The organism is Salinicola rhizosphaerae, from assembly GCF_014652715.1.
GTDB classification, from domain to species: domain Bacteria; phylum Pseudomonadota; class Gammaproteobacteria; order Pseudomonadales; family Halomonadaceae; genus Salinicola; species Salinicola rhizosphaerae.
Genome location: NZ_BMZI01000002.1, coordinates 141,308 through 192,821, shown reverse-complemented (window position 1 = coordinate 192,821; position 51,514 = coordinate 141,308). Strand labels below are relative to the sequence as shown.

General features: G+C 63.2%; 47 protein-coding genes. 26 read left to right on the top strand and 21 right to left on the bottom strand.

Translation table 11 applies throughout. The features are described 5' to 3' along the window. Positions 1 to 224: 224 nt before the first annotated feature. Genes IE125_RS04285 through IE125_RS04275 form a run of 3 tightly spaced genes read right to left on the bottom strand, consistent with a single transcriptional unit; the run spans position 225 to position 3,023 of the window. Positions 225 to 617 carry a RidA family protein gene (locus IE125_RS04285; RefSeq protein WP_189443380.1) on the bottom strand — a complete coding sequence of 131 codons (393 nt, stop codon included), beginning with the start codon at positions 615 to 617 and terminating at the stop codon, positions 225 to 227. A gap of 49 nt (positions 618 to 666) precedes the next feature. Further along, positions 667 to 2,157 carry an N-acyl-D-amino-acid deacylase family protein gene (locus IE125_RS04280; protein ID WP_189443378.1) on the bottom strand — a complete coding sequence of 497 codons (1,491 nt, stop codon included), beginning with the start codon at positions 2,155 to 2,157 and terminating at the stop codon, positions 667 to 669. A gap of 2 nt (positions 2,158 to 2,159) precedes the next feature. Continuing rightward, the gene (locus IE125_RS04275) at positions 2,160 to 3,023 is read right to left on the bottom strand and encodes a MurR/RpiR family transcriptional regulator (RefSeq protein WP_189443377.1); all 864 of its coding nucleotides are present in this window, start codon (positions 3,021 to 3,023) and stop codon (positions 2,160 to 2,162) included. 193 nt (positions 3,024 to 3,216) lie between these two features. Here IE125_RS04275 and IE125_RS04270 point away from each other — a divergent pair, with 193 nt between their 5' ends. Together IE125_RS04270 and IE125_RS04265 are read left to right on the top strand one after the other, a co-directional pair. Beyond that, a complete protein-coding gene (locus tag IE125_RS04270) occupies positions 3,217 to 4,452 on the top strand; it encodes an amino acid deaminase (protein ID WP_189443375.1) in 1,236 nt (411 codons plus the stop codon). Between the two features lie 385 nt (positions 4,453 to 4,837). Beyond that, entirely contained in the window at positions 4,838 to 5,629 is a 792-nt protein-coding gene (locus IE125_RS04265) for a DUF481 domain-containing protein (RefSeq protein WP_189443373.1), read from the top strand. Positions 5,630 to 5,713: 84 nt separating this feature from the next. Here the strand turns inward: IE125_RS04265 and IE125_RS04260 are convergent, their stop codons facing one another. After that, a complete protein-coding gene (locus IE125_RS04260; protein WP_189443371.1) occupies positions 5,714 to 6,511 on the bottom strand; it encodes an SDR family NAD(P)-dependent oxidoreductase in 798 nt (265 codons plus the stop codon). Between the two features lie 365 nt (positions 6,512 to 6,876). Here IE125_RS04260 and IE125_RS04255 point away from each other — a divergent pair, with 365 nt between their 5' ends. Together IE125_RS04255 and IE125_RS04250 are read left to right on the top strand one after the other, a co-directional pair. Further along, positions 6,877 to 8,979 carry a TonB-dependent receptor family protein gene (locus tag IE125_RS04255; RefSeq protein WP_189443369.1) on the top strand — a complete coding sequence of 701 codons (2,103 nt, stop codon included), beginning with the start codon at positions 6,877 to 6,879 and terminating at the stop codon, positions 8,977 to 8,979. A gap of 24 nt (positions 8,980 to 9,003) precedes the next feature. After that, positions 9,004 to 9,186 carry a hypothetical protein gene (locus tag IE125_RS04250; protein ID WP_189443367.1) on the top strand — a complete coding sequence of 61 codons (183 nt, stop codon included), beginning with the start codon at positions 9,004 to 9,006 and terminating at the stop codon, positions 9,184 to 9,186. Between the two features lie 106 nt (positions 9,187 to 9,292). Here the strand turns inward: IE125_RS04250 and serA are convergent, their stop codons facing one another. Together serA and IE125_RS04240 are read right to left on the bottom strand one after the other, a co-directional pair. Continuing rightward, positions 9,293 to 10,543: a phosphoglycerate dehydrogenase gene (gene serA, locus IE125_RS04245; protein ID WP_189443365.1), complete on the bottom strand. Its 1,251-nt coding sequence runs from the start codon at positions 10,541 to 10,543 to the stop codon at positions 9,293 to 9,295. Positions 10,544 to 10,898: 355 nt separating this feature from the next. Further along, the gene (locus tag IE125_RS04240; protein WP_189443364.1) at positions 10,899 to 12,065 is read right to left on the bottom strand and encodes a zinc-dependent alcohol dehydrogenase; all 1,167 of its coding nucleotides are present in this window, start codon (positions 12,063 to 12,065) and stop codon (positions 10,899 to 10,901) included. A gap of 393 nt (positions 12,066 to 12,458) precedes the next feature. Between IE125_RS04240 and IE125_RS04235 the strand changes: the two genes are divergently transcribed. The 7 genes from IE125_RS04235 (at position 12,459) to IE125_RS04205 (ending at position 18,611) form a co-directional block, all read left to right on the top strand. Next, positions 12,459 to 12,731, top strand: a complete 273-nt coding sequence (locus tag IE125_RS04235; RefSeq protein WP_189443362.1) for an exodeoxyribonuclease VII small subunit — start codon at positions 12,459 to 12,461, stop codon at positions 12,729 to 12,731. Then, a complete protein-coding gene (locus IE125_RS04230; RefSeq protein WP_373297363.1) occupies positions 12,721 to 13,611 on the top strand; it encodes a farnesyl diphosphate synthase in 891 nt (296 codons plus the stop codon). The genes IE125_RS04235 and IE125_RS04230 overlap by 11 nt, the downstream gene beginning before the upstream one ends. A gap of 20 nt (positions 13,612 to 13,631) precedes the next feature. Continuing rightward, positions 13,632 to 15,626, top strand: a complete 1,995-nt coding sequence (dxs, locus tag IE125_RS04225; protein ID WP_189443360.1) for a 1-deoxy-D-xylulose-5-phosphate synthase — start codon at positions 13,632 to 13,634, stop codon at positions 15,624 to 15,626. A gap of 47 nt (positions 15,627 to 15,673) precedes the next feature. Then, the gene (gene djlA / locus IE125_RS04220; RefSeq protein ID WP_189443358.1) at positions 15,674 to 16,444 is read left to right on the top strand and encodes a co-chaperone DjlA; all 771 of its coding nucleotides are present in this window, start codon (positions 15,674 to 15,676) and stop codon (positions 16,442 to 16,444) included. A 124-nt stretch (positions 16,445 to 16,568) separates the two neighbouring features. Continuing rightward, entirely contained in the window at positions 16,569 to 17,330 is a 762-nt protein-coding gene (gene budC, locus IE125_RS04215; RefSeq protein WP_189443356.1) for a meso-2,3-butanediol dehydrogenase, read from the top strand. Positions 17,331 to 17,404: 74 nt separating this feature from the next. Continuing rightward, positions 17,405 to 18,004: a class I SAM-dependent methyltransferase gene (locus IE125_RS04210; protein ID WP_189443354.1), complete on the top strand. Its 600-nt coding sequence runs from the start codon at positions 17,405 to 17,407 to the stop codon at positions 18,002 to 18,004. A gap of 118 nt (positions 18,005 to 18,122) precedes the next feature. Further along, positions 18,123 to 18,611, top strand: coding sequence for a DUF421 domain-containing protein (locus IE125_RS04205; RefSeq protein WP_189443352.1), 489 nt, complete (start codon positions 18,123 to 18,125; stop codon positions 18,609 to 18,611). Between the two features lie 77 nt (positions 18,612 to 18,688). Here IE125_RS04205 and IE125_RS04200 read toward each other — a convergent pair whose 3' ends face one another. From IE125_RS04200 to ribA, 7 genes are all read right to left on the bottom strand, one after another. Beyond that, positions 18,689 to 20,875: a TRAP transporter permease gene (locus tag IE125_RS04200; RefSeq protein ID WP_189443350.1), complete on the bottom strand. Its 2,187-nt coding sequence runs from the start codon at positions 20,873 to 20,875 to the stop codon at positions 18,689 to 18,691. 84 nt (positions 20,876 to 20,959) lie between these two features. Next, complete coding sequence (locus IE125_RS04195) at positions 20,960 to 21,958, bottom strand: TAXI family TRAP transporter solute-binding subunit (protein ID WP_189443348.1); 999 nt, start codon at positions 21,956 to 21,958, stop codon at positions 20,960 to 20,962. 228 nt (positions 21,959 to 22,186) lie between these two features. Next, positions 22,187 to 23,587: a sigma-54-dependent transcriptional regulator gene (locus IE125_RS04190; protein WP_189443346.1), complete on the bottom strand. Its 1,401-nt coding sequence runs from the start codon at positions 23,585 to 23,587 to the stop codon at positions 22,187 to 22,189. Continuing rightward, positions 23,580 to 25,424 carry a sensor histidine kinase gene (locus IE125_RS04185; RefSeq protein WP_189443344.1) on the bottom strand — a complete coding sequence of 615 codons (1,845 nt, stop codon included), beginning with the start codon at positions 25,422 to 25,424 and terminating at the stop codon, positions 23,580 to 23,582. Before IE125_RS04185 ends, IE125_RS04190 begins: the two co-directional genes overlap by 8 nt. Then, positions 25,421 to 27,289, bottom strand: coding sequence for an ABC transporter ATP-binding protein (locus IE125_RS04180; RefSeq protein ID WP_189443342.1), 1,869 nt, complete (start codon positions 27,287 to 27,289; stop codon positions 25,421 to 25,423). Before IE125_RS04180 ends, IE125_RS04185 begins: the two co-directional genes overlap by 4 nt. A gap of 169 nt (positions 27,290 to 27,458) precedes the next feature. After that, positions 27,459 to 28,160 carry a PAQR family membrane homeostasis protein TrhA gene (trhA, locus tag IE125_RS04175; protein ID WP_189443340.1) on the bottom strand — a complete coding sequence of 234 codons (702 nt, stop codon included), beginning with the start codon at positions 28,158 to 28,160 and terminating at the stop codon, positions 27,459 to 27,461. Between the two features lie 135 nt (positions 28,161 to 28,295). Further along, positions 28,296 to 28,931: a GTP cyclohydrolase II gene (gene ribA / locus IE125_RS04170; RefSeq protein WP_189443339.1), complete on the bottom strand. Its 636-nt coding sequence runs from the start codon at positions 28,929 to 28,931 to the stop codon at positions 28,296 to 28,298. A gap of 124 nt (positions 28,932 to 29,055) precedes the next feature. Between ribA and hemE the strand changes: the two genes are divergently transcribed. The 9 genes from hemE to IE125_RS04125 all read left to right on the top strand — a co-directional run bounded on the left by hemE (position 29,056) and on the right by IE125_RS04125 (position 36,532). Continuing rightward, positions 29,056 to 30,144 carry a uroporphyrinogen decarboxylase gene (gene hemE / locus IE125_RS04165; RefSeq protein ID WP_189443338.1) on the top strand — a complete coding sequence of 363 codons (1,089 nt, stop codon included), beginning with the start codon at positions 29,056 to 29,058 and terminating at the stop codon, positions 30,142 to 30,144. Between the two features lie 4 nt (positions 30,145 to 30,148). Beyond that, the gene (locus IE125_RS04160; RefSeq protein WP_189443337.1) at positions 30,149 to 30,637 is read left to right on the top strand and encodes a thiol-disulfide oxidoreductase DCC family protein; all 489 of its coding nucleotides are present in this window, start codon (positions 30,149 to 30,151) and stop codon (positions 30,635 to 30,637) included. A gap of 26 nt (positions 30,638 to 30,663) precedes the next feature. Then, positions 30,664 to 31,026 carry a VanZ family protein gene (locus IE125_RS04155; RefSeq protein WP_189443336.1) on the top strand — a complete coding sequence of 121 codons (363 nt, stop codon included), beginning with the start codon at positions 30,664 to 30,666 and terminating at the stop codon, positions 31,024 to 31,026. 259 nt (positions 31,027 to 31,285) lie between these two features. Continuing rightward, entirely contained in the window at positions 31,286 to 32,314 is a 1,029-nt protein-coding gene (locus tag IE125_RS04150) for an amino acid ABC transporter substrate-binding protein (RefSeq protein WP_189443335.1), read from the top strand. 84 nt (positions 32,315 to 32,398) lie between these two features. Further along, complete coding sequence (locus IE125_RS04145; RefSeq protein WP_189443334.1) at positions 32,399 to 33,589, top strand: amino acid ABC transporter permease; 1,191 nt, start codon at positions 32,399 to 32,401, stop codon at positions 33,587 to 33,589. A 1-nt stretch (position 33,590) separates the two neighbouring features. After that, complete coding sequence (locus tag IE125_RS04140) at positions 33,591 to 34,706, top strand: amino acid ABC transporter permease (RefSeq protein WP_189443333.1); 1,116 nt, start codon at positions 33,591 to 33,593, stop codon at positions 34,704 to 34,706. 115 nt (positions 34,707 to 34,821) lie between these two features. Beyond that, the gene (locus tag IE125_RS04135) at positions 34,822 to 35,550 is read left to right on the top strand and encodes an amino acid ABC transporter ATP-binding protein (RefSeq protein WP_189443794.1); all 729 of its coding nucleotides are present in this window, start codon (positions 34,822 to 34,824) and stop codon (positions 35,548 to 35,550) included. Beyond that, positions 35,550 to 35,945, top strand: a complete 396-nt coding sequence (locus IE125_RS04130) for a RidA family protein (RefSeq protein WP_229808918.1) — start codon at positions 35,550 to 35,552, stop codon at positions 35,943 to 35,945. Before IE125_RS04135 ends, IE125_RS04130 begins: the two co-directional genes overlap by 1 nt. A gap of 161 nt (positions 35,946 to 36,106) precedes the next feature. Next, positions 36,107 to 36,532 (top strand): host attachment protein, encoded by a 426-nt coding sequence (locus IE125_RS04125; protein WP_189443332.1) that lies wholly within the window; start codon positions 36,107 to 36,109, stop codon positions 36,530 to 36,532. A 36-nt stretch (positions 36,533 to 36,568) separates the two neighbouring features. On the opposite strand, the gene IE125_RS04120 is transcribed toward IE125_RS04125, so the two are convergent. Further along, entirely contained in the window at positions 36,569 to 37,495 is a 927-nt protein-coding gene (locus IE125_RS04120; protein ID WP_189443331.1) for a LysR family transcriptional regulator, read from the bottom strand. Between the two features lie 197 nt (positions 37,496 to 37,692). Between IE125_RS04120 and IE125_RS04115 the strand changes: the two genes are divergently transcribed. Then, positions 37,693 to 38,469: a ferredoxin--NADP reductase gene (locus IE125_RS04115; protein ID WP_189443330.1), complete on the top strand. Its 777-nt coding sequence runs from the start codon at positions 37,693 to 37,695 to the stop codon at positions 38,467 to 38,469. A gap of 144 nt (positions 38,470 to 38,613) precedes the next feature. On the opposite strand, the gene glnK is transcribed toward IE125_RS04115, so the two are convergent. From glnK to IE125_RS04100, 3 genes are all read right to left on the bottom strand, one after another. Continuing rightward, on the bottom strand, positions 38,614 to 38,952 hold the full coding sequence (glnK, locus tag IE125_RS04110) for a P-II family nitrogen regulator (protein WP_189443329.1): 339 nt from the start codon (positions 38,950 to 38,952) through the stop codon (positions 38,614 to 38,616). A gap of 172 nt (positions 38,953 to 39,124) precedes the next feature. After that, positions 39,125 to 40,375 (bottom strand): ammonium transporter AmtB, encoded by a 1,251-nt coding sequence (amtB, locus tag IE125_RS04105; RefSeq protein WP_189443328.1) that lies wholly within the window; start codon positions 40,373 to 40,375, stop codon positions 39,125 to 39,127. Between the two features lie 25 nt (positions 40,376 to 40,400). Then, positions 40,401 to 40,739 (bottom strand): P-II family nitrogen regulator, encoded by a 339-nt coding sequence (locus IE125_RS04100; protein WP_189443327.1) that lies wholly within the window; start codon positions 40,737 to 40,739, stop codon positions 40,401 to 40,403. 249 nt (positions 40,740 to 40,988) lie between these two features. On the opposite strand from IE125_RS04100, the gene IE125_RS04095 reads away from it, so the two are divergent. Then, entirely contained in the window at positions 40,989 to 41,324 is a 336-nt protein-coding gene (locus IE125_RS04095) for an accessory factor UbiK family protein (protein WP_189443326.1), read from the top strand. Positions 41,325 to 41,526: 202 nt separating this feature from the next. Further along, positions 41,527 to 43,044 (top strand): YifB family Mg chelatase-like AAA ATPase, encoded by a 1,518-nt coding sequence (locus IE125_RS04090; RefSeq protein ID WP_189443325.1) that lies wholly within the window; start codon positions 41,527 to 41,529, stop codon positions 43,042 to 43,044. A 397-nt stretch (positions 43,045 to 43,441) separates the two neighbouring features. Here IE125_RS04090 and IE125_RS04085 read toward each other — a convergent pair whose 3' ends face one another. The 3 genes from IE125_RS04085 to IE125_RS04075 form a co-directional block, all read right to left on the bottom strand. Further along, a complete protein-coding gene (locus IE125_RS04085; protein WP_189443324.1) occupies positions 43,442 to 44,545 on the bottom strand; it encodes an aminotransferase class I/II-fold pyridoxal phosphate-dependent enzyme in 1,104 nt (367 codons plus the stop codon). A gap of 126 nt (positions 44,546 to 44,671) precedes the next feature. Next, positions 44,672 to 45,193, bottom strand: coding sequence for a hypothetical protein (locus IE125_RS04080; protein WP_189443323.1), 522 nt, complete (start codon positions 45,191 to 45,193; stop codon positions 44,672 to 44,674). Next, positions 45,190 to 46,182 carry an alpha/beta fold hydrolase gene (locus IE125_RS04075; RefSeq protein ID WP_189443322.1) on the bottom strand — a complete coding sequence of 331 codons (993 nt, stop codon included), beginning with the start codon at positions 46,180 to 46,182 and terminating at the stop codon, positions 45,190 to 45,192. The genes IE125_RS04080 and IE125_RS04075 overlap by 4 nt, the downstream gene beginning before the upstream one ends. Before the next feature lie 279 nt (positions 46,183 to 46,461). Here IE125_RS04075 and IE125_RS04070 point away from each other — a divergent pair, with 279 nt between their 5' ends. Further along, positions 46,462 to 48,630: a malate synthase G gene (locus IE125_RS04070; RefSeq protein ID WP_189443321.1), complete on the top strand. Its 2,169-nt coding sequence runs from the start codon at positions 46,462 to 46,464 to the stop codon at positions 48,628 to 48,630. Positions 48,631 to 49,112: 482 nt separating this feature from the next. Next, on the top strand, positions 49,113 to 49,529 hold the full coding sequence (locus IE125_RS04065; RefSeq protein WP_189443320.1) for a PaaI family thioesterase: 417 nt from the start codon (positions 49,113 to 49,115) through the stop codon (positions 49,527 to 49,529). A gap of 3 nt (positions 49,530 to 49,532) precedes the next feature. Here the strand turns inward: IE125_RS04065 and IE125_RS04060 are convergent, their stop codons facing one another. Continuing rightward, a complete protein-coding gene (locus IE125_RS04060; protein ID WP_189443319.1) occupies positions 49,533 to 49,937 on the bottom strand; it encodes a DUF423 domain-containing protein in 405 nt (134 codons plus the stop codon). Positions 49,938 to 50,100: 163 nt separating this feature from the next. Between IE125_RS04060 and IE125_RS04055 the strand changes: the two genes are divergently transcribed. Next, on the top strand, positions 50,101 to 51,514 hold a 1,414-nt coding region (locus IE125_RS04055; protein ID WP_189443318.1), incomplete at its 3' end, for an alanine/glycine:cation symporter family protein.

Genomic DNA, 51,514 nt, shown 5'->3' with positions numbered 1-51,514 from the left:
GTGGGGTTTTTCACTGCGGCCGCGCCCTTGCCGGGGCGCGGCCACCTTTCTAACTTCTCCGCTTTTGTCTCTCGTGCGGGCATTATTCCAGCGCTATATCGAAGCTAGGCGAGCGATGGTCAGGCGAGGCAAAAATCGACGAGATAGCGCAGTTTACGTGGGTGTAAATGAGCATATTGAGTCGGTTTTTAACGACGCATGGCCGAGCGCAGCCAGCTTCGAGGCTAGGCGCGGTCGGCGCGATAGCACTTGATATCGACCTCCACCTTGCAGTCGACGACGAGGTCCTGAACGCTGCAGATCCGCGCCGGCGGGTGATCGCCGAACACTTCCTTGAACACCTTGTTGAATGAGCTGAAGTAGCGCGCGTCGGTGAGCACGGCGGTGACGTGAACCACGTCCTCGACGCCGTAGCCAGCTTCTTCGGCGATGGCCAGGCAGTTGGCGAAAGCGAGTCGGGACTGCTCGATGATGCTGCCTTCGACGACTTCGCCATCGGTCATCGGCGTCTGGCCCGAGACGAACAGCCAGCCGGCCGCTTCGGTGGCGCGGGCGAACGGTAGCTTCTGGCCGCCGGTGCCGACGCCACCCTCGACGCCATAACGTTTGATGCTCATGCCATGTTCTCCTGTGAAATCACGGTTGGGTTCGGGGTAAGTCGGTAAGTCATGGAAGACGGGCGATTGGCGCGGGCGAGAGCTTCACGTCGCGACGCAGCAATCTGCCGGCACGTGTCCTTGTGGGTTCGCCGGGCCCGCTGGCCTCGCCCTGGCGGTAGCTGATCACACCGTTGACGATGACCCGCTCGATGCCGCTGGCCCTGGCGATCGGGGCGCTATAGGTCGCGGTATCCTCGAGGGCTTCGAGATCGAACAGCACCAGATCGGCGAAGGCACCGACGCGGATCTCGCCGCGGTCGGTGAGGCCGAAGTTGGCGGCGGAAAGCCCGGTCATCTTGCGCACGGCTTCGGTCAGCGGCAGCAGTTTCAGATCGCGGCTGTAGTGCGCCAGCACGCGGGGAAACGCGCCCCACAGTCGCGGATGCGGATGCGGATCGTTGGGAAGGCCATCCGAGCCGACCATCGACAGCGGGTGCGACAGCACCAGCCGCATGTCCGCCTCGCTCATGTTGTGGTAGACGGCGCCTGCCGGCTGCAAGCGCCGAGCGGCCTCAATCAGCGACAGTTCCCAGCTTTCGGCGATCGTTTTCAGTGGCTGGCGCGCCATCTCCGGATACGGCTCCGACCAGGTGATGAAGATATCGATCTCGTCGGTGACCTGGCCCAGATCCAGCGTCGATGATCCCGCGGTGTACGGATAGCAGTCGCAATTGACGTGGTGGGTCAGCGCGGCGGCATCGAGCTTCGCTAGTGCCTTGGGCGCATTGCCCCAGTTGCCGGCCCCGGCACATTTCAGATGCGAAATCACCAGTGGCGCCTGGGCGTGGCGGGCGGTGGCGAAGGCTTCGTCCATCGCTTCGGGCAGCCCGGCGAATTCGTCGCGCAGGTGGGTCGTGTAGACGCCGCCGGCGCGGCCGACCGCTTCGACCAGGGCGTTCATTTCGGCCGTCGGCGCGTGATAGGCGTTGCGATAGGCGAGCCCGGAACTCATGCCGACCGCGCCCTCGGCCAATGCCGTTTCCAGCGCCTCGCGCATGGCCATGATCTCGCCTTCGCTGGCTGGGCGGTCGAAACGATCCATGACCTGACTGCGCAGGCTGGTGTGGCCGATCAGCGCGGCGACGTTGACGCTGGGTTGCGCCTGCTCGATCGCCTCGGCGTAGGCGGCGAAGGTCGGATAGCGAAAATCCTCAGCGCGGCCAAGCAGATTCATCGGGTCCGGCACGTCGTCACCCTGGAGTCTCACCGGGCTCGCGCTGATGCCGCAGTTGCCGACTACCACCGTGGTCACGCCCTGGGAGAGCTTTGGCAGCATCTCCGGGGTACGGATGACGTTGGTGTCGTCGTGGGTATGCACGTCGATGAAGCCGGGTGTCAGCATCAACCCGCAGGCGTCGATCGTCTCGCGGGCGTCGGGGTGACCCAGATCGCCGACGGCGACGATGCGGTCACCGTCGATCGCCACGTCGGCGATGAAGGGCTCGCGCCCGCTGCCGTCGATCACGCTAGCGCGGCGAATCAGAAGATCGTGACTCACGCTCAATCTCCCAGCGGCTGTCGGTTGTCGCCGCCGCGGTGGGCGTCGAGCGTGATCTTGAGTCGGCGCAGCTTGTCGCGGGTCCGCATTCGGTGACGCAACGCGAGGCCCAGCGCGAGCATATCGACGGCGGCCATCATGGCGTAGCGCGACGACGACGGAAAATAGATGTAGTCGGTCTCCCGAGCCGCCAGGGGCAGGGAGATATCGGCGATCCTGGCCAACGGCGAACCGACGGCGGTGATCGCCAGTACACGAGCGCCATATTCACGTGCCAGCTCGGCCGCCTCGTTGATTTCCGGGGTATAGCCACTTACCGAAAGGGCGACGACGACATCGTTCGGCTCCAGCGTGGAGGCGACCATGCGCGGCAACAGTGACTGCGGGTAGGCGCTGATGGCGTAGCCGAGCCTCACCAGGCGGAACTGCATCTCCTGTGCCATCACCGTCGATCCGCCGCCGGCGCCGAATACCAGAATCTGGCGGGCGCTATCGAGCATCTCCACGGCGCCCTCGATATCCGCCTGTTCCATCAAGGTGCGATTCAGCGCCAGCGTCTGGGCGGCGGTGTCGTAGATCACGCCCAGGCCGTCGTCTTCGCTGGCCTCCTGGATGAAACGACGACCGGCGGCGAGCGCCCGGGTCAGGCGGGTCTTGAGATCGCGCACGTTGCGACACTCGACGGCGCGGGCGAAGCGCGTCACCGTGGCATCGCTCACTTCCGCGCGCTTGGCGATCTCACCGATGCTCGCCTCGGCGACGAAGTCGATATCGTCGAAGATCAGACCGGCGACCTTTTTTTCCGCGTCGCGCAGACTGGGCAGGCGGGCGGTGATCAACGAGAGAATGTCGATTTCCTGACTCAAGGCGGGCTCGCTTTCCATGAACGGGGTGGCTTTGTTAGTAACTAACATATTTCTATTTTATGTGTTAGTAAATAACTCAAAGGTCTGGCAGAGGATCTGACAGAGGGTTTGATGCCGAAGCCGGATCGACGGGCAAGCGCGGTGTCGTATCGATGCCTGGCTCATGACAACGCTGTTTTTCGAGGAGAGACGAATGACCGATACCGTGGAAGTCGTTGGCCGGGCCAGACCGCGGCCACTGGAGAAGGGGGCGCCTCTGGCAAGCCCGGCCAACCTGCTTGCCGATGTACCGCTGCCCGCTGCGGCGATCTTCGAAGCACCGCTCATGCACAACATCGCCTGGATGCAGCGCTTCGCCGAGGCGCACGGCGCCAAGCTCGCGCCGCACGGCAAGACCACCATGGCAACCAAGATGTTCAAACGGCAGATCGACGCGGGCGCGTGGGGCATCACGCTGGCAACCGCGGTGCAGACGGCGGCGGCACACGCTCACGGCATCGAGCGGGTGCTGATGGTCAACCAGCTCGTCGGCCGAGCGAACATGGTACTGGTGGCGGATGCCATCGCCGCGGGGCTGGAGTATTACTGCGTGGTCGACAGCGTCGCCAACGTCCGCGCGCTGGGTGAGTTCTTCGCCGACAGGAACCTGACGCTGAACGTGCTGATCGAGCTCGGCATCGAGGGCGGCCGCTGTGGCTGTCGCAACGCGGTGCAGGTGGAAACACTGGCGACGGCGATCGGGGAGCAGCCCGCGCTGGCGCTGGTCGGCATCGAGGGTTACGAGGGGCTGATTGGCGGCGACGACGAGATCGCCGCGGTGCGCGCCTACGGCGAGCGGCTGGTCGATACCGTCAAGATGCTACGCGCCAGCGGCGTTCTTCAGCGCCAGGCGCCGATCGTCACCGCCTCTGGCTCCAAATGGTTCGATCTGATCGCCGAGGCTTTTGATAACGCCGAGCTGCGTGAGTATTACACGCCAGTGCTGCGCCCCGGCTGCTATGTGGTTCACGACCACAAGCTCTATGCCGGTGCCATGGAGGATATCAAGGCACGCCAGCCGGGGCTCGAGGGAGAACTCCAGCCGGCGCTGGAAGTCTTCGCGCATGTTCAGTCGCTGCCGGAGCCGGGTCTTGCCATCGTCGCGCTGGGCAAGCGCGATATCGGCCACGAGCCCGATCTGCCGATTCCGCTGCGGCGCTACCCCGTCGATGGCGATGCTTCCACGGCAACCTTGCTCAGTGGCTGGCGCAGCTTCCACATCATGGATCAGCATCTCTTCATCGAGATTCCCGGCGATGCCGACGTCGCGGTCGGCGATGTGATCGCTCTCGGCACTTCGCATCCCTGCCTGACCTTCGACAAGTGGCGCAACCTGCTGCTGGTCGATGACGATCTTGCGGTTCGGGCGATCATCGAGACGTCATTTTGATGTCGCTCGGGTATCGATCATTCGAAAACTGGAAAACGTTTCCATAAATATTGACGACGGCCGGGCGCTCGCTTACCTTGGCTAACCATCGAGGCTTGAAGCTTCGCCGTGGGCCCTCTCGCGGCGAGTATCAAGTCATCAACCGAGCGCTCTTCCGTCGGGGTGAGATCGACTGAATCATTGACGGAAGTTGTTGTGGCGAGCCGACTGGCTCGCCTTTTTTATGGCAGATCGACAGCCGTGTTGCCGGCCGGTCAGTCAATCGTGGGGGAATTGTGAATGCGCCGCCGACACGGTTGAGTCCTTGTCCTGGGTTAAGTTTAATGAACGACGCTGGCGTCAATTCGACGTTCAGCCATGTTCATTGCCACAAGAGGCCGACAGTGTGAGTCATCAAGGACGAATGCCGTATCAAGGAAGACGTCTGCGTCACTACTCTCTTTTCACCGCCGGGGTCGTTAGCCTGGGGCTGGCGGGCAGCGCGCAGGCGCAGATCGACGATTTCGATGCGATGGCCAATCCCGCCACGGCCGATGAGCCGTTCAAGGGCCAGGCCGAGCTCGGCTACAACAAGATCAGTGGCAACAGCAATAGTGAGAGCCTGCGCGCCGGCGCGGACATGACCTGGTTCAATGCGCCCTGGTCCTACAATCTTCAGCTGAGCGCCAAGAGCGCCAGCGACGACGAGGAGACCTCCGCCGAGGAGTACATGGTGCAGGGCAAGACGCGCTATAACCTGTCCCAGTACAACTATCTGTTCGGTCTGGCGCGATGGGACAAGGATCGCTTCTCGGGCTACGATTCCCAGTCCACGCTGGTCGGCGGTTACGGTCGCCAGCTACTCGTTGGTCCGCCGCACTCGCTGGCGGTCGAGGTCGGTCCGGGTGTGCGTCACGATGAGTTCGAAGAGGGCGGTAGTGACAACGTCGGCCTGCTCTACGCCGGTCTGGATTACGACTGGCAGTTCTCGGAAAATTCCAAGTTCTCCCAGTCGTTGGCGACGGAAGCCTCCGATGAGAACATCATCGGTCGCTCGCAGACGGCGCTGACGGTCGCGATGAACGATTCGCTGGCGCTGAAGGTCTCCTACGAGGTGGAGTTCAACGATAATCCGCCGCCGAGCGCATCCAGTCAGACCGATACCACGACTGGGGTGTCGCTGGTCTACAGCATGTAATCATCGACGCGAGACGGTCGAGGACAACGAACAACGGGGCCCATTGGCCCCGTTGTTCGTCGTACCGGTATCGAGCCGCGTGGCTCAGTTCTGGACGGCTAGCACCGAACCCCCATCGACGCGCACGTTGCTACCGTTGATGAAAGAGGCACGTTCGGACGCCAGCATGGCGATGGCGAAAGCGACCTCATCCACTTGGCCGCGCCGTTTGGCGACGATGCCGGGGCGCTCCTCGGCGAGGAAGCTCTCCACCGCCTCATCGAACGAGCAGTTCAGGTCCTTGGCGCGATTCTCCATCATGCCGTCGGTCATCGGCGACTCAATGAAGGCGGGCGCGACCGTGTTGCAGAGCACGCCATGGGCGGCTTCCTTGTAGGAGAGATTCTTGATGAAGGCGCCGAGAGCGGCCTTGGCGGTGTTGTAGACCGCTTCTTCCCAGTAGGGCTGCACCGTGTTTTCCGACGTGATACAGATGAAGCGTCCCCAGCCACGCTGGCGCATCGCCGGAATGGTCGCTCGCGCCATGCGCACGGCGGAGAAGAAGTCGATCTTCCAGGCGTGCTCGTAGTCCTCGTCGGAGAGCTCGAGCGGGTCGCCCTTGGCGCCGGTCACGCCCGCCGTGTGAATGACGATATCGATAGCGCCGAAGCGCTCGGTGCCCTGTTCGACCAGCGCGTCGACGTCGCTCTGGTCGGTGACGTCCGCGGTGATGCAGAGCGGTTTCACCGATAGTGTTGCGGCGGCTTTGTCGAGAGCCTCGGCATCAAGATCGCTGAGGACCAGGTTGACACCCTCGGCGGCCAACTGCTTCGCCGTTGCCAGGCCAATGCCGCCCTGTGCGCCCGTGATGAGCGCTGTCTTGCCATTGATGGCGAGATCCATGGTCAAGCCTCCGTGCTTGGTGATGGATTGCTACGATGGTAGGAGTGCTGCTCCCCCAGCATGGTCAACGCTCACACTTCTCGCCAATGCGATTTGGGCTCGCGCTTCGCTCGAGTATGTACCTTCATGAGTTGGGGCGCCGATCAAAACTGCCCGGCGGTTTTTTGTGGCCCGCCATCCTTGGCGGCCACCCTGTGGGCCGCCTACGGCGTCAAAAACCGCTCCCGGCGGTTTTTTGAGAGTCGTCGAAGGGTGGGGCATAGTGACGCGCCTGATAGAATGTGCAGGCACGCGGCAGAGCCGTGAGGCCCACAGGAACCGAAAAGCCGCCTTTCGAGCGGCATTCAAGGATCGCAGGGAACGCCATGAAAACCTCTATCTTGCCCATCGCGCTGAGTCTCGGTGCGGGGATGGCCGCGAGCGCGGCACAAGCGCAGTCGTCTGCCACGGACACATCGGTGCAGTCGCGGCCAGTCATCACGGTGAGTGCGCCACGGCTGGCGCGGGAGATCTACGCCACGCCAGCGGCGGTCTCGGTGGTCGATCGCGACGCGATCCAGCAGGGCCAGCAGCGCGTGACGCTGGATGAGTCGCTCGATATCGTCCCGGGCCTCTATCTGCAAAATCGCTACAATTTCGCCCAGGGCGAGCGGATATCGATCCGTGGCTTCGGCGCACGGACGCCGTGGGGCGTTCGTGGCATCACTCTGATGGTCGATGGTATTCCCTACACGCTGCCGGACGGACAGGCGCAAACGGATGCCATCGATCTCGATAGCGCCGAGCGCATCGAAGTCATCCGCGGGCCGGCCGCCGTTCAGTACGGCAATGCCGCCGGTGGTGTCATCAGCGTGACCACCTCCGATGGTGAGGACGATCCCGGTAGTCATCTCAGGCTCGGGGTCGGTAGCGACGGTTATCGCAAGGCGTCTGTCAGCAACGGCGGCGTCGAGGGACCCTGGTCGCATCACCTGAGTTTCTCGGCGCTCGGCACTGACGGCTATCGCGATCACAGCGCGGCGGAGAAATATCTTTTCAATGGCAAATTGAGCCGGGATCTCGGCGATGACCGCAAGATCACCGCGATCGTCAATCTGCTCGACAGCCCCTATGCCGAGGACCCGGGCGGCAAGACGCGCGAATCCGTGCATGATAGTCGCACCGACACGATGAACACGCGTGGCTACTACGACTATTCACCCGAGGATATCGATTCCGGTCAGGAGGTCGATCAGCAGGTGGTTGGGCTTCAGTATCAGGATCTCTCGGCAGGCCCGGGCGAGTTTTATCTTAAGGGGTTCTATCTCCATCGCGGCTATGAGCAGCAGCTCGCCTATGCGGGGGGCTCGGCCGATATCACTAGTGTCGAGAACTACATTGCCTACGATCGTGATTACTACGGTGCCAGTGCCGAGTACCACCAGGCGTTGATGCTGGGCAGCCTGCCGCTGCGATACGCGGTCGGTCTCGATGTCGCGCGCCAGGATGACGACCGCCACAGTGACGATGTGCTCATCGATGGTGAGCACGTCAGACGTTCTCAGGACGAGACCCAGCAGGCGACGTCTGTCGGCGTCTTTGCACAGGGCGATCTCGATCTGACCCGTCGCTGGACGCTGTCGCTGGGCACCCGCTACGACACGGTCGATTTCGATATCGACGATCGTCACCTCGAAGATGGCGACGACAGCGGCGATCGCACGCTAGAGCAGTGGAGCGGCAGCGCGGGGCTGAGCTTCCGCTATCTACCTCGGCATCAGGTCTACCTCACCACGGGAACGGCCTATGAGACGCCGACATTCTCGGAGTTCGCCAATCCCGATGGCGGGGGCTTCAATCCGTCGATCGATCCGCAGCAGGCTTGGAACCGCGAGCTCGGACTGCGCGGCACGTTCGATAACGGCCTCGATTACGACGTGGCGCTGTTCTCGACGCGAGTCAGGGATTCGCTCGTCGCCTACGAAAACGATGCGGGCAAGACCTACTACCGCAATGCTGGCGAGAGCACGCAGCAGGGCCTGGAGACGCAGCTGGGCTGGCAGTTTGCGCCGGCCTGGCGCCTCGATAGTGCGCTGACGCTGGCAAGCTACAAGTTTGACGATTATCGGACCGAGAGCGCGAGCTATGGTGGCAACCGGATTCCAGGGCTGCCCGAGAATACCTGGGTCAACCGCCTGACGTGGCAAGGCGCCGGCGAGCGCTTTGTCACGCTGCAGACGCAGTACGTCGGTTCGATGGTCGCCGATGATGCCAACGATGTCGATGTCGGTGATGTCTGGCTGGTTGGCCTGCGCGGTGGCGACGGCTGGCGCCTGGGCGGTGATACCGTATTGAGAGCCTACGCCGGAGTTCGCAACCTGTTCGACCGAGAGCATTACGCGAACGTCATCATCAATGCGACCAACGCGCGTTACTTCGACACGGCGCCGGGGCGAACGGTCTACGCTGGTATCGGCGTGGATTTCTAAAAACGACTGCAAGGGATCACTATCATGCGACAGCGAATCTTGGCCGCCCTCATCGGTGCTCTGCTGCTTTCGGCGCTCTCCGGCTGCACCTTCAATTCGTGGGGCAACGGTCAGCGGGAGGTGGAGCCTGGCGTGCCGCAGGACGGGCCGACGGCCAATCCGGCCGACGCCTCGCGGGGCCAGAACGGCTCCGGCGAATTGCCCTGAGTCGGGCCGATAGGGGAGGCCTGGCGTGACCCGTCAGGCAAGAAAAAACCGCCCGATGATCCAGTCACCGGGCGGTTTTCATATCGGCCGAAGCGGGCTGATTCCGTTAGCGCTGATAGTCGCTCTCGGAGTAGAGCACTCGAATACGCAGGGTGTGATCGACCTGCTTGAGCGCCTCCAGCGCCTGCTTGCCGTAGGCCTTGTCGACGTCGATCACGACGTAGCCGACCTTGTCGTTAGTCTGCAGGAACTGACCGGCGATGTTGATGTCATCTTCGGACAGCACCCGGTTGATCTCGGAGAGCACGCCCGGCACGTTTTCGTGGATGTGCAGCAGGCGGTGCTTGTCCGGATGCGACGGCAGTGCCACCTCGGGAAAGTTGACCGAGGTAATGGTAGTGCCGTTGTCGGAGTAGGTCACCAGCTTCTCGGCGACTTCGATGCCGATGTTCTCCTGCGCTTCCAGCGTAGACCCGCCGATGTGCGGCGTCAGGATCACGTTCTCGAGACCGCGCAGCGGCGATTCGAACTCTTCGTTGGCACCCTTGGGCTCGACCGGGAAGACGTCGACGGCCGCGCCGAGCAGCTTGCCACTCTTGAGGGCGTCGGCCAGCGGCTCGATCTCGACCACGGAACCGCGGGAGGCATTGATCAGAATGCCGTTTTGCTTCATCAGCGCAATCTGCTCGGCACCGATCATCCAGCGGGTGGCCGGCAGATCCGGCACGTGCAGACTGACCACGTCGGCGCGCGCGAGCAACTCCTCGAGACTGCCGACCTGGCGGGCGTTGCCCATTGCGAGCTTGGTGACGACATCGTAATAGATGACGTCGAGGCCGAGCCCCTCGGCCAGTACCGAGAGCTGGGCACCTATGCTGCCGTAGCCGACGATACCCAGCGTCTTGCCGCGCGCTTCATGAGAGTTCTTCGCCGATTTCAGCCAGCCACCTTGATGAGCGCGGGCGTTCTTCTCGGGGATACCGCGCAGCAGCATGATCGCTTCGGCCAGCACCAGTTCGGCGACGGAGCGGGTGTTGGAGTACGGTGCATTGAAGACCGGAATCGCACGCTTGAGTGCGGCATTCAGATCGACCTGATTGGTACCGATGCAGAAACAGCCCACGGCGGTGAGCTTTTCGGCCGCGGCAAAGACTTTTTCGGTCAGCTGCGTGCGCGAGCGAATGCCGATGAAGTGCACGTCGCGGATCTTTTCGATCAGATCCTCTTCCGTCAGCGACGTGGAAAGCGTCTCGATATTGGTATAGCCCGCGTTGAGCAGGGTATCCACGGCGGACTGGTGAATGCCTTCAAGCAGCAGGAACTTGATCTTGCTCTTGTCGAGAGACGTCTTGGCCATTGAGGGGTCAACCTTTCTTCATCGGCTTGTCGCGATGAGGGCCCGGCAGGGCGTATCGCGGTCATGGGAAAGACCGGCGGCATTTCGGTTGATCGATCGGGGCTGACCATCGGGTCTGAAAATCAGAATGACCCTCGGGAGAATCGACCGGCAGATCGACCAGCGCAGGTGCCACCAGCGGGCGCATAGAGTAACACATGCGTCGCTTGCGAGAATGAAATCGGTGCAGGTCCAGGTGAATGGTACACATGCCGTAGATCGACCGGCGTCGACCGAGGCGAAATCAAGGTAGAGTTGGGACGCGCCCCGACACCAAGGGGCGCGGCCGCCAAACGGCAGCCGCAATTCGCGGGTTTCAGGGGGTCAACACGACTTTTCGGCAGTCGTCCTGCTTGTTTTCGAACATGCGATAGGCGTCTGCCGCCTGGTCGAGCTTGAGCCGGTGGCTGATGATCGTTTCAGGCTTGAGCGTGCCTTTTTCGATAGCTTCCAGCAGAGTTGGCAGGTAGTGATGGACGTGTGTCTGGCCTCCTTTCATGGAGAGCCCCTTATCGAAAAAGTCGCCGATCAGAAAGCCTTCGACGGCGCCCGCGTAGACGCCAGGAATGCTGATACTACCGCCGCGGCGAACGGCGGCCATACATTGATGCAGCGCGATATCGCTGCTCTCGACCTCGAAATGATCCATCTTCGGCAGGCTGCCGCCATGGCCTTTTGATTCGTAGCCGACTGCATCGATGACCGCGTCGACGCCACGATGTCCCTCGGTAGACTGAATGATCGCCTCGGCGACATCGTCGACCTGATCGAAGTTGATTGTCTCGACACCATAGGCCTTGCGAGCGAATTCCAGGCGATACGCCTGATTGTCCACCATGATGATGCGCTCGGCGCCTTCCATTCTGGCGCAGGCCGCCGACAGCAGACCCACCGGACCGGCGCCGAAGATTGCAAGGCTCGAGCCGGGCTTTACGCCGGCGTTAAGTACGGCCTGATAGCCGGTCGGGAGGATGTCCGACATGAACAGGACCTGTTCGTCATCGAGCCCGTCCGGGATGGCAAAAGGCCCTGCGTTGGCTTGCGGAACCCGCACGTACTCTGCCTGACCGCCCGGAACGCCGCCATACATGTGAGAAAACCCAAACAGGGCCGCGGGAGCGGGGATCGACTTCTTGTTGAGCGAGCCGCCGGCATCCGGATTGGTCGTCTCGCAGGCGGCATAAAGGGCGTGCTGGCAGAAGAAGCAGCTACCGCAGGCAATGACGAAGGGGACCACGACGCGATCTCCTTTTTTGACGCTGGTCACGGCCGAGCCGGCCGCCTCGACGATCCCCATGAATTCGTGCCCGAAGATGTCGCCCGGTTCCGTTGCCGGCATCGAGCCACGGTAGAGATGCAGGTCGGATCCACAAATGGCGGTAGCGGTAACACGCAGTACGATATCGTCATCCTGCTCGATAGTGGGCTCCGGCACGTTTTCGACGCGTACATCGCGACTACCCTGGTAGACGAGTGCTTTCATGATTTGCTCCGTGCAATGTGATGTCCATGTAGTGCACAACTGGTGCACTGACTATCAAGCTAGATAGTTCGTCGTGAGCGTTCCAGTCGATATGCAAGTTTTATGATGGAAAATGCCGTTAAAAGCGTCGAACGTCGGTTTTTTTGATACAGGTTAATTATTTCCTGATGCTGCCGGACAGGATGTCGGTACGGTTTGATCGGCAAGGGCAGACGACCCCCGGGGGCGGCGGTGTATACTCGGTAACCTTTGACCAGCGCGAGGTGACTGCCAAGCGGCGTGTGCAATTCGGATCGGATGGGTTATCGGCGCAAACGCAGCTGTGAAAGCTCCCGATCTTGAACGCCATGACAGTCATGTGCGGGTAATGCGACCTCCATCACCGGGAAACCCATGGCCGAACAGGATGTTCCACAGGATTTTGCCACGACCTTGACCCAGCTCGAGCAGCTCGTCGCACAGCTGGAGTCCGGCGAGCTGACGCTGGAGGCGTCGCTGGCCGCGTTCGAACGTGGCATCCGACTGACGCGGGATGCGCAGGGCCGGCTCGACAATGCCGAGCTCAAAGTGCAGGCACTGCTCGAGCAGGCCGATGGCAGCCTGCGTCCGGCGCCGTTCGATGCCCCGTCGGATGCCGCCGCCGGAGGGGGTGATCGTGAGCGCTGACGCACCGAGAGCCGAAGGCGTGATCGACGCCGCGCGCTCGCGCAGCGAGCATGTATTGACCGGCTGGCTCAATCGTCAGGGCGGTGCCTGCGCGACGCTCGACGATGCCATCAATTACAGCGTGCTCGGTACCGGCAAGCGGCTGCGTCCGGTACTGGTCTATCTGGCGGGTCGCGCCCTGGGCGCCGAGGATCGGGCGCTCGATGCGCCGGCCGCCGCCATCGAGATGATTCACGCCTACTCGCTGGTGCATGACGACCTGCCGGCGATGGATGACGACGACCTGCGTCGCGGGCGTCCCACCGTGCACCGCGCCTTCGACGAGCCGCTGGCGATTCTGGCCGGCGATGCGCTGCAGACTCTGGCGTTCGAAGCGCTCGCTTCGCGCCCCCACCCCCGGCTGGGTGAACTGGTCACCACGCTTGCCCGCGCTGCCGGGCGAGATGGCATGGCTGCCGGACAGGCCATCGATCTCGGCGCCGTCGGCTCGACCATGGACCTCGCCGCGCTCCAGGCGATGCATCAGCACAAGACCGGCGCACTGATCCGCGCCGCGGTGCGCCTTGGCGCACTGGTGGCGGTCGAGGAGTCCGATCCGCGCGTTGCCGCACTGGATCAATACGCGGCTGCCATCGGGCTCGCCTTCCAGATTCACGACGACGTGCTCGATGTCACCGGCGACACCCAGACGCTGGGCAAGATCTCGGGCGCGGATGCCGAACGCCACAAGCCCACGTATCCCGCGCTGCTCGGGCTCGAGAACGCCCAGAGGCGTGCTCGGGAACTGCTCGATGAGGCCCTGACCGCGCTCGGGCCGCTGGGCGATGCCGGGCAACCGCTGGCGGCGCTGGCTCGTTTCATGATCGCTCGCGATCACTGACCGGTAACGACGAATTATCTATGAAGCTCTTTGACGAGATCCCCACGCAGCGACCGACCACGCCGTTACTCGATACGCTCGACACGCCAGCGGCGCTGCGCGAGATGTCACTGGCACAGCTACGCCAGGTCGCTGACGAACTGCGCGCCTATCTGCTTTACAGCGTGGGGGTCAGCGGTGGTCATTTCGGCGCTGGCCTCGGCGTGGTCGAGCTCACCGTCGCGCTGCATCGTGCCCTGGAGACACCGCATGATCGCCTGCTGTGGGATGTCGGCCATCAGGCCTACCCGCACAAGATTCTGACCGGTCGTCGTGATGCGCTCTCGAGCATTCGTCAATATGGCGGGCTCGCGGCGTTTCCGCGGCGCGAAGAGTCCGAGTTCGATACCTTTGGCGTCGGCCACTCCAGCACTTCGATCTCGGCGGCGCTCGGCATGGCGCTGAGCGCGCGTGCCAAGGGCGAGAAGCGCCGCGTCTGCGCGGTGATCGGCGATGGGGCGATCACTGCCGGTATGGCGTTCGAGGCCCTCGCTCACGCCGGCCATGTCAACGCCAACCTGCTGGTGGTGCTCAACGACAACGAGATGTCGATCTCGGAAAACGTCGGCGGCATGGCGAGCTATCTGACGCGAATTCTGACCAGCAAACCCTACGCGGCGATGCGCGAGAACTCCAAGCGGGTGTTGTCGCACCTGCCCGGCGCGCTGGAGTTCGCCCGGCGTACCGAGGAGCACGTCAAGGGCATGATCAGTCCGGCGACGCTGTTCGAGGAGATGGGGTTCAACTATCTCGGACCGATCGACGGCCACGACCTGGCCGCGCTGGATCAGGCGTTGAACGCGCTGCGCGATCAGGACGGCCCGCAGTTTTTGCACGTGCGTACGCGCAAGGGACGCGGTTTTCGTCCGGCGGAGTCGGACCCGATCGGCTTTCACGCCATCACCAAGCTCGAGAAGACACCGCCGCCGGTGCCGAAGGTCGATGACACCACGCCGGCGGACTCTTCATTGCGCCCGAAGCCGCGCAGCGATGATTCCTTACGCCCGAAGCCGCGCAAGTACTGCAACGTCTTTGGCGATTGGCTTTGCGACATGGCAGCGGCAGATCCGCGCCTGATCGGCATCACGCCGGCGATGCGCGAAGGCTCGGACCTGATCCGCTTCTCGCAGACCTATCCCGAGCGCTACTACGACGTGGCGATCGCCGAACAGCATGCAGTGACGCTTGCCGCCGGCATGGCATGCGAGTCGATGAAACCGGTCGTGGCGATCTACTCGACCTTTCTGCAGCGCGGCTACGACCAGCTCATCCACGATGTTGCCGTGCAGCATCTCGATGTCACCTTCGCCATCGACCGCGCGGGGCTGGTCGGCGAGGATGGCCCGACGCACCACGGTGCGCTCGATCTCTCCTATCTGCGCTGCGTGCCGGGGCTCATCGTGCTGGCGCCGTCGGACGAGGCGGAGTGCCGGGCGATGCTCTCCACGGCCTATCATCATGAAGGGCCGGCGGCGGTGCGCTATCCGCGCGGCACCGGTCCGGGTACCGAGATTCCCGGCGATCTCGAGGCGCGGATTCCCATCGGCCGCGCTGAGGTGCGTCGCGAGCGTCAGCTCGATCAAGAGAACGCCCTCCCCAGCGTCGCCCTGCTCGCGTTCGGCAGTCTCAATACGCCGGCGGCCGAGGTTGCCGCGAGCCTGAACGCGACCCACATCAACATGCGCTCGGTCAAACCGCTCGACCGCGAGGCGATCGTCGCGGCGGCACGCGATCACGACCTGATCGTCACCCTGGAGGAGAACGTGGTCGCCGGCGGGGCGGGTAGCGGCGTCAACGAGCTGCTGGCCGCCGAAGGCCTGCGGCAGGCGGTGCTCAACCTCGGCATTCCGGACGCCTTCGTCGAGCACGGCAAGCCGGCCGAGCTGCTGCGCGACTGCGGTCTCGACGCAGCCGGCATCGAGGCCGCCATTCGCCGGCGTCTCGAGACGATGGGTGACGCGACTCACCGGGACTGAACCCAAGACAACCCCGAACCGACACAACACGACCAGGTAAACGTTTCATGCCAATTGCCATTCTGATCTGTGCCTTTATCGGCTACCTCTTCGGCCGGCTGCCCGGCCTGTTGATCGGGGCTGCCGTGGGCTGGTGGATCAGTCGTCGACTGCGCCGCTCGCTGGTGGGCCGTGTGGTCAATATCCAGCATCAGTTTCTCGAGTCGACCTTCGCGGTGATGGGCTGTGTGTGCAAGGTGGACGGCCATATCACCCAGGACGAGATTCGTGCCGCGGAGGCGCTGTTCGATCGGCTGCACCTCAATAGCGAGCAGCGCGATCGTGCCAAGGCGGCGTTCAATCGCGGCAAGGCGTCCGATTTCGACCTCGATGCGGAGTTGACCAAAATCCGCCAGGTTACCGGCGGCCAGCGCGCGCTGCTGCAGGTCTTCCTGCAGGTCCAGCTCGCGGCGATCGCCGCCGACGGGCAGATGCACCCGTCCGAGCACGAGATGCTGCTGCGCGTGGCGCGCGGGCTCGGTTTCTCCGAAGCGGAGATCCGCCAGATCGAGGCGATGCTGCGTGGTGGTGCACACCAGGCGGGCGGCAGCCAGGCCTCCAGCGGTCAGACACTTGACGATGCCTATCGCGTGCTGGGCGTCTCCGAGGACGTCACGGATGCCGAGCTCAAGCGCGCCTACCGCAAGCTGATGAGCGAGAATCATCCCGACAAGCTGGCCGGCAAGGGGCTGCCGGAGAGCATGCGTGAAGTCGCCAAGGAGCGCACCGCCGAGATCAGCAACGCCTATGATCTGATCCGCAAGCATCGGGACGCCTGACCGGGCAGTGATTGCGACCTTTGTCTAACCTGAAGCCGTCGGCGATCGCATCGCCGGCGGTTTTTCACGTTCTACGCCGGCACCCGGCACTGGCTGGTCACTGTCAGGCGTTCAGGAGGCAAGGATGAATCGTTTTACGGACAAGGTCGTTATCGTCACCGGCGCGGGCTCCGGCATCGGCGCCGCCACCGCCCGCCGTTTCTCGCGCGAGGGAGCCAGTGTCGTGTTGGTCGGGCGGCGGCGCGAAAAACTCGAGGAGGTCGCGGCCTCGCTGGAGAACGAGGCTTTCGTGCGCCCGGCGGATGTCTCGAAGCTGGATGAGGTCGAGGCGCTGATGCGGGAAGTCGCCGAGCGCTACGGCCACATCGACGTGCTGGTCAACAATGCCGGCGTCGCCAAGAGCGGCAAGGTGCACGAAGCCGCCGTCGAGGATTGGCAGCAGGTCATGGCGGTGGATGTCGACGGTGTCTTTCATGGCTGCCGCGCCGCCATGCCGTGGCTGATCGCGAGCCGGGGGGCGATCATCAACGTCTCTTCCGTTTCGGGTATCGGCGGTGACTGGGGCATGAGCTTCTACAACGCCGCCAAGGGAGCCATCACCAATTTCACCCGGGCGCTCGCGCTCGATCATGGTGAAGATGGCGTGCGCGTGAATGCCGTCTGCCCGAGCTCGACCAAGAGCGAGATGAGTGAAGATCTGCTCAAGAACGAGGAACTGGTCTCAGCCTTCCAGCAGCGCATCCCTATGGGGCGTGTGGCCGAAGCCGAGGAGGTCGGCGATGTCATCGTGTTTCTGGCCAGCCACGACGCGCGCTTCGTCAGCGGCGTGAACCTGCCCGTGGATGGCGGACTCTCGGCCTCCAACGGCCAGCCGCGTCAGGCGTGACGTGTTGTCTCGGGCGCCGGGACGCGCTTAGATAGGCAGGCTAACCGACGATATTGCTGCCACAAGGATGTGACATGCCTGCGAAGGCCGAACTTTACCGCACCGCCGCCCGCGTGCTGGGCACGCTCGACAAGAGCGGCTGGATTCTGCGCTACCGCTACGGTGACCGCCGCCTGCTCGAGGATGTGGTGCTGCCGGCGCTGGATCGGGATGACGAGGTGGCATCGGTACTGCTGATCGGCTGCGCGTGGTACACACGTCACTATCCCGATCTGCTGCCGGGGACGGACGTCACCACGATGGAGATCGACCCGGCCAAGGCCGCATTCGGCGGGGCGCAGCATATCGTCGCCAACATGGCCGACATCGTCGAGCACGTCGCGCCCGAGTCGCTGGATGCCATCGTCTGCAATGGCGTCCTCGGCTGGGGGCTCGACCAACCCGAGGCCGTGGAATCCGCCTTCGCAGGTGCCGTGGCCTGCCTCAAGCCGGGCGGTCTGTTCCTGCTCGGATGGAACGACATCTCGCCGCGCAATGCCTGCCCACCGGATACCATCGCGGCGTTGAGCCACCTCGAAGCGGTCGATATTCCCGGATTGCAGACCCACTCCCTCATTGCGCTCGAGCGCAACCAGCACTGCTATCAGGCATGGCGCAAGCCGCTGACAGCATGATCATTGCCGCGGTGGTGGGGCTGAAACTGGTTAGCTGATTCGCCGGCCATCAACTGGCCCGATGCCATTTTGCTTCCTACGCTGACAAGGCCCTTTTCATCGCAGCAGGAGTCTTGGCATGTCCCCGGTCGTTCATACCCTGGTGGTGGGCCTTTTCAGTTATCTGGCGCTGATCGTCGTGGTGCGCCTCTCCGGCAAGCGCACGTTGTCGAAGTGGAACGCGTTCGATTTCGTCGTGACCATCTCGCTAGGCTCGACGCTGTCGACGGCGATCGTTTCCACCCAGGTATCGCTTGTGCAGTGCATCGTCGCCTTCGTGCTGATCGTGGCCCTGCAGTTCGTGATCACCTTCTCTTCGGTGCGTTCGTCGGGTGTCAAGAACCTGGTCAAGTCGCAGCCGACGCTGCTGCTCGAGCGCGGGCGCTTCCTGACCGAGACGATGCGGCGCGAGCGTGTGGTCGAGGCGGAGATCCGCGCCGCGATCCGTGAAAACGGTATCGCCGATGTGGAACGCGTCTTCGCGGTGGTGCTGGAGACCGACGGCACCTTCAGCGTGGTGCCGGAAGCCGGAGACAGCAACTCGGCGTTGATCGGCGTAGCGCGGTAGACTGGGGTCTCACCTCTGAAGAGATGACAGAAGACAGGCAGGAGAAGAGGGATCGACCGGGGTCGATCCCTCTTTCATCAGGATGCCACGGCTCCCGGCTGCCCCCCACCAGATTGGGATCGGCGCTGCATGAGTATCAGGAGCGCGACGATCATAGCGCCCGCTAGATCGGAGTAGATCCCGCCGTAGATCATGCACAGCGCGCCCACGAACATGACTACCCGCTGCCACAGGCGGACCGGGCCGAAGAACCAGGCCTGGACCGTGGCCGCCAACAGCACGATACCGACGGTGGCGGTGACGCCGACGCGCAGGATCTGCAGCCAACTGCCTTCCATCAGCATCGCTGGGCTGTAGAAGAACATGAACGGCACGATGAAGGCAGCCAGGCCGATCTTGAACGAGGCCACCGAGGTGCCCATGGCGTTGTCGCCGGAGATGCCCGCCGCCGCGTAGGACGCGAGTGCCACGGGCGGGGTGATCGCGGAGACCACCGCGAAGTAGAACACGAAGAAGTGGGCCACCAGAGGCTGAATGCCGATGCCGATCAGCCCCGGCGCGACCACCGAAGCAGCCACGGCGTAGGCCGCGGTGGTTGGCATGCCCATCCCCAGCAGGATGCTGATCAGCATGGCGAAGAAGAGCGCCAGCAGCTGGCTGAAGCCGGCCATGCCCAGCAAGAGCGAGGAGAAACGGGCGCCGACGCCGGTCAGGCCAATGACGCCGACGATCAGCCCCGCACAGGCGCAGACGGCAATGATCTGGATCGACATGTTGCCGCCGAGCTGCAGCGCCCGCAGGATCGCGACCGGTCCCATCTTGTGCGGCGAAATCCAGCTGACGATCGCGGCCGAAGCCGTCGCCAGCGTGCCAGCTCGAATCACCGAGTAGCCCATGAATAGGGCGACGATCAGGATAATGATCGGCGCGAACAGGTAGGCCTGCTTGGCGAGCGCCACGAAGCGCGGAATTTCGTCCTTGCGCATGCCGCGCATGCCCTTGCGCGCGGCCTCGAAGTCGACCATGAAGTAGACGGAGGCGAAGTAGAGGATCGCCGGAATCACCGCCGCGATGGCGATGTCGGTATAGGGGATACCGGTGATCTCGGCCATGATGAAGGCGCCAGCGCCCATGATCGGCGGCATGATCTGCCCGCCGGTGGAGGCTGCCGCCTCGATGGCCCCGGCGCTGCGGCCGGGATAGCCCACTTTCTTCATCAGCGGGATCGTCAGCGAACCGGTGGAGACCACGTTGCCGGCGCTGGTGCCGTTGATCATGCCCATCAGGCCGGAAGCGAAGATCGAGACCTTGGCTGGACCGCCACGCGCGCGACCGGCGGCGGCGAAGGCGAAGTTGACGAAGTAGTCGCCGACCTTCGAGGCCTGCAGGAAGGCGGCGAAGATGATGAACAGGATAATGTAGGTCGAAGAGACGGCGGTCGTCGGCCCGAGCACGCCGGCGTCAGTGTAGACCTGGCTGAAGAAGCGGTTGAGCGACAGTCCCGGATAGCCAAGAAAGCCCGGCAGCCAGGGGCCGATGAAGACGTAGGCGATGAACAACCCGGCGATTACTACCAGCGCCATGCCGGCGACGCGACGGGTCAGCTCCAGAATCAGCATCGAGCCGGCGATCGCCGCCCAAGAGATGCCGATCGGCGCGAACGCGGTGCCAGTGGAGGCGCGCATCGGCGAGTTGAACATCATCAGCAGATAGCTCGAGGCGGCAGCAGCGGCCACCATCAGCACCAGTTCGGCGATCGGCAGGCGCCCGCGCGTTCGGCGAATGCACCAGGAGAGCAGGATAGCACCGGCCGTGGCGACGATCAGCGGTGCGCCGAACTGCCAGGTTTCGACGGCCGGCTCGATGCGCAGGGCACCGCCAGCCATCGCCTGGCGCATGAGGAAGACTTGCACCAGCGCATAGCCGGCAGGTAGCAGCAGCAGTGCGGCCAGGCCATCCAGCCAGCGTGGCGAGGCGCTCGCCTCGTCGTCGACGAAGCGCGCGCCGGTATAGAGACCGAACCCGAGAATCAGGGCGCCGCAGACGTGGAGGATGCGGAACGTCCAGGTCTCGATCGGATAGAGGTTCAGCGTGATCAGGTGAAAGCTGGTGTAGGCCACCGCCAGGCCGGCGAACAGCCACCATTTCCAGCCTTCGAAGAGACGGCGGCCGGGCTCGACAACGTCTTCGTCAACGCCGTCGGCGATGATCCGATCGTCCTCGGGGCCGGGCTTATCGTGCCGGGGGGCGGTGTCTTGAGTCATAGAGGTGCTTCCTTGTTCAACGCGCGGCGCGGAGCCGCGCGATAGCGAAAAACGGCGCCGCCCCCGCGAGGGAGCGGCGGCCGATCACTCGTGGATCAGGGACGGGTCGATCTCATAGCCGTTTTCCTCGTACCAGCGTGCGGCGCCCGGATGGAACGGCAGCACGGTGTTGTACTCGAGGTTCTCCGGCACGCTGTTGGCGGCGCTGCGATGGATATCGCGCATGCGGTCGTTGTTTTCCATGCTCAGCTTGGTGATTTCGTAGACGAAGCTCTCCGGAAGGTCGCAGTTGGCAATGGTGAAATTCCACATCGAGACCGCGCGGGCATCGTCATCAAGCGTGCTGTAGGTGCTGGCCGGAATGGTGAAGGCCGAGACCGGGAAGGCATCGATCACCTGCTGCTGCTCCTCCTCGGTGAACTCGATGATGTTGACGTCCGTCTGCACCTCGAGCTGGCTGACCGCCGGGATGGGAATGCCGGCCGCGAAGGCCACCACGTCGATCAGGCCGTCCTGCAGCTGGCCACCAAGATCGGACCAGCCGCCATTGCGGCGTTCGAAGTCTACGCCGAGGGTCTCGAGAATGGCCGGAAAGTAGGTGTCGGAGGTGGAGGCGGCCGGGCCGAAGCCTATGCGCGCACCATCGGGGATTTCGGAAATCGAGGTGATGCCGCTGCTGGAGAGCGCGGCGATCGAGAAAGGCGTCTCGTACATCGGGAAGAGGGCGCAGACGTTATCCATCGCCATGCCCGGTGCCAGCGGGCTTTCGCCGTTCAGCGCCTGGGCGGCCGGTCCCATGGTTGTCAAACCCAAGGCGACATCGCCGCTGTGAACCAGTGCCATGTTCTGGGTCGGGCCGCCGGTGATTTCGCCACCCCCTGAGATGCCGAGTTCGTCGGCGATCAGGTTGGCCCAGCCGGAACCGTAGACGTAATAGGTCCCCCCCTGGCTTGCGGTCGCAACAGTGATGCTGTTCGGCCAGTCGCTGCGGTCGCTCTCTTCAGCGGCCTGGGCGATTACGGCAACGGCTGCAAGGGTCGAGGCAACAGTCAGCGCGAGGGTGGTGCGTGCGATCTGTGGCATGTTGGCGTGCTCCGGTATCGTGGATCGTGCGCATCGTCCTTAAGGGTCGACACGCCCTGCACGCTGTTACGGGCAAGCACTGCGCCACTTTTCGTCGGCGCTATATGTTTCAGTAAGTTACTGTTTTGTCATTAAACTTTGGTCAAATGCCTGTCACTGGCGGGATGGCGGATAGCCACACGCGTAGCGGGAGGAAATGTGCGGAAATCCACACACCCTTGCATCAGGCTACTTCCCGTCCGAAGCAGCGTCGTCCTCTCGATGGCGGTAGACCTCAGGACGCAGTTCATACTTCTTGAACTTGTCGTACAAGGTTTTGCGCGGCACGCCGAGTCGCTCGCAAACCTCGTTGATGCGGCCTCGACAGCGCGTCAGTGCCTGATCGATCAGGCTCTTTTCGAACATCTCGACCTGGCGCGATAGCGCGAGCTCACCGCTGCTGCCGTCGCTGTCGTTCATCAGTGCGTCGAGACGATAGTCCCAGGCGCCGCCGATCAGAACGTAGCGCTCGGCGAGATTGCGGAGCTCACGAACATTGCCGGGCCAGTCATGGGCGAGTAGTGCTGCCACGCCGGCGCTATCCAGCGGCGGCGCTTCCTGGCCGCTGCGGGTAGCGGCAACCACAGCGAAATGCTGGAACAGAAGCGGAATGTCCTCGCGCCGCTCTCGCAGTGGTGGAATTGGCAGCGTGACAACGTTGAGCCGATAGTAAAGGTCTTCTCGGAACTGGCCGGCTTCGGCGGCCGCCTTGAGGTCGATCTTGGTCGCGGCGATGACTCGGATATCGAGTTCGATGGCGTTGTTGGAGCCAAGTCGCTCGACGGCACGCTCCTGAAGCACGCGCAGCAGACGCACCTGCAGACTCATCGGCATCGACTCGATCTCGTCGAGAAAGACGGTGCCGCCTTGAGCATGCTCGAATTTGCCGATGCGCCGTTCGACGGCGCCGGTAAAGGCGCCTTTCTCGTGGCCGAAGAGCTCGGACTCGATAATGCTTTCGGGCACGGCGCCGCAGTTGATGGCCACGAAGGGGGCTCCACTACGCCGGCTGCGCTCGTGAATCGCTCGGGCAATCAGATCCTTGCCGGCTCCGGTTTCGCCAAACAGCAGCACATCGGCCTCGACCTGGCTGATGCGCGAGACCATGGTGGCGAGTCGCGCGATGGATTCGGTGCGCCCAACCAGTCGTGGCCCCGGCGCGGACTGCTGGGCTTCCAGTTCGGCGCGCAGGTGACGATTCTCCAGCGCCAGACGACGAGTCTCGACGCCCCTTCGGACGACTTCGACCAGTTGGTCGCCAGCAAACGGTTTTTCCAGGAAGTCCCAGGCGCCGTCGCGCATCGCGGTCACGGCCGTGGAGACATCGCCGTGGCCGGTGATCAGAATCACCGGCAGGTCCGGGTCGCGGCCATGAATTTCCCGCAGCAGTGCCATGCCATCCATGCCGGGCATGCGAATATCGCTGACCACAACGCCAGCGAAGTCGGCATCCAGGTTTGCCAAGGCTTCTTCGGCGCTGGCGATCGGTAGCGGACGGTAGCCGGCGAGTTCGAGCGTCTGCCCGGTGGTGAAGCGCATGTGCGGTTCGTCGTCGACGATAATGATCGGGGTTTCCGAGGTGTCATGCATACGAAGGATCTCCGCTGGCCGCCGGTAGATAGATGAGAAACAGTGCGCCACCTTCTTCGCGGTTGCGGGCCTCGAGCCTGCCCCCGAGATCGCTGACGATGCGCTGGGAAATCGACAGTCCCAGGCCGAGCCCTTTGCCTGCGGGACGAGTGGTGTAAAAAGGTTCGAATAGATGAGATAGCCCTTCTTCCGTCAGCCCGGTGCCGTTATCGGCGACGCTGAGGATGATGCGCTCCCCCTCTTGTATGGCGCTCAGCTCGAGACGCGGGGGACTGCTCTCCTGCATTGCCTGGAGGGCGTTGCCGATGAGGTTGACCAGCACTTGCTCCAGGCGTACCGGGTCAGCGCGCACCCATAGGTGTCGAGCATCGAAGTCTGTCTCGACAATCGTGCCTGCCTCGACGAGCCGAGCGTGAAACAGGCGCAGGGCATAGTCGAAGCACTCCTGTACCGCCACGTGGGTCAAGGTCTCGCTGCTCTGACGGGAGAACTGTCTCAGCTGGGCGCTGATGGCTGCCATGCGTTCGATCAGTTCTACGATCTGAACCAGGTTGGCGGCGGCATCGTCGGGACGATCTCGTTCCAGTAGCACGCGTGCATTATCGGCATAGGCGCGGATCGCGGTGAGCGGCTGGTTGAGCTCGTGATTGATGCTCGCGGCCAACTGGCCCAGCACCGCCAGCCTCGCAGTCTGGAGCAGCTCGTCGCGGGTCTGACGCAGGCTCTCTTCGGCGCGCTTGCGCTCCTCGATTTCTTGCGACAGATGGCGATTCGAGTCGAGCAACGCTTCGGTGCGCTCGGCGACGTGACGTTCGAGCTCGTCTCGTGTCCTGGCAAGCGTCCGCCGTTCGCGCTCGGCAAAGCGCTCACGCTCGCGACGTATCCGCTTACGCTGCCAGCCGATCGCCGCGCCAAGCGCCAACAGCATCCAAGCGCCACCGGCAACCGTGGCCCCCAGCCACTGCGCGCGGACAACCGGCGTCAGTGACTTGAGGATGCGAAGGTTCCAGTTGAAACGTGCCATGGGACGCGAAAGGCTGAGATATTCACGACCCTGGAGGCGAATCAGGCGTGCGCCGTTGGTGAGCGATTCGGTGACTTCCAGTCCCAGATCCGGCAGCGGCTCGTCGGCGTAGCGTCGTGTCGTGCGCAGCCCGCGGCGCGCACCGTCGGACATCGGCTGCAGGGCGGTGAGGCGCAGTGCCGGATCACTGGCCATGAAGACGATACCATTGATGTCGGTCACCAGCAGTTGAGCGTCCAGGCGCTGCCATTCGCGCTCGATGGCATCCAGTCCGACCTTGATCACCATGACGCCGTCCGGCGGCGTATCGGGTGTGTGATTGGCATCCCAGACCGGCGCCGAGAAGTAGTACCCGCGGGTCCCCGACTGCGTGCCAAGCGCGTGAAAGCGGCCGCCACGCCCGTTGATTGCCTGGCGATAGTAGCCGCGAAAGGCGTAATTGTGACCGAGAAAGGTGTCCGGACGTCGCCAGTTGCTGGCAGCGATGGCGGTGCCCCCGCGGTCGAGAAGATAGACGTCATAGACACCGGCGCGCTCGCGGGTTCGGTCGAACAGTCGATTCAACGCGGCAACGTCGCGCTGGCCGGCGGGCTGGGCCAGAAAATCGCGCACTCGCTCACGCGTGGCCAGCAGGTGCGGGAGGTAGTCGTGTCGGGTGAGATAGCCGGTCAGGTTGGCCTGGGAGAGTTGCAGATCGTTACCGGCAAGATGGATCAGACTGTCGATGGCCTGATCCCGCGCGAATCGAGCGCCCTGCCAAGCGGTCAGTATCAGACCGCCCAGCAGCACGCCTGTCAGCAGCAGGTATTTCATGGCGCTCCGGCTGCCGACACGTCGGTCGTCGAGGCGCTCTCGGCCTCCAGAAACCCACCCGACTGACGTCGCCACAGCCGCGCGTAGAGGCCGTCAAGCTCGAGCAGTTCGGCATGCGTGCCCTGCTCGGCGATACGCCCGCGCTCCATGACGACCAGGCGGTCCATCGCGGCGATCGTCGAGAGGCGATGAGCGATGGCGATGACGGTCTTGCCCTCCATCAGCCGGTCCAGGTTCTCCTGGATCGCGGCCTCGACGTCGGAGTCGAGCGCCGAGGTGGCCTCGTCGAGAATCAGGATCGGGGCATCCTTGAGCATCACGCGGGCGATGGCGATTCGCTGGCGCTGGCCACCGGATAGCTTGACCCCGCGTTCGCCGACATGGGCCTCGAAACCTTCTCGGCCGTTGATATCGCGCAGCGACTGGATGAAGCCGTCGACATGGGCCAGACGGGCGGCATCCCAGGCCATGTCGTCGCTCGCCTCGGGGCGGCCGTAGAGCAGATTGTCGCGCACCGAGCGGTGCAGCAGCGAGGTATCCTGCGTCACCATGCCGATGCGAGCGCGCAGGCTCTCCTGGGTCACGTCGGCGATGTCCTGATCGTCGATACGAATGCTGCCGTCTTCCAGATCGTGGAAGCGCAGCAGCAGGCTGACCAGCGTCGACTTGCCCGCACCCGATGGCCCGATCAGGCCGATCTTCTCGCCAGGGCGAATATCGAGCGACAGGTCATCGATCACGCCGCTGCCCTTGCCGTAATGGAAACGGATATGGTCGAAGACGATGCCGCCACGTTCGATCGCAAGCGGCCGCGCGTCGGGTTTGTCGTCGATCTCGCGGGGCAGCGAGAGCGTCGCCATGCCGTCCTGCACCGTGCCGATGTTCTCGAACAGGCCCGAAACCTCCCACATGATCCACTGCGACATGCCCCAAAGACGCATCACCAACCCCAGCGCCACGGCAACCGCGCCCACGCTGACCGACGCGGTGAGCCAGAGATGGATCGACAGCCAGCCGACGCTGAACAGCAGCAGCGCGTTGAGCAGATAGAGCAGCCCGTAGAGGCCGGTGACCAGGCGCATCTGGCGATGCACGGTGGTCAGAAAGCCGCTCATGCTCTCCTTGGCGAACGCGGCCTCGCGGCTGGTATGGGAGAACAGCTTCACCGTCTGAATGTTGCTGTAGGCGTCGACGATACGCCCGGTCATGCGCGAGCGGGCGTCTGCCTGGGTCTTGGAGACGCGCCCCATGATCGGCACGAAGATGCGCAGCAGCACGATATAGCCGGCGAGCCAGACGACCAGCGGTATCGCCAGGCGCCAGTCCGCGCTGCCGACCAGAATCAGCGTGCCGAGAAAATAGACGGTGACATAGTTGAGGACCTCGAACAGCTTGATGATGCACTCGCGCACGGCCAGTGCGGTCTGCATCACCTTGGTCGCGATGCGTCCGGCGAACTCGTCCTGATAGAAGCGCATCGACTGGCGCAGCAGATATCGGTGCGCCAGCCAGCGAATGCGCATCGGGAAATTGGCCATCAACGTCTGCTGCTGAAACAGGGAGTGCACCCAGACCATGCCCGGCAGCAGTACCAGCACGATGAACGCCATGCCGACGAGCTTCCAGCCCTGATCGGCGAGAAAAGTCGCGCGATCCTGCGCGGATAGCCAGTCGACGATATTGCCGAGAAAGCCGAACATCCACACTTCGACGCCGGCGATCAGCGCCATCAGCACAGTTGCCGTCAGCAGGTAGGGCCAGGCGCCGCGCGTGTAATGCAGGCAGAAGGCGACTAGCGACCCCGGCGGCTGCTGCGGCTCCTCGGGCGGAAACGGATCGAGACGGTTTTCGAACCAGCGAAACATGGCTGTCCTTGGCGGTAGGCGTGTTGATGTCCTTCGGCAGAGGTGTCGAGAACCTGCCGGTGGCTCGGGCGCCGAGCGGCGATGAGCACAGGATCGAATCTCCCATGATAGCGGCTGATACGTGCAAGTCGCGTGTCATTCGGTGGCGGGCTGGCGCGATGGCTGTGCCTCACGCCTTGAACGGCAGCACGGCGGTGTAGATGGCGAAGAAGTGGCAGACGCTGCCGCCTATCACGAACAGGTGCCAGATGGCGTGGTGAAACGGTATCGCGCGAATGGCGTAGAAGATCACGCCGAGCGTGTAGGTGATGCCGCCGGCGACGAGCAGTCCGATGCCGATGTCCGGCAGGTGATCGGCCATGTCCTGCGAAGCGATCAGAATCAGCCAGCCCATGACGAGATAGACGATGACACGCAGCAGGCCGAAGCGGTGGGGCCAGGCGAGACGCAGAATGATGCCGCCGAGCGCGAGACTCCAGACGATGCCGAAGAGCGTCCAGCCGGTGGGGCCGCGCAGATTGACCAGCAGGAAGGGGGTGTAGGTGCCAGCGATCAGCAGGTAGATGGCGCAGTGATCGAACGCCTGGAAAAGCCGTTTGAGGCGGCGGCTGCGAAAGCCGTGATAGAGCGTCGAGGCCGTGTAGAGAACCAGCAGGGAGCTGCCGTAGAGCGAGACGCTGACGATCTTCCAGGGATCGACATGCGCGGCGATGCTGGCGAGCACGATCAGAACCACCATTCCGGCGAGACTCAGGGCGGCGCCGATACCGTGACTGATGCTGTGCAACCACTCTTCCAGGCGTGAAAACTCGGCGTCGATTGCCGATGCGGGTTCACGATGCGCGACATCGTCGCAAAGAGGCTCGGACATGATCTCGAAATCCCTCGGCGAGTTGGGCGGGAGGATTCAAAGCGGTGTCATTGAGACTGGGGCCTTGCGGCAATGTTCACTCTACGCCGAAAGCGTTCGCGGATCATGGCCGTACGAGCCTGGCTGTGGCCGACATCAGGCGTCGCGTTCGATGTCGACGTCGCTGGCCGGCGTGAAGTCGTCGAGCGCCATCATGTGACCGAGCTTGCCTACCTTGGTGGTGAGGTAGTGCTCGTTGAACGGGTTGCGTCCGGTAGTGATCGCCAGTCGCTCGCGAATGTGCACGCCATCGCGCGATAGCGCTTCCACCTTGCGCGGGTTGTTGGTCATCAGGCGCAGCGACTGGATACCGAGATGCTCGAGCATCGGCACGCAGATGTCATAGCGGCGCTGGTCGGCGCCAAAGCCGAGATGCTCGTTGGCCTCGACCGTGTCGGCCCCCTCGTCCTGCAGGGCATAGGCGCGAATCTTGTTGAGCAGGCCGATGCCGCGCCCTTCCTGGCGCAGATAGAGCAGTGCGCCGCGGCCCTCGTCGGCGATTCGCTTGAGCGCTTCCTGCAGCTGATAGCCGCAGTCGCAGCGCATCGAGAACAGCGCGTCGCCGGTCAGACATTCCGAGTGCACGCGGGCCAGCACCGGCTCGGGCGTGGTGACGTCACCCAGCGTCAGCACGACGTGCTCCTTGCCGGTCTCGGCTTCCTCGAAGCCATGCAGCATGAAGGTTGCCCAGGGCGTAGGCAGTTGCGATGCGGCGATGAAGCGGATCGACACGATGACCTCGAGAGGCGTGGCCCCTGTGAATCGAGAGGCGGTGTTAATTAAAGGGGCAGCATTATAACAGGCCCGCCGGTCGATCCGTTACAATGCGGGCAAATCTCGACCGCCGAAGGTTGTCATGACTGCAAACTCGAATGGCCAGCCGCAGCCGCTGGAGAACGATCGTCTGTTGAAGGCGCTGGCGCGCCAGCCGGTCGATCGCACGCCGGTCTGGATGATGCGTCAGGCCGGTCGCTATCTGCCGGAGTACCGCGAGGTCCGCGCGCAGGCGGGTAGTTTCATGGATCTTTGCCGCAACGCCGAGCTGGCCTGCGAGGTCACCCTGCAGCCGCTCGAGCGCTATCCTCTCGATGCGGCGATCCTGTTTTCCGACATTCTCACCATCCCCGATGCGATGGGGCTGGGGCTCTATTTCGAAACCGGTGAAGGGCCCAAGTTCCGCAAACCGCTGCGCACGGCCGCGGACGTCGCCTCGGTCAGCGCGCCGGATGCCGAGCGCGATCTCGATTACGTAATGAATGCGGTGCGCACGATCCGGCGCGAGCTGAACGGCCGCGTGCCGCTGATCGGCTTCTCGGGCAGCCCCTGGACGCTGGCGACCTACATGGTCGAGGGCGGCTCGAGCAAGGATTTTCGTCATATCAAGTCGATGCTCTACGGCGAGCCGCAGGCGCTGCACACCCTGCTCGGTGTGCTCGCCACCGCGGTGACCGACTACCTCAACGCGCAGATTCGTGCCGGCGCCCAGGTCGTGCAGATCTTCGACACCTGGGGCGGGGCGCTGTCGACACCGGCCTATCGCGACTTTTCGCTGGCCTACATGCAGCGCATCGTCGGCGGGCTGATCCGCGAGCACGAGGGGCGGCGCGTACCCGTGATCCTGTTCACCAAGAACGGTGGGCAGTGGCTCGAGTCGATCGCCGAGAGCGGCTGCGATGCCGTCGGGCTCGATTGGAGCACGGAGCTGCACGAGGCGCGTCGACGCGTCGGTCATCAGGTCGCGCTGCAGGGCAACCTCGACCCCAATGTGCTGTTCGCCCCGCCGGCGCAGATTCGTGCGGAAGTCGAACGGTTGCTGAAGAGCTTCGGCGTCGGCGAAGGTCACGTCTTCAATCTCGGCCACGGGATCAGTCAGTTTACCGACCCTGACCACGTCACCGCGTTTCTGGACGCGCTGCATGAGCTCAGTCCCGCCTATCACCAGTGAGTCTATGAGCAACGAATCCGGCGCCAGAGAACCGGTCGGCGAAGGATTCGGCGACGGCCTGCTGCTGTTCGACGCTGGCTGTCCGTTCTGCCGGCGCTCGGTATGGTGGCTGCTCGACCGGGAGCGCACGGATAGCCGGCTGCGCATCAGCGCGCTCGGTGGGCCGCTCTCGGAGCGGCTTGGCGCGCACTTCGGCATCGACTTTGCCACCAGCGACAGCATCTGGCTGATCGCCAACGGCGAGCTCGCCTGCAACAGCAGCGCCCTCTGGCGGCTCGCCACACGCTTGCGTCTTCCCTGGCGGCTATTGGGCGGCTTGCGCTGGATTCCTCGCGCCTGGCGCGACGGCGCCTATCGATTCGTCGGCAATCGGCGCGGCCGCCTGGCGTTTCTCGGGGCTGGCCGGCTCGAAGACCACCCACGCTGGCTCGACCGGCTTCCGGCGACGCTCTGTCGCCGGCTCGGGCTGAGCCAGGCGTTCGCCGACCGCTGAGGCGAGCGCGCTACCAGGAGAGACCGATGACGCGATGGCAGACAGTATTCCTGATGGCAGCGTGCTGCTGGGGCGCCGGCATCGCCTGGGGTAGCCTGGCGCCGGCAGCCGACCTGCCGCAGCACCTGCCCTGGGACAAGTTCAACCATTTTGCCGCCTACGCCGGGCTCGCCGGCTGGCTGCGTTTCTCCGGACGACGCTGGCCATTGGCCTGGGCGACCGCGGTGGCGGTCAGCATTGCGATCGAGTATCTGCAGTTGCTGGTACCTGGACGCGACGGCGGGGACTGGGAGGATATCCTCGCCAATGCGCTCGGGGCCGGTTGTGGGGTCGCGCTGGCGAGCTGGCTAGTGTCCCGGCGCTGGGTTGCACGCTGGTTTGACCGATGACTACTTGGCGGTCAGTTCAGTAAGTGCACCGTTTTGGTGCTCTTGGCGATTTCTCGGGTCGATCCTGCCACAATTTGGAGAGCTCGCGGCTGGAAGCGGCGATGCACCGGGCGGCAGATGCCCAAGCCACTGGTCGGTAGGCTAGCGTTGAAACAGAGTTTTACGGCCCGCTGCACGAAATTGGAACGAACTTTGCTAACGTCATGTGTGCACGCTCAGATGTGCACATAAATGACAATGCGAGGGAGTTGATTTCACCATGCGCTATAAGAACAAGGGCCTGATGGCTCTACCGGCTGCGCTTCTGGCCATCACCGCCGTCTCTCAAGCCCACGCCGCCACGCTCGACGATGTCAAGAGCGCCGGCTCGTTCAACTGCGGCGTCAGCACCGGTCTGGCCGGCTTCTCCGCGCCTGACGATCAGGGCACCTGGCAGGGTATCGATGTCGAGGTCTGCCGCGCCGTCAGCGCCGCCGTCCTCGGCGACCCGAATGCCGTCAAGTTCACGCCACTGACCGCCGTCGAGCGCTTCACGGCGCTGCAGTCCGGTGAGATCGACGTGCTGTCGCGCAACACGACCTGGACCGCGACCCGCGACAACTCGCTGGGTCTCAACTTCACTGGCGTCAACTTCTACGATGGTCAGGGCTTCCTGGTGCGCAAGGATCTTGGCGTCAAGAGCGCGAAGGAACTCGACGGCGCGGCGGTCTGCGTGCAGTCCGGCACCACGACCGAGCTCAACCTGGCGGATTACTTCCACGCCAATGACATGCAGTTCCAGCAGGTCTCCCTCGATACCTCCGACCAGTCCGCTCAGGCGTTCGACAGCGGTCGCTGCGACGTGCTGACCTCCGACTCTTCCCAGCTCGCGGCACTGCGTCTGCAGCTGGCCGATCCGAGCGGCGCCGTGATTCTGCCCGAGCGTATCTCCAAGGAGCCGCTGGGTCCGGTCGTCCGTCAGGGCGACGATCAGTGGTTCAATATCGTCAAGTGGAGCCTGTTCGCGATGCTCGACGCCGAGGAGCTAGGCATCAATAGCGGCAACGTCGACGAGATGCGTGACAACCCGCCGAATCCGGACGTCGCTCGTCTACTGGGTAAGGACGGTAACTTCGGTGAGCAGATGGGTATCAGCAACGACTGGGCCTACAACATCGTCAAAATGGTAGGCAACTACGACGAAGTCTTCGAAAAGACTGTCGGCTCCGACTCTCCGCTGGACCTCGAGCGCGGCGTGAATGCGCTGTGGACCAACGGCGGTATTCAGTACGCACCGCCGGTGCGCTGAGCGAAGGTCGTCCTCTCGACACCGTGCCCTGGCGCTCCGCCGGGGCACGGTGCCTCTTAACGCTCGAGTAGAGACAAGAGACTCATGCTTCGTCCATCGACTTCCCTCCCGCGACGGGGGCACGGTCCCCTGTGGCGTAATCCGGCCGTACGCGCGCTGTTCGTGCAGATCGTTCTGTTCGTGGCGCTGGCTGGATTCATCGGCTTTCTGGTTCACAACACGCTGCTGAACCTCGATGCGCGTGGTATCCATACCGGCTTCGGCTTCATGGACCAGCGCGCCGGCTTCTCGATCTCGCAAACGCTGATCGAGTACACCAACAGCAGTACCTATGGCCGAACGTTCGTCATCGGTCTGCTGAATACGCTTCTGGTCTCCATCCTCGGCATCATCGCCGCGACCATCATCGGCTTCGTGGTCGGCATCGCACGACTGTCGCCGAACTGGCTGCTGGCGCGCCTGGCAACGGTCTATGTCGAGATCTTTCGTAATATCCCGCTGCTGGTCCAGATCCTGTTCTGGTACTTCGCCGTGCTGCGGGCGCTGCCGTCGCCGCGACAGAGTCTGTCGCTGTTCGACGCCTTTTTCGTCAACGTTCGCGGCCTGGTGATGCCCGATCCGCAGCCGCTCGACGGATTTGCGGCGACGCCCTGGGCACTGCTGGTCGCGATCATCGCCACGGTGCTCTTCGCTGTCTTTGCCAAACGCCGCCAGATGGCGACGGGTAAAGCGCTGCCTGTCTACTGGATCGGGCTTGCGATCATCATCGGTCTGCCGCTGATCGTCTTCTTCGCGACCGGTGCGCCGCTCGAGTGGTCGATGCCGGAACTGACCGGCTTCAACTTCCGCGGCGGTATCAACATCCTGCCGGAACTGGTGGCACTGTGGCTGGCGCTGTCCATCTACACCGGGGCCTTCATCGCCGAGATCGTGCGTTCGGGGATTCTTTCGGTGCCTCACGGCCAGACCGAGGCGGCTCGCTCGCTGAGCGTCCCCGGCGCCATCACGCTGCGCAAGATCGTCATTCCGCAGGCTATGCGTGTGATCGTGCCGCAGATGACCAGCCAGTACCTGAACCTGATCAAGAACTCCTCGCTCGCAACGGCGATCGGCTATCCAGATCTGGTGGCGGTGTTCGCAGGCACGACCTTGAATCAGACCGGGCAGGCGATCGAGATCATCGCCATGACCATGGCGGTCTATCTGGTCATCAGCCTGACGGTGTCGTTCCTGATGAATCTCTACAACGCGCGCACGCTGCTGAAGGAGCGTTGAGATGACCACGAACAACGCAACGTTTCGTACCGAAATGATCGAGGCGCGCGAGGCACCCAATCAGAGTCGTGGTGTCATCGGGTGGCTGCGTGCCAATCTCTTCAGCGGCCCGGTCAATAGCGTGATCTCGGTGCTCGTGATTCTCGCGGTCGCCAAGATCGCCTGGCTGGCCCTGGGGTGGGCGGTATTCGACGCCAACTTCCTGGGTTCCAGCCGGGAAGCCTGCACCGGCGACGGCGCCTGCTGGGTCTTCATCGCCTCGCGCTTCGAGTCGATCATCTACGGCTTCTATCCCGAAGCGGCACGCTGGCGTGTCGATATCGTGTTCGCGCTGCTGGCGATTCTGATCGCCTGGCTGGCGATTCCTCGCCTGCCGCAGAAGAAGTGGGTCGCGCTGTTCGCGCTGGTCGGCTTCCCGATCCTCTCGTGGATTCTGCTGCTCGGCGGCGTGTTCGGGCTCGAGCACGTGCCGACGCGTGCCTGGGGCGGCCTGATGCTGACGCTGACCATCGCGGTCGTCGGTATCGTCGGTTCGCTGCCGATCGGGATCATCCTGGCGCTCGGTCGACGCTCGAAGATGCCGTTCGTCAAGGGCATCTGCGTGCTGTTCATCGAGTTCTGGCGCGGTGTTCCGCTGATCACGGTGCTGTTCATGGCCTCGGTCATGCTGCCGCTGTTCGTGCCCGGCAACATCGAATTCGACAAGCTGCTGCGAGCGCTGGTCGGGATCATGCTGTTCTGGAGCGCCTACATGGCGGAGGTCATTCGCAGTGGCCTGCAGGCGATCAGCAAGGGCCAGAACGAGGCCGGCCAGGCACTGGGGCTCACCTACTGGCAGCGCATGGGGCTTATCATCCTGCCGCAGGCCCTGAAGTTGGTCATCCCGGGTATCGTCAACACCTTCATCTCGCTGTTCAAGGACACCTCACTGGTGCTGATCATCGGCCTGCTCGACATGCTGGCGATCATCCGTGCGGGTCTGACCGATACCAACTGGCTCGGGTTCTCGACGGAAGGCTATGTCTTCGCGGCGCTGATCTACTGGGTCTTCTGTTTCAGCATGTCGCGCTACAGCCAGTACATCGAACGCCGACTCAATACCGGACATAAACGCTGAGCCTCCACCCCGCGGCGACGCGGGGCAGGGTGCGGCATCACAGGATCGTCTTCAGGAAATCACTGCCATGAGCGAAGCAACCGCCAGCCGGCCAACCGCAGGCAACGACACACCGATGGTCCAGATCGACCATCTCAACAAGTGGTACGGCGACTTCCACGTACTGCGCGATATCAACCTGACCGTCACCAAGGGTGAGCGAATCGTCATCTGCGGACCGTCCGGTTCGGGCAAGTCGACGATGATTCGCTGCATCAATCACCTGGAAGAGCATCAGCAGGGATCGATCACGGTCAACGGCATCCCCATGAACAACGACGTCAAGCGGATCGAGCAGATTCGCCGCAACGTCGGCATGGTCTTCCAGCACTTCAACCTGTTCCCGCATCTGACGGTGTTGGAGAACTGCTGCCTGTCGCAGATCTGGGTGCAAAAGAAGTCGCGCGCGCAGGCCGAGAAGACCGCCATGGAGTATCTGGAGCGCGTGCAGATCGCCAACCAGGCGAAGAAGTACCCGGGGCAGCTCTCCGGTGGTCAGCAGCAGCGTGTCGCGATCGCTCGCGCCCTCTGCATGCGCCCCGAGGTGATGCTGTTCGACGAGCCGACTTCGGCGCTCGACCCGGAGATGATCAAGGAAGTGCTGGACGTCATGATCGAGCTCGCGCACGAAGGCATGACCATGCTCTGCGTGACCCACGAGATGGGCTTTGCCAAGACGGTCGCCGACCGCGTCATCTTCATGGATCAGGGGCAGATCATCGAGGAAGCACCGCCGAACGAGTTCTTCAACAATCCGCGCTCGGAGCGGACTCAGCTGTTCCTCAGCCAGATTCTGGGGCACTGATGGGTATTGAGAAGCGCTTCGTCAACGGCGCGCCGCAGCCGATCGCACCGTTCTCCCACGCCTGCCGCGTGGGAGATTTGGTGTTCATTACCGGGCAGATGCCAACGGTGCCGGAGACCAACGAGATGCTGCTCGGCACGTTCACCGAGCAGACCCATCGGGTGATGCAGAATCTGGCCATCGTGCTCGAAGCGGTGGGCAGCGCTTTCGAGCACGTCGTCCAGAGTCGTGTCTTCATCACTAACATGGGGCATTTCGACGAGGTCAACGGCGTCTATGCCAGCTACTTCGAGAATCCGCTGCCGACGCGCACCTGTATCGGCGTCACTGGGCTTGCCGGCGGCGCGGATGTCGAGGTCGACATGATCGCGTGGATTCCGCCGACCGACGACTGAGCCCGCTCACGATCGCCTTTTCAGCGCCCCGCTCTTGCGGGGCGCTGTCGTTGAGGCCCGGGGAAAACGCGGCCGGTCTCCATGACCGTAAGCCGGAACCTTGAGCGGCAGCGCAATCTCGACCACGCTTAGATCGCGATCCACGGAACAGGAGAGTCATCATGGACAAGATCTACATAGTGGCCGCCGATGCCGCTCGTGCACGCATCTTCGCGCGCCAGGCCAACGTGCTGAAGGAGGTCGAGACTCTGACGCACGCCGAGGGCCGTGCTCATACCGGCGATCTGCGCACCGGTGGCAAGGGTGAAGCCAGCGCTGGCGCGAGTCAGCGTCAGACCGGCAACGAGGACGCGACGTCCGACAAGCAGGAGATGTTCTTCGCCAAGGAAGTGGCTGGCTATCTTCGCGAGGCGCGCACGCAAGGCAAGGCTGACGAGTTCATCCTGATCGCGGCGCCGCACTTTCTCGGCCAGCTGCGTGACAAGCTGGATAAACCGACACAGGCGCTGGTGACGAAGACAGTCGACAAGGATCTTTCCAAGGCAAGCGAAGACGAGATTGCGGCAAAGCTCGGTTGGAAGCACTAGCGCCGCCGCTGATTTTCGGGCTGCCGAGCGCGCTGTTCACGGGATGCTCGGCAGGTCGATCCCGTCGCTGCGCTCGACCCCAGCCGTCATCTCGCGGCATAGGCGAAGGAACTCGCGCATCGCCGTGGTGAGATATTTCTGACGATGCCAGATAAAGGCGAAGCTGCGCGTCAGGTCCAGCGCTGGCGTCGCGATCGGGACGAGACTACCGCGGCGGAAGGCATCCCTCAGCGCCAGTCTCGAGACGCAGCCGATGCCAAGGCCCGATTCCACCGCCCGCTTGATACCCTCCGTATGCTCCAGCTCGAGCAGAATATTGAAGCGGCCGCGGCGATGTCGCATGGCATGCTCCAGTGTACGCCGTGTGCCGGAGCCGACTTCGCGCATGATCCACGCCTCTCGCAGCAGCCGGTCGACATCGGCCACGCCCTCGGCGGCGAGCGGATGACGCGGCGAACAGAACACCGTCAGGTCATCGTCGATCCACGGCTGCATCACGATATCGTCATGCTGGCAGTCGCCCTCGATCAGCCCCAGATCCAGCTCGTGAAGCGCAATGCGCTCGACGATCGACGCCGTATTGCGGACCTGCAATCGCACGCGACTCTCGGGGTAGCGCTGCATGAAATCGCTGATCAGCAGCGTCGCGAGATAGTTGCCGATGGTCAGCGTCGCCCCGACTTCGAGTGAGCCAATGCCGTGCTGACCCTGCAGCAGCTCCTCGATCTCTTCACCGCGATCAAGCAATGCCACGGCCTTCGGCAGCAGCTGAAAGCCCAGCGCGTTGAGCTTCAGGCGCTTGCCCACGCGATCGAGCAACTGGCAGTCGAACTGGCGCTCCAGCTCGGCCAGCGCGGTGCTGGTGGCAGACTGCGATAGAGCCAGCGTTCTGGCCGCGCGTGATACGCTTTGATGCTGCGCGATAGCCACGAAGACCTCCAGCTGGCGAAGCGTGTAACGCATCGATCTCTCCGGTGAGGCCGCAAAAGCGGGGGGATAGTCTGTATATCTATTTTATGGATATAGGTTATCCAAATAACCCACTTAACAGAACGTTTCCCGTTTCTTATAGTCTCTTCATCTACAGCATCGGCGATTTATGCGATTTTGCTATTACGACGGTGCTTCAGCGTATTCCACTCGTCAGGTCAGGAGTCATCATGAGCAAGTTCGCCCTGGAAGAGGTTCTCAGCGTTCACCACTGGAACGACACGCTGTTCAGTTTTCGCACCACGCGCGAGCGCAGCCTGCGTTTCAAGAATGGCCAGTTCGTGATGATCGGCCTGGAAGTGGAAGGGAAGCCCCTGGTTCGCGCCTACTCCGTCGCCAGTCCCAACTACGAAGATCATCTCGAGTTCTTCAGTATCAAGGTGCCGGACGGCCCGCTCACCTCTCGTCTGCAGCATCTCAAGGTCGGTGATCAGATCATGGTCAGCCGCAAACCGACCGGTACGCTGGTCTGCGATGACCTGCTGCCAGGGCGCAATCTCTACATGCTGTCGACCGGCACCGGTCTGGCGCCGTTCATGAGCCTGATTCAGGATCCGGAAGTCTACGAGCGCTTCGAGAAGGTCGTGCTGATCCACGGCGTGCGTACCGTCAGCGAGCTCGCCTACGCCGATTTCATCTCCAAGGAGCTGCCGGCGCATGAGTATCTGGGTGAGGAGATCAGCGAAAAGCTCGTCTACTACCCGACCGTGACCCGTGAAGAGTTTCACACCACCGGGCGTCTCACCGATCATATCCGCAGTGGCAAGCTGTTTGCGGATACCGGTCTGCCCCCGCTCGACCCGAAGCAGGATCGCGCCATGATCTGCGGTAGCCCCGCGATGCTCGACGAGACCAGCGAGCTGCTCGATGAACTGGGCTTCGCGATCTCTCCGCGGATGGGTGAGCCGGGGGATTATGTGATCGAGCGAGCCTTTGTCGAGAAGTAACCCCAGCCACGAGTCGCGAGCTACGGGCTTCGAGGCAGAAAAAAAGAGGCCAGCGATGACGATCGCTGGCCTCTTGTCTTTTCGGAGCCAAATCCTGATTGTCGCAGCTCGCAGCTCGCAGCTCGCAGCTCGCAGCTCGCAGCTTTAAACCGCGTCCTTTCCGGTCTCGCCGGTACGGATACGCACGACCTGCTCGAGCGGCGAAACGAAGATCTTGCCGTCGCCGATCTTGCCCGTGTTGGCCACCTTGGTGATCGCGTCGATGACCTGATCGCTCATGCTGTCATCGACCGCGACTTCGAGCTTGATCTTCGGCAGGAAGTCGACGACGTACTCAGCGCCGCGATACAGCTCGGTGTGCCCTTTCTGACGGCCAAAACCCTTGACCTCGGTCACGGTCACGCCCTGGACGCCGATCTCCGACAATGATTCACGCACGTCGTCCAGTTTGAACGGTTTGATGATGGCAGTAACCAGTTTCATTGAAGTTCTCCTCGCGTGCGTTAGACGGATGGCTGTGCGCCCTTGTCCTGTTTCCCTGGAGGCCGCCGTAGGCGATCGGCCCTTGGCCTAAGCATACACCGGCATTTACGGGAATTAAAAAAGGCCCCCCGAAGGGGGCCAGGGGAGCACGCCAGCTCACTCGGTCATCGGCTTACTTCTTGCCGACGTTGAATTCAGGATAGGCCTCCATACCGCATTCCGCGATATCGACACCTTCATACTCTTCCTCTTCGGAGACACGCAGACCCATGACCGCCTTGATGATGCCCCAGACGATCAGGCTGGCGACGAGGGTCCATACGAAGATCGAGACGATACCCAGCAGCTGAGCACCGAAGGTCGCATCGCCGTTGGAGAACGGGACGGCGATCAGGCCCCAGATACCGACGACACCGTGGACGGAGATGGCACCGACCGGGTCATCGATCTTGGCCTTGTCCAGCGAGACGATGGCGATGACCACCAGCAGGCCACCGACGGCACCGATCAGGGTTGCACCCAGCGCGCTCGGCGCCAGCGGTTCTGCCGTGATGGCAACCAGGCCAGCCAGCGCGCCGTTCAGCGCCATGGTCAGGTCCGCCTTGCGGAACCAGAGTTTGGCCAGGATGATCGCGGCGATGACGCCGCCGGCAGCGGCCGCATTGGTGTTGACGAAGACCTGGGCCACTGCGTTGGCTTCACCAACGTTGGAGACCATCAGTTCGGAACCGCCGTTGAAGCCGAACCAGCCGAGCCACAGGATGAAGGTACCCAGCGTCGCCAGCGGCAGGTTGGCACCCGGGATAGCGTAGATGGCGCCGTTCTTGCCGTACTTGCCCTTGCGCGCGCCGAGCAGCAGAACACCGGCCAGCGCTGCTGTCGCGCCACACAGGTGAACCACGCCGGACCCGGCAAAGTCCTGGAAACCGGCTGCGTCGAGGAAACCGCCGCCCCATTTCCAGTAGCCCTGAATCGGGTAGATGAAGCCGGTCATGATGACCGCGAAGATCATGAAGGCCCAGAGCTTCATGCGCTCGGCAACGGCGCCGGACACGATGGACATCGCGGTGGCGACGAAGACGACCTGGAAGAAGAAGTCGGAACGGGCGGAATAGTAGACATCGCCACCGCTGTTCATGACGTCGTCGACGCTGTGCTCGGCGCCGATCAAGAAGCCGAAGCTCGGGAAGAAGCCACCGCTCTCGCTCGAATACATAATGTGATAGCCGACCAGCAGGTACATCGTGCAGGCAATGGCGTAGAGAACGACGTTCTTGGTCAAAATCTCGGTGGTGTTCTTGGCGCGCACCAGACCGGCCTCGAGCATGGCAAAACCGGCTGCCATCCACATGACCAGCGCACCCGTCACCAGAAAGTAGAAGGTGTCGAGCGCATAAGATAATTGCACTACTTGATCATTCATTCTTTTGTCTCCTCGTTCCGCGCCGTCAAACGGCGTCGGCCCCGCGTTCCCCGGTTCGGATCCGGATGACATCTTCGAGTGGCGTGACGAACAGCTTGCCGTCCCCGATCTTGCCGCTGTTAGCTGCGTTGCGGATCGAATCGAGAACGCCTTCGACGCGGTCATCATCGACAGCGATTTCCACCTTCACCTTCGGCAGGAAATCGACCACGTATTCCGCGCCGCGGTAGAGCTCAGTGTGGCCTTTCTGACGACCAAACCCTTTCACTTCTGTGACGGTGATGCCCTGCACGCCGTTATCAGCGAGCGCTTCTCGCACATCGTCGAGCTTGAAGGGTTTAATTATGGCGGTGATGAGTTTCATCCCTTATCTCCCGTAGTCGGCTTGCGCCTTCGGGTTACAGGCAGAACGCATGCCACACCCCGTTGAATTGCTATATTTCAGTGGCTTACAGGAGTTTTACGCGTCGGCAATGATTGCTTGCGGAATGTGAGAACCGTTATATGCACCAATATCGATCATAGCTCAAACGCTCATGCACTTTTTGTGCGCAAGCGCGTCGGCCTCTCTTTGCGTATGCTGAGGGGAACCCAGAATCAAGGAGTCATCGTCATGTCGGCACAGGATCGGTTCGAGCGTCTGGCCAAGCAGTTGAGCGACAGGTTGCAGGGCGCATCGCAAGCGCCGGGTGATATCCAGCGCAACGTGCAAGGCGTACTGCGCGGCGCCATGGAGCGCATGGAGATCGTCTCCCGCGAAGATTTCGACATCATGATGGATGTGCTGACGCGCACGCGTGAGCGAGTGGAAGCGCTGGAGGAGCAGGTCGCGGCGCTGGAAAACACGCTGCACACCGCCCAGGCCGTGCAGCCCCGGGCGGGGCAGGACGACGATACCGCGCCGATGGAGGACGACGTCGATGGCAGCGCTCATGGAGAGAAACCCTAAAGCTTTGCCGCCCGCCGGCGATATCTGGAGAAAGGCCCCTCGTTGAAGGAGAGCTGTAGACTCCAGTGGCATCGCCGATTTTCCGGTTCTTCGGTGAGGGATATTTCGCAGGCGGTCACGCGAACGTGGCGCCGTCTGCCGATTACCTTTCGACGCGCGCCGCTTCATGTGAAGTGCGCCGCCCGAAGAATCCGGAGACACCATGACGCTTGCCATCGTGCACGCCCGCGCCAGCCTCGGCCTCGAAGCGCCCGAGGTGCTGATCGAGGTCCACCTGAGCAATGGCTTGCCGGGCCTGACCTTGGTCGGCCTGCCGGAAGCCGCCGTCAAGGAGAGCCGCGAGCGCGTGCGCAGCGCGCTGCTCAATGCCGGCTTCGAGTTCCCCTCTCGCCGCATCACGCTCAACCTGGCGCCGGCTGATCTGCCCAAGGAGGGTGGCCGGTTCGACCTGCCGATCGCGCTGGGCATACTGATGGCGTCGGGTCAGGTACCGGTAGAAGCGGCCGAGCGGCTGGAAGTCGTCGGAGAGCTCGCTCTGGACGGCTCGCTACGGCCGGTCACCGGCGTACTGCCGACCGCGCTGTCGGCCAGGCGCGCCGGGCGCAGTCTGATCGTGCCGATGGAGAATGCCGACGAGGCCGCGCTGGCCGAAGGCGAGGTGTTCGCGGCGGGGCACATTCTGGATGTCGTCAGCCATCTACTGGGTCGCGAGCGGCTACCGGCGCACCAGATTGGCGCGCCTCCGCGGGCCCGGATGTCCGCACCCGACATGGCGGACGTCAAGGGGCAGCATCAGGCCAGACGCGCGCTGGAAGTCGCTGCCGCCGGTGGCCACAATCTGCTGTTCGCCGGCCCGCCGGGAACCGGAAAGACCATGCTCGCCAGTTGGCTGGCCGGCATCCTGCCGCCGCTCACGCGAGAGGAGTCATTGGACGTGGCGGCGGTGCGCTCGGTTTGCGGGCTGTCGATCATGGAGCGCTGGGCACAGCGGCCGTTTCGCAACCCGCACCATACCTCCAGCAGTGTGGCACTGGTCGGTGGCGGCTCCAAACCCCGCCCGGGCGAGATCTCTCTGGCCCACCACGGCGTACTGTTTCTCGACGAACTGCCGGAGTTCGATCGCCACGTGCTCGAGGTGCTGCGCGAGCCACTGGAATCCGCGCAGATTCTGATCTCGCGCGCCAATCATCAGCGCCGGTTTCCTGCCCGCTTTCAGCTCGTCGCCGCGATGAATCCGTGTCCATGCGGGCACCTGGGCGATCCACGTCAGCGCTGCCACTGTAGTCCGAGTCAGATCCAGCGCTATCAATCGAGGCTCTCCGGCCCATTGCTGGATCGCATCGATCTGCAGGTAGAAGTTCCCGCACTGCCAGCGACTCAGTTGACCGATCAGACCCCGGGTGAGTCTTCCGCCGATGTCAGGGCGCGAGTCCTGGCCGCACGCGAACGCCAGCGCGCGCGTGGCTGGCTCAACGCCCACCTGCCGGGACCGCAGCTGGAAGCGGCCTGCGCACTCTCGCCGCAGGCCCGCGAGTGGTTTGCCGGCGTTCTCGACCGCCTCAATCTGTCGGCGCGCGCCTATCATCGCCTCTTGCGTGTTGCGCTGACGCTGGCCGACCTTGCCGCAGAACCGCGGGTCGGCAAGGCACAGCTGATGGAAGCCGTTGGCTACCGTCAGCTCGATCGCATGCTGAACGCCAACGACCCTTCTCGGCTCTGAGTGCTCGCAAACCGCATTCTTTTTCGCTCGCCCAGACCGATGTTGGAGTGAGCTCCGCTCACGAAGGTTTTGAAATTCCTCCGTGGCTTGAGAATTCACTTTCGCGAGCAAAGCTCGCTCCGACAATAATGTGCGATTGCCGCATCCGGTGTTGGAGTGAGCGTCGCGAGCGAAGCCGCCGGATCCGATTCGCCCGCCCAGGCCGATGTTGGAGTGAGCTCCGCTCACGAAGGTTTTGGAGTTCCTCAGCGGCTTGAGAATTCACTTTCGCGAGCAAAGCTCGCTCCGACAATGATGTGTGATTGCCGCCTCTGGTGTTGGAGTGAGCATCGCGAGTGAAGCCGTTGATCGCCCGGGATTTCACCTCGATATCAGTGTGCCGGCGGCTTGATAGCGTTCACCGCAGCGCCGCTGCGAGGCTGTCGAGACGGCCCGGTACGAGCGAGTCCTCCAGCGCGCTGATACGCAGTAGATCGCCCAGGGCGGGGTGCGCGGGGCGATGAATCAGCGTGCCTTCGTCGAGCAGCGTGCGATGAACGGCGGCGGCGCGCTCGGCATCGCCGAGACGCAGACTGACGAAGTTGGTGGTGCTGGGTAACACCTCGGCGCCGCGTTCACGCAACCACTCGCTCAATGCGCGGCGGCGGGCGATCACGTCGTCGACATGCGCCCGCGTTTCGTCGGGATGCGCTAGAACGGTCTCGGCGGCAGCCAGCGCGAGGGACGATACCGCGTAGTGAATCCTTACTTTCATCAACATCGCCAGCGTGTCCGGCGTGGCGATGGCGTAGCCGACCCTCAGGCCGGCCAGTCCGTGGGCCTTGGAAAAGGTACGTAGGCGAATGACGCCGGGCCAGACGCGATTGGCCTCCGGCTGCCAGGCGTCTTCGCGAAAGTCGTGATACGCCTCGTCCAGCACGAGCGTGCACGCCTCCGGCAAGGCCTCGCGCAGCGCGAGCACGTCAGCATCGGTATGCAGATGGCCGGCGGGATTGTCGGGATTGGCGAGATAGAGGACGCGGGCCTTCTCGCGTCTGGCGGCGTCGGCCAGCGCTTGCAGGTCCGGCGCGAGATAGCCTTCGTCACTGGCATAGTCGACCTCGACCTGGCGGCACCCCTGCCCGCGCACGAAGTAGCTCCAGGTGGGATAGGTGCCGGCGCTGGTAATGACCGTGCTGCCATCATCGCAAAGCGCGCGCAGCGTCAGCGCCATCAGGCTATCGGCGCCGGCGTCCACCAGAAGCGAGTCCATCGGTACGTCCAGTGCCTCGGAGAGCATCGAGCGCAGCTGCCACGCTTCGGCGTCGCCGTAGGTGCGAGCCAGCTCGGCCAGCGCAGGGCCGAAGCGAGCCGCCAGTGCCTGGTGCGGCATGTCGAGCCCTTCGTTGGACCCGATGCGGTGCGGTAGCGTGTGGCCCAGCCGGCGCTCCAGCGCCTGCAGGCCGGGGAAGGGATTGTTCGGGCCATCCTGTTCGGTGAGGTGGCGAGCAAAACGTGGCATGGGACTCTCGATACGTCGTTGGACAAAATACGTCGTTAAACAAAAACCGTGGGCCGTCAGGCAGAGAACGGTCATTCAAGCAGCATCGCGGATCACGCAGCGGGTTTGAGCACCTTGCGTCGAGCATCAATCGGCTTCGGTGGCGTCGAACGGTAGCGCATCGAGATCGACGGCGCCGTTGGCGTGCCACTGCCAGTGCGACTGGACCTTGCCCGGCTGCGAGAGATCGAAGCTTAGACGATAGGGCTGAAGCACACGATCGCTCAGCCGCAGCGGCGGCGCATCGGCACTCAACGTTGCCTGCAGCAGCCATTGATTACCGTCGTCGCCGTGCATTGCGTCAGGCACCCAATCGAGCACGTGCGGCGCATCGGCGTGGCTCAACAGCGCGCGACCGAGCGCCTCGTTGAGCGCATCCGGAGGGACCGGAAGATGGCCATCGACTTCAGCTGGCTGCATCAAAATCGTCACGTCGGCGGTCGAGGACGCCGGCCATGGCGGTTCGTTCAGCAATCCTCGAGCGGCGTTGTCTGCCAGGCCGCGCAGCGCCTGGCGCTCGCTCGGCGGCGAGGCGCCGAATCCGGCACAGCCGCTGAGCATCAGCGCGACATTCAGCGCAACCAGAAGGCGCCCGAGCCAGGCTTTCATGAGGTCCGTTTGACGTCGGGCACCGCGAGATCCAGTGCGACGAGAAAGTCTTCGAGCGCCGCGAACAGCTCATGGCGGATCTCGTCGGCCTCGTTGACCAGGTGGTGACGTGCCTGCGAATGCCGCACGATGTGAGCGCGCGGAAACTTGCGTTTGAGTGCCTTGAGGTTCCAACTCCAGTCGACGGTCAAATCCTGTTCGCCCTGCAGAATGAGCACCGGCAGTTGGCTTGGCGGGCGTTTGAGCAGGGTCGGCATCCAGCGGCGCATCGCGGTCACCCAGGTCAGCGCCAGGCGGTCGTCCTGCAGCGGGTCGTGCAGGCGCAGGAAGTCGGCGAATTCGATATCGGTGGTGTTGGCGCGATACTTTCGGGGAATGGTATCGACGAACGGGCTGGCGATACGGTGTAGCCAGCGCGATTGATTCCAGCCCCAGGGGCGAACCAGCGGCGCCAGCAGCACCAGCGCCTGCCAGGGGGCCTGGCTGCCCCGTTCGAGCGCGTCCGTCGCCACGATCGAGGCCCCGGTGCTCTGCCCGACCGCGATCCAGGGGCCCGGAGCCAGCTCGCTCGCCGCCATCTGCTGCTCGATGGCGTTGAAACAGGTCACGTAGTCGGTGAAGTCATCGATGGTGGCGCGTGCGCCGCTCGAGAGGCCGTGGCCAGGCAGGTCCCACATCACGACCTGCCAGCCGAGATGCAGCAGTCGCTCCAGAAGATGACCGTAGAGGCCGAGATGATCGAAATAGCCGTGAACCACGAAGACGGTACCGCGCGGGGCCGGCGGTGCCCAGACCTGAGTCCAGAGGTCGAAGCCCTTGCCATCGGCATCGACCGCGCGCAGGAAACCGGCGTGCAGCGTCGGCGGCTCGTTCGTCGCGAGCAGAGTGCTCAAGCGGTAATGGTCGAGATAGTCGGCCAGTGCCGAGCGGAGGGGAGCCTCGATGCGCTGAACGGGGCCGAGTGCCTTCAGTGGCGAAAAGTCGAGCATGCGTCAATCTCCTGATCCACTCATGCTACTCGCCGCGCCGTGACAAGGCCATGATGCGGGTCGCCGACGAAGCGACATCTCGAGTGATCCGGTGCGGATGCGGAAAGGGTGCCCGTCGCGCGAATCGGGATCGGCTAAACCAAGGTCGAATGCGGTACCGTGGACCTGACTGGCTAAAATATGGAAAATATTTCCATAAACGAGAAATAGCCTGCGTGGTAGACACGACAGTGGGCGCAGACATTGCACGCTCGAAACGAGCTTACACGGGAGACAGTCATGAACGCACGCACCCAGCATCACCGTCTGCAGGTGGCCGACGAGCTCGAGCGTTTCATCAACGATGAGGCGCTACCTGGCAGTGGTGTCGATGCCGCTGCTTTCTGGCAAGGTCTCGATGCGCTGATCCATGATCTGGCACCGCGCAATCGCGACCTGATCGCCGTGCGCGACCGCTTTCAGCGTCAGCTCGATGAATGGCATCGCGAGCATCCGGGCGCGATCGAGGACATGGCCGCCTATCGCCGATTTCTCTCCGAGATCGGCTATCTGGTCGAGGCGCCAGCCAGCGTAGAGGCAAGCACGGCCAACGTCGATGCCGAGATTGCACGGCAGGCGGGGCCGCAGCTGGTCGTGCCGGTCAACAACGCCCGCTACGCGCTCAACGCCGCCAATGCTCGCTGGGGGAGTCTCTATGACGCGCTCTACGGTACCGATGTGATCAGCGAGACCGACGGCGCCGAGAAGGGCAATGGCTACAACCCCAAGCGCGGCGAGAAGGTGATCGCCTACGCGCGTAACGTGCTCGATCTCGCCGCGCCGCTGGCGATCGGCTCGCACCGCGATGCGGTGGGCTATCTGGTGCGCGACGCGCATCTGACCGTCAAGCTCGAAGGTGGGCGCGAGACCGGTCTCCGGAACCCGGGCCAGTTCGTCGGCTACCGCGGTGAAGCGAGCGCGCCCGAGGCCGTGCTGCTGGTCAATCATGGCCTGCATCTGGAGATTCAGGTCGACGCCGAGCATCCCATCGGCAAGACTGACCCGGCTCACGTCAAGGATCTGCTCCTCGAGGCCGCCGTCACCACGATCATGGACTGCGAGGACTCGGTCGCCGCGGTCGACGCCGAGGACAAGACGCGGGTCTATCGCAACTGGCTGGGGCTGATGAAAGGGGATCTCGAGGAGCGCTTCGAGAAGGGTGGCAAGACGGTCACCAGACGGCTCAATGCCGACCGCGAGTACACGCTGCCGGACGGCGAGTCGCTGCGTCTGCCGGGGCGCTCGCTGATGTTCGTGCGCAATGTCGGCCATTTGATGACCACGCCGGCGATTCTCGACGGTGACGGCAACGAGATCCCCGAAGGCATGCTCGATGCCGTGGTCACCTCGCTGATCGCGATGCACGATCTGGCGCGAGACAGTGGCAATTCGCGTACCGGCTCGATCTACATCGTCAAGCCCAAGATGCACGGGCCAGCGGAAGTGGCGTTTGCCAGCGCGTTGTTCGAATGCGTCGAGCAGATGCTGGGACTGCCCGAGGACACCCTCAAGATGGGCATCATGGACGAGGAGCGCCGCACCTCGGTCAATCTGAAGGCCTGCATCGCGGCCGCCGCTTCTCGCGTCGCCTTCATCAATACCGGCTTTCTGGATCGCACCGGTGACGAGATGCACACGGCGATGAACGCCGGCCCCATGCTGCGCAAGGGCGACATGAAAGGCAGTGCCTGGATCGGCGCCTATGAGCGCAACAACGTCCAGGCCGGTCTCGCCTGCGGGCTGCGCGGTCGGGCGCAGATCGGCAAGGGCATGTGGGCGATGCCGGATCTGATGGCGGCGATGCTGGAGCAGAAGGTGGGCCATCCCAAGGCGGGCGCCAACACCGCCTGGGTGCCCTCACCGACGGCCGCCGTCCTCCATGCGTTGCACTACCACCAGATCGATGTGAACGCCGTTCAGCGCGAGCTGGAGCAGCAGGGCGAGAGCGATCTGCTCGATGAACTGCTGACCGTCCCCGTCGATCCCAAGGCGGCCTGGAGTGCCGACGAGATCCAGCAGGAGCTCGACAATAACTGTCAGGGCATCCTCGGTTACGTGGTGCGCTGGGTGGAGCATGGCGTGGGCTGTTCGAAGGTGCCGGATATCCACGATGTCGGGCTGATGGAAGACCGTGCGACGCTGCGTATCTCGAGCCAGCACATCGCCAACTGGCTGCATCATGGGATCGTCAGCGAAGCGCAGGTGCGCGAGACGCTCGCGCGCATGGCCAAGGTGGTCGACGAGCAGAATGCGAGTGACCCTGACTATACCGCGATGAGCGCTCACTTCGAGAATTCGACCGCGTTCCAGGCAGCTTCCGATCTCATCTTCAAGGGGCGCGAACAGCCGTCCGGTTATACCGAACCCTTACTGCATCGCTGGCGCGCGGTGGAAAAAGGCGCGAATTGAGCGTAAGGGGCCGGGCGGTACGGACGTGCTGCCCGGTTCGGCTCGATACAGACACGCCGTTATTCTCAAGGCGTGGCGTTTTTCAAGCCGGCGAGGGGTCGATTCCGCTGAATCGCGGCGAGCGGATATAAAAAAAGAGAGCCAGGCGTGCACGCCGGGTCTCCCTCTTGGTCAACTAAGCCTGAAGTGCTGAACTCCTACGGTCATCGCGCTCCGTATGTCCCTGGCTGCAGTCGTCCCGACTGCCATCCTTGCGAATCCTCAATCCTTGAGAATGTGATCACCGTACGCTCTATCGAGTGGTATGGATACAGATGGCCTCATTATATTTTGGTGCGCCGACGTCAGTAGCTTCCTAGAGCTCTTTTCCTGAGCACCGAGTGCTTGTGAGTGGAAGCCCATACGCTGGGCCTCTCCCGTCGCTTACGCTATCTTGATCGCAGCCGTGCGTGTCTCGACAATCGCTGCCCAGGGAGAATCCGATGACCGTCATGACTGCCGCCGAGATTGAAGACTTCCTCGACGACGTCTTTCCGCATCGCCAGGGCACCATCGAGGCGGTGGACCACATGCGAGCGACGATGAGCCTGGCGGTGGAAGACGAGCACCTGCGTCCGGGCGCCAGTGTTTCCGGCCCTTCAATGTTGAATCTCGCCGATATCAGCCTCTATGTCGCGATTCTGGCCCAGATCGGGCCCGAGACGATGGCGGTGACGAGCAGTATCAACTGCCACTTTCTGCGCCGCGCTCGAGGCGACCGTGATCTCATCGCCAACGCGCGCATCGTCAAGCTGGGTCGCCGGCTAGCGGTGGGTGAAGTGCAGCTTTTCTCCACCGGCGATAACGAGCCCGTGGCGCTGGTGACCGCGACCTACGTGCTGCCGGACCGTGACGATTGATTCTCAGCCCGCTACCGGCCGCTGACGCCATGCACTCCACGCCAGCGCCAGCCAGCCCGCCATCAGCAGCAGCCCGCCGAAGGGCGTGACGATGCCGACCGGTTTCAGACCGCTCAATGTCAGCAGGTAGAGCGAGCCGCTGAAGGCGACGATGCCGACGAGCCAGAGCGTTACCGCCAGTGACTGACCGCGTAGCGGACGGTGGCTTTGCCAGACGAGTACGGCCAGCGCGGCGAGCGTATGCCACATCTGGTAGCGCACGCCGGTCTCGAAGACGGCGAGATAGCGCGACGAGAGCGAGCCACTCAAGGCGTGTGCGCCGAAGGCGCCAGCCACGACCACGCCGAAGCCACTCAGAGCGACCAGAACCCAGGCCCACCGTTGTTGCCAAGCCCACTTTCGATGCATGTTGCGACTCCCGTCGGGCGGCTATGCTGTTCAAGGCGCGTGCGCTTCGCGACCCGGACGCTGTGCCGTGAATTGACGCCCGCCAGTCTAGCGCGTAAAAAACCGCCTCGGCAGCCGCCCGCCAGCGTCTGCGCCGTCATCGTTCTCCATAAGGATCTCCGAAATGGAATTCATCAACACCCTCCACGATGCGGTCTACGCCGTCATGACTCCGGTCAGCGACTTCGTATGGACCTATATTCTGCTCTATCTGCTGCTGGGTGCAGGCATTCTGTTCACCGTCTTGACCCGCTTCATGCAGTTTCGCCTTTTCGGGCACATGGCGAGAGTGACCTTCACCAGCCGCGGGTCGGGTAACGGCGTCAGCGGCTTTCAGGCCTTCGCCACCTCGCTGGCGGCGCGTGTCGGAACCGGCAACCTGGCGGGCGTGGCGATCGCGCTGTGGGTCGGTGGGCCTGGCGCGATCTTCTGGATGTGGATGACGGCGCTGGTCGGTTTCGCGACGTCGTTCATCGAGTCGACGTTGGCGCAGACTTACAAGAAGCGCAACGAGGACGGGGTCTTCCGCGGCGGCCCGGCCTATTACATCGAACGGGCGCTGGGTCAGCGCTGGATGAGCGCTCTGTTCGCGATCTTCCTGCTGATCGCCTACGGTTTGGCGTTCAACGGCGCACAGTCCAACACCATTGCCCAGGGGATGTCACAGGCGTTCTCGCTTCCCAACTGGGTAACCGGCATCGTGCTGGTGATCATCACCGCGCTGGTCATCTACGGCGGGCTCAAGTCCGTCGCGCGCACCGCCGAGAAGATCGTGCCGGTCATGGCGATCGGTTACTTTCTCGTCGCCCTCTGGGTGCTGCTGGCCAACATCGGCGAGGTGCCGGCCATGCTGGCGCTGATCGTCAAGAGTGCCTTCGGTTACAGCCCGGCGGTGGGCGGTACTGTGGGCTACACCATCAAGATCGCGATGGAGAACGGCATCAAACGCGGCCTGTTCTCCAATGAGGCGGGTATGGGGTCCGCGCCGAATGCGGCCGCCCAGGCCGATGTGAAACACCCGGCAGCGCAGGGCTTGGTGCAGTCGTTCGGCGTCTTTATCGACACGCTGGTGATCTGCAGCTGCACCGCCGTCGTGATTCTCTTGTCCGGCGTCTACGAGCAACTGATGGCCACCTCGCCGGGCAAGGATATCGTCGGTATCCAGCTGACGCAGGACGCGATGGTCGACCATCTCGGCAGTTTCGGCGAGATATTCATCGCCATCGCGATCTTCCTGTTCGCTTTCACGTCGATCATCGCCAACTTCTCCTACTCGCAGATCAATATCGAGTACCTGTTCAAGCGACATGCCAAGAGCGCGGTCTCGGTGCTGCGTCTGGCGGTGCTGGCAATGGTGATGATAGGTTCCGTGGCGCAGCTGCAGTTCGTGTGGGACTTCGCCGATCTCGCCATGGGCCTGATGGCGACGACCAACCTGATCGCCATCCTGCTGCTCTGCCCGATCGCGATTCGCGTGCTCAACGACTACGAGCGCCAGCGCAAGGCGGGCGTTCGCGAGCCGACCTTCGACCCGCAGG

What these genes read in the sequence shown, in the direction of transcription:
- IE125_RS04285 (WP_189443380.1), bottom strand. Translation starts at nt 617, where the DNA reads ATGAGCATCAAACGTTATGGCGTCGAGGGTGGCGTCGGCACCGGCGGC.
- IE125_RS04270 (WP_189443375.1), top strand. Translation starts at nt 3,217, where the DNA reads ATGACCGATACCGTGGAAGTCGTTGGCCGGGCCAGACCGCGGCCACTG.
- IE125_RS04260 (WP_189443371.1), bottom strand. Translation starts at nt 6,511, where the DNA reads ATGGATCTCGCCATCAATGGCAAGACAGCGCTCATCACGGGCGCACAG.
- IE125_RS04255 (WP_189443369.1), top strand. Translation starts at nt 6,877, where the DNA reads ATGAAAACCTCTATCTTGCCCATCGCGCTGAGTCTCGGTGCGGGGATG.
- IE125_RS04250 (WP_189443367.1), top strand. Translation starts at nt 9,004, where the DNA reads ATGCGACAGCGAATCTTGGCCGCCCTCATCGGTGCTCTGCTGCTTTCG.
- serA (WP_189443365.1), bottom strand. Translation starts at nt 10,543, where the DNA reads ATGGCCAAGACGTCTCTCGACAAGAGCAAGATCAAGTTCCTGCTGCTT.
- IE125_RS04240 (WP_189443364.1), bottom strand. Translation starts at nt 12,065, where the DNA reads ATGAAAGCACTCGTCTACCAGGGTAGTCGCGATGTACGCGTCGAAAAC.
- IE125_RS04235 (WP_189443362.1), top strand. Translation starts at nt 12,459, where the DNA reads ATGGCCGAACAGGATGTTCCACAGGATTTTGCCACGACCTTGACCCAG.
- dxs (WP_189443360.1), top strand. Translation starts at nt 13,632, where the DNA reads ATGAAGCTCTTTGACGAGATCCCCACGCAGCGACCGACCACGCCGTTA.
- djlA (WP_189443358.1), top strand. Translation starts at nt 15,674, where the DNA reads ATGCCAATTGCCATTCTGATCTGTGCCTTTATCGGCTACCTCTTCGGC.
- budC (WP_189443356.1), top strand. Translation starts at nt 16,569, where the DNA reads ATGAATCGTTTTACGGACAAGGTCGTTATCGTCACCGGCGCGGGCTCC.
- IE125_RS04210 (WP_189443354.1), top strand. Translation starts at nt 17,405, where the DNA reads ATGCCTGCGAAGGCCGAACTTTACCGCACCGCCGCCCGCGTGCTGGGC.
- IE125_RS04205 (WP_189443352.1), top strand. Translation starts at nt 18,123, where the DNA reads ATGTCCCCGGTCGTTCATACCCTGGTGGTGGGCCTTTTCAGTTATCTG.
- IE125_RS04200 (WP_189443350.1), bottom strand. Translation starts at nt 20,875, where the DNA reads ATGACTCAAGACACCGCCCCCCGGCACGATAAGCCCGGCCCCGAGGAC.
- IE125_RS04195 (WP_189443348.1), bottom strand. Translation starts at nt 21,958, where the DNA reads ATGCCACAGATCGCACGCACCACCCTCGCGCTGACTGTTGCCTCGACC.
- IE125_RS04190 (WP_189443346.1), bottom strand. Translation starts at nt 23,587, where the DNA reads ATGCATGACACCTCGGAAACCCCGATCATTATCGTCGACGACGAACCG.
- IE125_RS04185 (WP_189443344.1), bottom strand. Translation starts at nt 25,424, where the DNA reads ATGAAATACCTGCTGCTGACAGGCGTGCTGCTGGGCGGTCTGATACTG.
- IE125_RS04180 (WP_189443342.1), bottom strand. Translation starts at nt 27,289, where the DNA reads ATGTTTCGCTGGTTCGAAAACCGTCTCGATCCGTTTCCGCCCGAGGAG.
- trhA (WP_189443340.1), bottom strand. Translation starts at nt 28,160, where the DNA reads ATGTCCGAGCCTCTTTGCGACGATGTCGCGCATCGTGAACCCGCATCG.
- hemE (WP_189443338.1), top strand. Translation starts at nt 29,056, where the DNA reads ATGACTGCAAACTCGAATGGCCAGCCGCAGCCGCTGGAGAACGATCGT.
- IE125_RS04160 (WP_189443337.1), top strand. Translation starts at nt 30,149, where the DNA reads ATGAGCAACGAATCCGGCGCCAGAGAACCGGTCGGCGAAGGATTCGGC.
- IE125_RS04155 (WP_189443336.1), top strand. Translation starts at nt 30,664, where the DNA reads ATGACGCGATGGCAGACAGTATTCCTGATGGCAGCGTGCTGCTGGGGC.
- IE125_RS04150 (WP_189443335.1), top strand. Translation starts at nt 31,286, where the DNA reads ATGCGCTATAAGAACAAGGGCCTGATGGCTCTACCGGCTGCGCTTCTG.
- IE125_RS04145 (WP_189443334.1), top strand. Translation starts at nt 32,399, where the DNA reads ATGCTTCGTCCATCGACTTCCCTCCCGCGACGGGGGCACGGTCCCCTG.
- IE125_RS04140 (WP_189443333.1), top strand. Translation starts at nt 33,591, where the DNA reads ATGACCACGAACAACGCAACGTTTCGTACCGAAATGATCGAGGCGCGC.
- IE125_RS04135 (WP_189443794.1), top strand. Translation starts at nt 34,822, where the DNA reads ATGGTCCAGATCGACCATCTCAACAAGTGGTACGGCGACTTCCACGTA.
- IE125_RS04130 (WP_229808918.1), top strand. Translation starts at nt 35,550, where the DNA reads ATGGGTATTGAGAAGCGCTTCGTCAACGGCGCGCCGCAGCCGATCGCA.
- IE125_RS04125 (WP_189443332.1), top strand. Translation starts at nt 36,107, where the DNA reads ATGGACAAGATCTACATAGTGGCCGCCGATGCCGCTCGTGCACGCATC.
- IE125_RS04120 (WP_189443331.1), bottom strand. Translation starts at nt 37,495, where the DNA reads ATGCGTTACACGCTTCGCCAGCTGGAGGTCTTCGTGGCTATCGCGCAG.
- IE125_RS04115 (WP_189443330.1), top strand. Translation starts at nt 37,693, where the DNA reads ATGAGCAAGTTCGCCCTGGAAGAGGTTCTCAGCGTTCACCACTGGAAC.
- glnK (WP_189443329.1), bottom strand. Translation starts at nt 38,952, where the DNA reads ATGAAACTGGTTACTGCCATCATCAAACCGTTCAAACTGGACGACGTG.
- amtB (WP_189443328.1), bottom strand. Translation starts at nt 40,375, where the DNA reads ATGAATGATCAAGTAGTGCAATTATCTTATGCGCTCGACACCTTCTAC.
- IE125_RS04100 (WP_189443327.1), bottom strand. Translation starts at nt 40,739, where the DNA reads ATGAAACTCATCACCGCCATAATTAAACCCTTCAAGCTCGACGATGTG.
- IE125_RS04095 (WP_189443326.1), top strand. Translation starts at nt 40,989, where the DNA reads ATGTCGGCACAGGATCGGTTCGAGCGTCTGGCCAAGCAGTTGAGCGAC.
- IE125_RS04090 (WP_189443325.1), top strand. Translation starts at nt 41,527, where the DNA reads ATGACGCTTGCCATCGTGCACGCCCGCGCCAGCCTCGGCCTCGAAGCG.
- IE125_RS04085 (WP_189443324.1), bottom strand. Translation starts at nt 44,545, where the DNA reads ATGCCACGTTTTGCTCGCCACCTCACCGAACAGGATGGCCCGAACAAT.
- IE125_RS04080 (WP_189443323.1), bottom strand. Translation starts at nt 45,193, where the DNA reads ATGAAAGCCTGGCTCGGGCGCCTTCTGGTTGCGCTGAATGTCGCGCTG.
- IE125_RS04075 (WP_189443322.1), bottom strand. Translation starts at nt 46,182, where the DNA reads ATGCTCGACTTTTCGCCACTGAAGGCACTCGGCCCCGTTCAGCGCATC.
- IE125_RS04070 (WP_189443321.1), top strand. Translation starts at nt 46,462, where the DNA reads ATGAACGCACGCACCCAGCATCACCGTCTGCAGGTGGCCGACGAGCTC.
- IE125_RS04065 (WP_189443320.1), top strand. Translation starts at nt 49,113, where the DNA reads ATGACCGTCATGACTGCCGCCGAGATTGAAGACTTCCTCGACGACGTC.
- IE125_RS04060 (WP_189443319.1), bottom strand. Translation starts at nt 49,937, where the DNA reads ATGCATCGAAAGTGGGCTTGGCAACAACGGTGGGCCTGGGTTCTGGTC.